This window comes from Caulobacter sp. GW821-FHT10E02 (assembly GCF_059415225.1).
In genome coordinates, this window is the sequence record NZ_JBWKMV010000005.1 from 203,716 (window position 1) to 260,744 (window position 57,029).

The following is a 57,029-nucleotide window of genomic DNA, read 5'->3' on the forward strand; positions in this document are numbered from 1 at the left end:
GGCCCAGGTCGGCCACGCCATCACCGTCGTCGCCAGCTACACCGACGGCTTCAGCCACGCCGAGACCATGGCGTCCACGGCCACTGGCTCGGTCGCCAACATCAACGACGCCCCCGGCGGTTCGGTGACGGTCACCGGCACGGCGACGCAGGGCCAGACCCTGACGGCCAGCAACACCCTGACCGACGCCGACGGCCTGGGGACCATCAGCTACCAGTGGAAGTCGGACGGCGCGAACATCGCCGGGGCCACCGCCTCGACCCTGACCCTGGGCCAGGCCCAGGTCGGTCACGCCATCACCGTCGTCGCCAGCTACACCGACGGCTTCAGCCACGCCGAAACCATGGCGTCCACGGCCACTGGCTCGGTCGCCAACATCAATGACGCGCCCACCGGCGCGCTCGTCATCTCGGGTTCGGCCGAGGTCGGCGCCACCCTGACGGCCTCGACGGCGGGCCTCGTCGACCTCGACGGTCTGGGGGCGTTCTCCTACGTCTGGAAGGCCGACGGGACCACGATCGGCGGGGCCACCGCCGCCGACTTCACCCTGACCTCGGGACAGCTGGGCAAGGCGATCACCGTCACCGTCAGCTACACCGACGGCTTCAGCCACGCCGAGAGCGTGGCCTCGGCCGCCACGGGCGCGGTCCAGCCCGAGCCCACGCCGCCCGTCGTGACGCCGCCCACGCCGCCGCCGCTTCCGGTGGTCATCGCCGCCGCGGGCGACGCGGTCGGCGTCGACACCACCTCGCCGAAGGTGACCACGCCCAACGTGGTCCTGCCCAATGGTACGAGCGTCGTGAACCCGGTGTTCGCGGCGGTGGAACAGGCCAAGGTCATCAGCGCCCAGCTGAACGCCGGGACCATCACCACGGCTCAAGCCACGGAGCTGCTGATCGACCTGTCCGCGCCGACCCAAATCGTGGTGCACGAGACCTACAACTTCTTCACCGGGACGCCGCCGACGGCGGTGGGCTTCACCTATCTGGTCGATTCCCCGAACAACGCCACCGACCTCACCGACGCCTATTACGCGGGCTTCAGCACCCTCAACCGCTTCATCAACTTCGCGGTGAACCTGGGCTCGATCGGGGACGGCAAGTCCGACTTCCAGACGACCTATGGCGCGCTGACCTTCGAGCAGGCCGTCTCCAAGGCCTATGACACGGTGATCGGCGACCAGAGCGCCCGCGGCTTCGATCCCGTCGCCAGCAAGGCCTATGTCCTCAGCCAGCTGTCCTACTTCAAGGCGCTGGGCGGCGACGATCTCGGCGCCAAGGCGGCCATGATCGGCTTCCTGCTGGGCGTCGGCGCGGCCGAGCACGTGGGCCCCTACTACCAGGCCGCCCACGACTACGTGGCGCCGCAGATCCAGCTGGTTGGATCGGTGGCCTCGTCCGTGGCCGAACTCGGCTAGAGCGACACAAGAAAAAGGCGGGCCGCTTGAGCGGCCCGCCTGATCTTCTAGTCCGTGGGACCGGCGGTTAGCCGACGTCCTCGCTGTCGGCCTCGGCCGGCTGGGCGCCGCTGAAGGCTTCGCCCGAACGCTCCCACCAGTAAGGCTGACGCACGCGCTTGCCGGTGCTGACCTCGTTCAGCGTGGTCGGGTCGTAGAGACGGCCGCCCAGCATCACGCGGTTGATCTTGTCGCTGTTGCGGATGTCGACCGTGGGATCGGCGTCCAGCACCAGCAGGTCGGCCAGCTTGCCGGCTTCCAGCGAGCCGACGTCCTTGGAATAACCCAGCGAGCGCGCGGCGTTGATGGTGCCGGCCGCCAGGGCCTCGACGGGCGTCCAGCCGCCGCGCACGAATGACCACAGCTCCCAGTGCGGGCCGAGGCCCGCCTGCTGGCCGTGGGCGCCGATGGCCACCTGCACGCCGCGATCGGCCAGCTTCTTGGCCTCGCGAGCGGTGGTGCCGTCGACATAGTCCTCTTCCGGCGCCGAGGTCCGGCGGACGTTGCGCGCGGCCAGCAGGGCCGGCGGGGCGTGCTTGGACAGCAGCGGGTGCTTCCAGACGTCCATGTGCTGGCGCCAGTAGGGATCGCCGGCCAGGCCGCCATAGGCCACGACCAGGGTCGGGGTGTAGTTGGTCTTGCTCTGCGACCACAGGCTCACGACGTCGTCGTAGAAGTGCTCGACCGGCAGGTTGTGCTCGACCGTCGAGTTGCCGTCCTGCACCAGGCTGATGTCCATGCTGTAGAGCGAACCACCCTCCGGCACGACCTCCATGCCCTCGCGCTGGGCGGCGATCACCACCATCTGGCGCTGCTCGCGGCGGGGCTGGTTGTAGTTCTTGACGCTGTGGGCGCCCTGAGACTTCAGCCGGCGGACGTGGGCCAGGGCGTCGTCGAGATTGTTGATCTCGGCATAGACCTCCGGCGACTTGGCCCCGTAGATGATTTCGCCCGTCGAGAAGGTGCGCGGGGCCAGGATCTTGCCGGCCCGCTGCATCTCGCCGGCCACGAAGATCTCGGCGGCGCGGGCCGACGGATCGTGGATCGTGGTCGTGCCCATGGCCAGGTTGACCATCGACGACCAGTTCTGCTGCGGAACGAGATCGTCCTCGCCCTGCTGCCCGTGGGCGTGGGCGTCGACCAGACCGGGGATGATGGTCTTGCCGGCCACGTCGATCAGCTTGGCGTTGGCGGGGATGACCGCGCTGGCCTTGGGGCCGACCGAGACGATGCGGTCACCGTTGATGACGATGACGCCGTCCTCGATCACGCCGCCGCTCTTGTCGGCCATCGTCACGATGCGCGCGCCGGTCAGGGCGACGACGCCGGTCGGCTTGTCGGCGGTGACCTCCATCGACAGCGACAGGCCGGTCGAGATCGGCTTGAACTTGCCGGCGTCCTTGGGCGCGTCAGCCGCGGCCGGGCCGTTGGCGTACAGCGCCTCGGTATTGGCCGTGAACAGGGTCGGGCCCATGCTCCAGTGAATCTGCGAGCCGCCGTTCGACCAGTTGATGAACTCCGCGCCCTCGGCGCTGACCCGGGTGACGGGCAGGGGGCCGCCCTTCTGGTCGACCGAGACATCCTGCGTGCCCGGCAGCAGCGGCATGACGAAGGCTTCGTAGTTCTGGCGGAAGGCCACGTTCTGGCCGTCGGGCGCGACCTGGTAGTCGTTGACCAGCTCGCCGCTGGCGTGGACGTGCTTGGCCTCGCCGTCGAGATTGGTGCTGACCAGCTGGCGCTTGCCCTTCTCGGACATCAGCATGAACACGCGGTCGTTGCTGGCGCCGAACTGCGGCTCGGAACCCTCACGCGAGATCCGCACCGGCGTCCCGCCCGAGGCGGCGACACGATAGACGCCCGGGTTCTGCGACCAGCGCGCCGAGGTCAGGCCGCCGCTGCGGCGCTGCTCGAACACGATCGTCTTGCCGTCCGGCGAGAACTGCGGGAACCCGAAGTGGCCCGGCTGGCTCATCACGTCCTTGGCCGCGCCGCCGGCCGCCGAGACGGTGCGGATGTGGCCCAGGCCGGCATCGGTCCAGCCGACGAAGACGATGGTCTTGCCGTCGCGCGACCAGGCTGGATAGAGCTCGAACTCGGCCTCGTCGTTGGTCACGAGGCGACGCGCGGTCCCGCCGGCCGTCGGCTTGACCCACAGCTTGCCCAGGGTCTCGAACACCACGGTCTTGCCGTCCGGCGAGACATTGGCCCAGCGCGGCATCTTGGTCTGGAACTTGTCCGGCGCGACCTCGATCTGCGGGTGGGTGGCGTCGATGACCACGCGGGTGTCGTCGACCTTGAACGGGATGACGCTGTTGGCGCCATCGGCCACGTTCACGCGACGGATCTTGCCGCCGGCCCAGAACACCACGCTCGAACCATCGGGCGTCCAGGCCATGTTCGGGTAGACGCCGGTCACCGCCCAGGTCTCCTGCACGTCTTGATCCAGCGCGTCATAGACCTTGCGTTCCTCGCCCGAGGCCAGGTCCTTCACGTAGAGCTTGGACTTGGCGCGCTCGCGGCGGACGAAGGCGATCTTCTTGCCGTCCGGCGACGGGGTCGGGCGCACCGAGCCGCCGACGCCCGAGACGGCGGTGGTCACCTCGCCGGTCTCCAGCTCATAGCGCTCGATGTCGAAGAGATCGGTGTTGGAGTCCTGGGCGTATTCGAAGATCGGGCCCGAGGTGACGTTGCGGACGTAGAAGATGCTCTTGCCGTCGGCGGCGTAGATCGGCTCGCCCAGTTCCTTTTGCAGCACCTCGCTGGCGCGCTTGACCAGCGGCACGCCGCCGCCGCCCGAGACGTGGTAGATCCACACCTCGCCGGTGCCCAGCGAGCGGCCGGTGGTGAAGTGCTTCTTGGCCACGATGTAGCGGCCGTCCGGGCTCCAGCTGGGCTGGTTCAGGAGGCGGAAGTCCTCCTTGGTCACCGCGCGCTTGTCGCTGCCGTCCAGGTTCATCACCCAGATGTTGTCGCCGCCGCCGCGGTCCGAGGTGAAGGCGATGCGCTTGCCGTCCGGCGAGAAGCGCGGCTGGTGGTCATAGGCCAGGCCCTCGGCGATCCGCGTCGGCGTGCCGCCGGCGATCGGCATGGTGTAGATGTCGCCCAGCAGGTCGAAGGCGATCAGCTTGCCGTCGCGCGACACGTCGACGTTCATCCAGGTGCCGTTGTCGACGGCGATCTTGATCTCGCGGGTGGTCACGCCGGGCGGGGCGTTGACGTCCCACTTCGCGGGTTTAGCCGCATCCGCTGCGGGCGGCGCGGTCTGCGCCAGAGCCGAGCCCGACATCAACAACAAGGCGGCCAGCGCCGTCAGCCGACGATCCATTCCCAATACCCCCTACAAGCGCATTCTACGAGCGCGGAACGGGACCCTATGGGGGAACCCGCGCGGAGTCACGGTGGAGGTTGGAAGGTTTTTGCGGGGGCGTTTATCTGCCTGACAGGGCGACGGTGAGCCCGGTCGCCGGCGCGGGTTGCTCCGACGGCGTCCAGCGCGCCCGGGCCGCCACCCACAGCGCGGCCGTGCCGCCCGCCACCAGCAGCGCCTCCACCAGCAGGGCGGCCGGCGACTGTTGGCCCCAGCGCAGATCGGCCAGGTTCAGGAGCTCGTTGGCGGCCTCGGCCAGCACCGCGCCGGTGACGAACACCGGCAGCGAACGGCGGCCCAGCACGGCCAGGAACGAGCTGGGATCGGCCCGATGGATCAGGCGGATCACCGGCGCGTCCGCGAAGGCGACGAACAGATAGACCAGCGCCAGCAGGTGCAGCACCCGCAGCGGCGACATCATGCTCTTGCTGGCGCCCAGCCAGAACATGTCGTCGCGGCCTGCGACCCAGGCCCGCGCCTCGGGCCAGTAGGGCAGGGCGTGCAGCACGACGACATAGCCCAGCACCAGCGCCAGGGCCGCGCCGGCCAGCAGGCGCGAGCGCGGCGGCCGCACGCCTTGCTGCATCGCCGCCGCCAGGGCCACGCCGCAGACGAAGGTCACGGTCCAGGGCAGGATGTTCAGCATCAGCGACGCGCCGGTCAGGCTGTCATGATCGACCCACTTCAGCTGGCCGGCGCAGATCCAGACCAGGGCGGCGGGCGGCAGGGCCAGCCACCAGCGCCGGGCCGCCAGCCACAGGAACACCGGCGCCATCACCATCAGCCCGACATAGAGCCGCAGCACCATCGACAGGCCGATCGACTGCTGCAGGGTCAGCACATGCCAGGCCGCCAGCGGCCAGGGCTCGTCGGCCAGCATGCGCAGCTGCGGCGCGCTCAGCATCACCGCCGGACCCACCAGCGCCGCCAGTCCGGCCAGGAAGGCCAGGGTGGCGCCGATCAGCAGCACGTTGCAGCCATAGAGCTTGGCCGACCGCCTCCACAGCGCCCCCACGCTGTCGCGCAGCTCCAGCTTGCCATAGGCCAGGAAGGTCGAGACGCCCGACAGGAACACGAACAGGTCGGCGCTGTCGGACAGCCCGAAATTCGACGGCGAGAATTGGTGCAGCACGCCAACCATGATGTGGTTGACGTAGATGTTCACGAGGCAATAGCCCCTGATCACATCGATGGCTGCGATACGCTTGAGCAAGGCGCGGCATCCACTTGACGTTGTGCGTCAAGTTGTCGCGCCTGAGTGGTGAACTACCGGTAAAGCTGTGTGGTATTTCCGACATTACCATCTTGGGTAATCGTTTGCGGGGGCTCCCGCTGAATCGGCGCAGGTGCTCCCAGACCGTGCACGCAGATATTGACTAGGCGCGCGACGCAAAGTTCGCTGACCCTGGCGTAACGACGATCGACAAAGGGGGCTTTGTCCGTGAGCTTTAAGACCAAGGACTTCTCGCTGGCCCTGCGGCCAGGCTACACGACCGCGTCGCTGCACGAGATCGCCGTCGGCGACTTCAACGGCGACGGCAAGCTGGATCTGACGTTCTCGTATTTCCTCTATCCGCTGGAGGACCGCGCGGTTCCGATCCGCGTGCTGACCGGCGATGGGGCGGGCGGGTTCGCGGACGCGACCACGGCTCTCTTTGGGGCAACGCCGCCCGCCACGGTGCACGGTCGCCAGATCGTCGTCGCGGACTTCAACAAGGACGGCCGCGCCGACGCCTTCTTCGCCGACCACGGCCTGGACGCCGCGCCCTATCCTGGCGCGCGCAACGCCCTCTTCCTGTCGTCGGGCGCCACGGGCCTGACCAACGCCGTCACCAACCTGCCCAACATCGCCGACTTCAGCCATTCGGCGGCGGCGGGTGATGTCGACGGCGATGGCGACATCGACCTCTTCGTCGGCAACCAGGGCGACGGCGACAAGTACCCCTACCTTCTGCTCAACACCGGTTCGGGCGGCTTCACCCTGAGCCGTTCGGGCCTGCCGACCACCCTGCACAGCGGTGATCCGGGGATCACCACCAGCACCCTGTTCGACGCCGACGGCGACGGGGACCTGGATCTCTTCCTCGGCCCCTGGGACCCGCGCCAGCGCGCGGCCGTGATCCTGGAGAACGACGGCAAGGGCAGCTTCCTCAAGACCCTGACGACGATCAACATCCCGGCCCACGGGACGTCGGAGAACGTCATCGACAGCAAGGCCGTCGACATCAACAGCGACGGCTATCTCGATCTGGTGGTCAATACGGTCGTCGACTTCTTCAATGTCGGCTCGATCCGCTTCTACATCAACGACGGCAAGGGCCACTTCACCGACGAGACCGACGCGCGCCTGCCGTCGCGCAGCGCCGACAGCTGGAACACCCGCGTGCAGTTCGCCGACCTGAACGGCGACGGCAAGGTCGATATGCTGGTGTCCAACGGCACAACCCGGCCGGTATTCCTCAACGACGGCTCGGGACACTTCATCCAGGCCGGCGCCGATTTCCTGCCGGGGGTCTCGCAGTACGACAAGCTTTATGCCGGCGACTTCAATGGCGACGGGCGGATGGACGTGTTCAGCGTCGGCGGGACCTATGACGGCGCCGAGCACTTCAAGGTCTATCTGGCCGAGGGATCCAACGCCGCCGTCGTCACCGCCATCGGCAGCGTCCTGCGGACGTCGAACGCCACCCTGGCCAATGACCTGTCGAACAGGATCGCCTCGGGCGCCCTGACCCAGGCCGCGGCGGTGGCCGAGGTGGTCAAGGGCGCGACCGCCACCACGTCGGTGGCGACGCTGTCCTACGAGTTCTTCACCGGCAAGATCCCGAGCCAACTGGGCGTCGATTTCCTGATCTCGCCGACGGGGCCGAACACCACCAGCCTGAACAGCGCCTATTACGCCCAGTTCGACACCATCAACCGCTACATTAATTTCGCGGTGAACCTGGGCAAGAACGGCGAGGCCAAGGACAGCTTCCTGGCCAGCTATGGGTCACTGTCGCTGTTCGACGCCACCAGGAAAGCCTATGCGGCGATCTTCGGGGCCACGCCGACCGACGCCAAGGTCCACAGCCTGATCGACACCCGCGTGGACTACCTGGCCTACTACGGCGGCGACGGTGCGACCGGCATCGGGACCAAGGCGGCGATGGTCGGGTTCCTGCTGGCGGCGGCGGCCACCGAGCATGTCGGGGTGATGGCCAGGTCGAATGACGCCTGGCTCACCGACCTGGCAGACGGCTCGGCCCCCTATGCGGTCAACATCGTCGATCCCGCCGCCGGCTACTACAAGGCCGAGTTCGTCTTTGGCGGTTAGCGCGGGATGTCCGACGAACGGGGCGGGTTTTCCCGGATGTCCAGGGCGGCGGCTTGCGCGGGCGTCAGATCCAGCTTGGCGGAGGCCTCGGGGCCGGTGCTGGTGTTGATCGCGTCGCCGATCGCCGCGGTGGGCGCCAAGCTGACTTGGCGCAGCATGGCCGCGCGGTCGCGGGCGGCATTGGCCAGGTTGAACCTGACGTTCCTTTGGCCGCGATCGTCGGCGGGAGACAGGGTGGTGGCCGTCGCGTCCTGTCCTTCGCTGGCGACCTGATCGTAGAGGCGCAGCGCGTCGTCACGGCGCCCCTCGTTCTGATAGGCGCCGGCCAGGTTGAACTTGTTGAGCGGCGAGGGATCGGCGGCGGCGGCGCGTTCGAACAGAAGGGTCGAGGTATGGGTGTCGCCCAGGATCGAGGCGACTTGGCCCTGGTTGGCCGACACCCGGCCATCATCGCCCGGAAGACGCGCCGTCGACAGCGTCGATGCGGCGTCCGCCCGTGCGGAGCTGTGGTTGGATGCGCAACCGGTCAAGAAAATAGCAAGGCCAAGACCGGCCGTGAGGTATAACTTGGTCATATGAATTAAACCTTCGGCCGAAATGACCAAATATTTAACGCATTGCCAGGCGGTATAATATCAAGACGATTTGATATTTATTTTGATGATGTCGTGCAACTTAAGTTGTGTTTGATGAGTGTGCTTAAGCTGTCGTGACGTCGAGACGCAGGGGGCACGCTCTAATGCGGTCGCGCCTGCGCCAAGGCCTGTGCCAAACTTTCCAGCGAGAACGGCTTGCTCAGGAAAGGCCAGTCGCCCGCCCGCGCCCGGCCCTGGTCCCCGCCGGTGTAGCCCGAGCACAGCACCACCGGCAGGCCCGGCCGCGTCGCCGCCAGCTGCTCGGCCAAATCCACGCCGCTCTTGCCGCCCGGCATGATCACGTCGCTAAGCACCAGTTGGATGCCGTCGTCCTGAGCGAGCCGCACTAACGCCTCGTCCACCCCGCCGGCCCGGACCACCGAGTGGCCGAGGTCGTGCAGCATCACACCGACCAGTTCAGCGACCTGGGGGTCGTCCTCGACCAGCAGCACCCGCGAGGGGACCTGGGCCTGGACGTGGTCGACGGCCGGGGCGGTGTCGCCCGTCGGCGCGCCCTCGTCGATCGGCAGCAGCAGGGCGACGCTGGCGCCTTGGCCGGGCTTGCTCTCGATGTCGACCGAGCCACCCGACTGCCGCGCGAAGCCGTAGACCTGGGAGAGACCGAGGCCCGTACCCTCGCCGGGGGCCTTGGTGGTGAAGAACGGCTCGACCGCGCGGGCGATGGTGGCCGGGTCCATGCCCATGCCGGTGTCGCGCACGGCCACGCGCAGATAGCGGCCGGGCTCCAGCTCGCCCTGCTTCTTGCTGATGGTGACGGGGCGGCTCTCGATGGTCACCTCGCCGCCGGGCGGGGTGGCGTCGCGGGCGTTGACCACGAGGTTCAGCAGGGCCGCCTCGAACTGGCCGGCGTCGATGCGGGCGGCGCGCACGCCCGCGCCCAGGCGCAGGTTGAAGGTGTAGGCGTCGCCCAGGGCGCGTTTCAGCAGGCTCTCGCACTCGGCGATCAGGCGGTCGACGCGGCAGACCTCGGGCTTCAGCGGCTGGCGGCGGGCGAAGGCCAGGAGGTGTTGGGTCAGCTTCTCGCCGCGCTTGGCGGCGGCCAGGGCGGCGCTGATCATCCGCTCGCGGCGGCGCTCGTCGTCGGGGTGGCGCTCGACCACGTCCAGGGCGCCGATGATCACGGTCAGCAGGTTGTTGAAGTCGTGGGCCACCCCGCCGGTCAGCTGGCCGATGGCCTCCAGCTTCTGCGACTGCAGGAGGGCGGCCTGGGCGGCGTCGCGCTCGGCCACGGCGGCCTCGACGCGCTCTTCCAGGAGCTCGTTGACGCCGGTCAGCTTGGCCTCGGCCTGCTTGGCGTCGGTGGTGTCGAAGGCGATGCCGATGAAGCCGGTGAACGCCCCGTCCGGCCCGAAGCGCGGTTGCGAGAACGACTTCATCCAGCGCCACTGGCCGTCGGCCCGGCGATAGCGGCCCTCCAGATGGAACGGCTTGCGCGAGGCCTCGCCCTGGACCTGGGCTTTCAGGATGTCGGGCAGATCCTCGGGGTACAGGCGCGTGCGCCAGTCCATGGTCACCGCGCCCTCGTAGTCCAGGCCCGTGAAGTCGACATAGGCCTTGTTGACGAACTCGCGGATGCCGCCGGGGCGCGAAACCCACATCAGGGCCGGGGCGCTGTCGGCCAGCATGCGGAAGCGGGCCTCGCTCTCGCGCACGTTCTCCTCGGCGCGGCGGCGGTTGGTGACGTCGAAGTTCAGGCCGATCATGCGGATCGGCTTGCCGTCCTCGTCGCGGATCACCTCGCCGCGGCCGTGGACCCAGCGCTCGCCCTGGCCGGTGTCGGCCAGGCGGTACTCGACCTCGTAGTCCTCCTCGCCGCGCAGGGCCTGGCGCACGCGCTCGTTGGTCATCTCGCGGTCGTCGGGATGCACGTAGCGCGGGATGTCGGCCAGGGTGACGACGATGCCCTCGGGCACCCCCATGTTCCGCCGCGCGCCAGGCGACAGATAGAGCTCGCGGGTGACCATGTCGTAGTCCCAGGGCCCGACGCCGGCGGCGGTCTGGGTGACGCGCAGGCGGGTCTCGGCCTCGGCGCGTTCCTCGCGCGCCTGGGCCAGGCCGCGCATGGCCCCGCGCAGGCCCTCGGCGACGGCGACGATCATGATCGCGCACATCAGGTAGATGACCATGGTGGCCAGCTCGTCCTCGGACATCGGGACGGCGCCTTGCTCGCTCCACAGCCACCAGCCGAAGCCCGCGCCGGCGATCAGGGGAACCAGCCCCCAGCGCCAGCCGGCGTATAGCGTCACCAGCATGATGGCCGGGAAGAAGGGCTGGGTGGCCCCGACGCCGCCGTGCAGACCCAGCAGCGCGATGCGCATCAGCACGGCCATGGCCACGCCGATCAGCGACGCCACCGCGCACCGCCAGGCAGGCGGCGGAACCGGAGGGATCAGCCAGGCGCTAATCAGCCCGTAGATAGGGCCAAGCTCGTCGGTTCGTTGATCGGAGACCAAGGATGGGGCGTCCTTTTTCTCCATAGGCGCTCCCCGTAAAAGTCTTGCCAAGAGCATGGACGAGCTTACCTAGGACACGCAACCGAGGAGATTACGATGGCCGACGCCTTGAACACCGGATTGAGCGCCAAGCAACGCGCGGACATCGCGGCTTCGCTGAACAAGGTGCTGGCCGACAGCTATGCGCTCTATCTGAAGACGCACGGTTATCACTGGAATGTTCGCGGCCCGAACTTCCAATCCCTGCACGTCTTGCTCGAAGGTCAGTACCAGGAGGAATGGGCGGCGCTGGACGACATCGCCGAACGCATTCGCGCTCTGGGTGAGCTGGCCCCGCAGGGCTACGCCGCCTTCGGCAACCTCTCCAGCATCAAGGACGGCAATCCCGAGAATGAGTGGGAGGCCATGCTGAGCGAGCTGAAGGCTGACAACGAAACGGTTATCCGCACCCTGCGCGACGCCTTCCCGGTGGCCGACGACGCCGGCGACGAGGCCACGGCCGACCTGCTGACCCAGCGTCTGCAAGCGCACGAGAAACACGCGTGGATGATCCGCTCGACCCTCGGTAGCAAGTAAGCTGACCGGGGACGGGGTGGGGACCCTGACCGCGCATCCAGGCTGGAAGGCCGCCGCGACCCTGCTGGTCGTCGGCGGCCTTTCCGCGTGCGCGACCTATTACGTGCCCTCCGGTAGCGGCCGCGAGGCCGGCCTCATGCGGGTGACCGGCAGTTTCAGCGAGCGTGGGTTGCGCCACTATGTCGCGGACTTCGACCCGGCCATGCTGGCCCTGGCCAAGCGTCACGACCCGCGTCCGAAGAAGGACTACTGGGGCCGCGTCGAGGGCTGGGAGGTCATCAATCTGAAGGCCATCCCGCGTCTGGGCGATCGGGTTCCGGACTTCGACGAAGCCCGCGTGATCAACGCCCTGCGGCCGGCGGTCCCGGAGGACCTGGAATACGCCAAGCCGTTCGTATTGACCGGCACGGCCGACGCCCGCGCCAAGGCGCTGAACTGCCTGACCCAGGCGGTCTATTACGAGGCCGGGTTCGAGCCGGGCGAGGGCCAGATGGCCGTGGCCCAGACCGTGATCAACCGCATGCGCCACCCCGGCTATCCGAAGTCGATCTGCGGGGTGATCTACGAGGGCGCGGCGCGCTCGACCGGCTGCCAGTTCAGCTTCGCCTGCGACGGCTCGCTGGCCCGCACGCCTCCGCCGGTGCTGTGGGCCAACGCCCAGGCCGTGGCCAGGCGGGCCCTGGCCGGCTTCGTGTTCAAGCCGGTGGGCGTGGCGACCCACTACCACGCCGACTACGTCTCGCCGTACTGGGCCCCGACGCTGGTGAAGCTGAAGCAGTTCGGCCAGCACATCTTCTACCGCTGGACCGGTCCGGCCGGGATGCTGAAGGCCTTCACCGGCAAGTATTCGGGCAATGAGACGGTGAGCGCCGACATCCTGATGGCGGCGGATCCGAGGACCCTGGAGGCCGCGCCGCCCGAGGTGCTGGCGGCTCAGAACGCGCCGGCGGGAACGCCGGTGCCGACCGGCGCCATGGCCCAGATGCTGGGGGTGTCGAACCTGGTCCTGCCGGACGCCAAGATGGTCTCGGTGCCCGACGCCAACTCGCCGACGGGCGAGCGGATCACGATGCAGGGCACGGTGGCCGGGCGCAGGATCCCGACGGCCGAAGAGATCGCCAAGATCAACAAGGCGCTTGAGGCGGTGAGCGAACCCCCGCCAGCGGTGGTCGCCGCGCCGGCGGCTGCTCCAGCGCCGCCGCCCCCGCCGCCAAGGCCCAAGCCCCGGCCGCCGAGCCTGCTGAATCCGCTGAACTAGAGAGAACAGATGCTCCCCCGCGATGCGGGGGAGCTGTCGCGAAGCGACTGAGGGGGCAAGTGCTGCCTGAGCCGAGCTAGCCCCCTCCGGCCCTCTGGGCCACCTCCCCCGCATCGCGGGGGAGGATCTAGTTCGGAGCTACCAAACCCCGATCTTGTTCGCTTCCGCATGGCTGATCGGATGATGCGCCGCCTTGTGGTCCTCTTCGGCCAGGAACCGCACGGCCTCCAGCGCCGCCATGCAGCCCATCCCGGCCGCGGTCACCGCCTGGCGATAGACGTCATCCGTCACATCCCCGGCCGCGTAGACGCCCTCGATCGCCGTCGAGGCCGTGCCCGGCTTGACCTTCAGATAGCCGCCCGGACCCACTTCCAGCTGGCCCGCGAACAGCTCCGACGACGGCGCGTGGCCGATGGCGATGAACACGCCGTCGGCGGCGACATCGGTCGTCTCGCCGGTCTTGATGTTCTTCAGGCGGGCGCCGGTGACGCCCATCGGATCGGTCTGGCCGGTGACCTCGTCGATGACGCTGTCCCAGATGACCTCGATCTTCGGGTGGGCCAGCAGGCGCTCCTGCAGGATCTTCTCGGCCCGCAGCTCGTCCTTGCGGTGGACCAGGGTCACCTTGCTGGCGAAGCTGGTCAGGAACAGGGCTTCCTCGACGGCCGTGTTGCCGCCGCCGACCACGATCACCTCTTTATTCCGATAGAAGAAGCCGTCGCAGGTGGCGCAGGCGCTGACGCCGAAGCCCTGGTACTTGCTCTCGCTCTCCAGGCCCAGCCACTTGGCCTGGGCGCCGGTGGCGATGATGATGGTCTCGGCGATCCAGTCCTGGCCGCTGTCGGTCTTCACCGCGAACGGGCGCTTGGAGAGGTCGACGCTGGTGACGATGTCGCTCACGAACTCGGTGCCGACATGCTCGGCCTGGGCGCGCATCTGGTCCATCAGCCAGGGACCCTGGATGACGTCGGCGAAGCCCGGATAGTTCTCGACATCGGTCGTGATGGTCAGCTGGCCGCCGGGCTGGATGCCGGCGATCAGCACGGGCTTCAGCAGCGCGCGGGCGGCATAGATGGCGGCGGTGTAGCCGGCGGGGCCCGAACCAATGATCAGGCAGCGGGTCTGGCGGGGAGCGGTCGTGGACATGGCGGATATCTAGGCGCGATTCCGCTTCGGCGCTACTCGCAGGCGCCCCCAGATCGATTGACGCCTCATCCACTTTTGATGGGTTAAACTGGCGGCAACCACGTTTCCGGGTGATCCCTCATGTCCGCCCCCTTCATCGAGATCGCCGGCCGCAAGATCGGCGCCGACTACTCGCCCTATGTGATCTGCGAGCTGTCGGGCAATCACAACGGCAGCCTCGAGCGCTGCCTGACGATGGTCGACGCCGCCGCCGACACCGGCTGCGATGCGATCAAGATCCAGACCTACACCGCCGACACCATCACGCTGGACGTCGACCGGCCCGAGTTCAAGATCAAGGGCGGCCTGTGGGACGGGCGCACGCTCTATGAGCTGTACCAGGAAGCCCAGACGCCGTTCGAGTGGCACGCGGCGATCTTCGAGCGCGCTCGTCAGCGCGGCGTGACCATCTTCTCCAGCCCGTTCGACGAGACCGCCGTCGACCTGCTCGACAGCCTGGGCGCGCCGGCCTTCAAGATCGCCTCGTTCGAAGCCGTCGACCTGCCGCTGATCAAGTACGCCGCCTCCAAGGGCAAGCCGCTGATCATCTCGACCGGCATGGCCAATCTGCAGGAGATGCAGACGGCGCGCGACACCGCCCTGGCCGCAGGCGCGGCGGGCGTGCTGCTGCTGCACTGCGTGTCGAGCTATCCGGCCACGTTCGGCGACGCCAATGTCCGCACCGTGCCGGACATGGCCGCCCGCTTCGGCTGCCCGATCGGCCTGTCGGACCACACGCCGGGCACGGCCGCCTCGGTGGCGGCGGTGTCGGTGGGCGCCTGCGTGATCGAGAAGCACTTCACCCTGGCCCGCGCCGACGGCGGCCCGGACGCGGCCTTCAGCCTGGAGCCGGCCGAGTTCAAGGCCCTGGTCGACGACACCAAGAACGCCTGGGCGGCCCTGGGCGCGGCCCACTACGACGTGCTGGGCGCCGAGCAGGGCAGCTTGCTGTTCCGCCGCTCGCTCTACGTCACGTCTGACATCAAGGCTGGCGAGCCGCTGTCTCGCGCCAACATCCGCTCGGTCCGCCCCGGCAACGGCCTGCCGCCCGCCGAGCTGGACAACGTCCTGGGCAAGACCGCGACGCGCGACATCGCGCGCGGCGAGCCGCTGGACTGGTCGATGGTGGGTTAGTCGGCGCCGCTCAAGCCGCGAAAGGCTCGATGCTGGCGATGTCCGGCGCGACGCCGCGCTGGGCCATCTGCAGGTCATAACTGTTCTGCAGGTTCAGCCAGAACTGGGCGCTGGATCCGAATAATCGCTCCAGGCGCAAGGCGGTATCGATGGTCACCGGCGTCTGGCCACGCACCAGCTTCTCGATCCGGGGACGAGCGATATGCAGCCGCGCCGCGACGCGGCCAGCCGTCAGGCCATAGGGCTTCATGAATTCTTCCAGCAGAATCTCGCCCGGGTGGATTGGGGCGAGGGGATCGCTGGCGTCGGCGTTGTCGAGCGACATCATCGTCCTCTCAGTGATAGTCCACGAACTCCACATCGGCCGGACCGGCGTCGGTCCAGACGAAGACCAGCCGGAACTGGTCGTTCACCCGGATCGAGTGCTGGCCCTGACGATCCCCCGATAGCGCTTCCAGCCGATTGCCCGGCGGGAAGCGGAGGTCGTTCAGCACGGGCGCCGCGTCCAGCATCTCCAGCTTCCGCTTCGCCACACGAAGCAGGTCGGCGGGAAAGCCCTTGCCCGGGTGTGTCCCGGCCAGGATCGCCTTCGCGCGCTCGTCCTTGAAACTCTGGATGGCCAAGGGCGGTTTTCAGTTCGCAATGTATCGCGGCGCGATACGTTTGTCAATGAATCTGTATCGCCTGGCGATACGAGGGGTCAGTTCGCGATGAGCCCCAACCGCTTGCCGGTGATCCGGTCCAGCGTCCGCTTGGGCAGGATCTCGGTCATCAGCACTTGCATGGGCGAGGGCGACACCACGTAGCGGACCTTGGGGTTGGCGGCCGTCAGGGCCGTGTGGATGGCCTCGCCGATCTTCTCGGGCGGCAGGCCCGACTTGCCGATCGACAGCATGTAGGTGCGCAGGCGCTCCAGGGCCGGGGCGTAGACGGTGTTGGCGTAACGGGCGACGTCGGTCTCGTCGGCCTTGTCCCAGATCGGGGTGGCGACCGCGCCGGGGGCGACGACCACGACGTCGACGCCGAAGGGCAGGAGCTCGCGGCGTAGGGACTCTGAGAGGCCCTCCAGCCCGAACTTGGTGGCGCAGTAGGGGGCCATGAACGGATTGGCGTTGCGGCCGCCGACGGAGGAGATGTTGACGATGCGGCCTGGCGTGCTCACGCGGGCTCCGCCCGCGCCCAAAAGAGGCGCGAAGGCCTGGGTGGCGATCACGACGCCGGTCAGATTGACCTCCAGCTGCTGGCGCCACTCGTCGACGGGCAGGTAGAGCAGCGGCCCGGCCACGGCGATGCCGGCGTTGTTGACGAGACCCGCCAGGGTGGCGCCGGCCAGGGCCTTCTCGACCTGGCGCGCGCCGGCGCGGACGCCGGGGCCGTCGGTGACGTCGAAGATCAGCGGCGTGAAGGCGTCGCCGAACTCGGCCTGCAGCCGGTTGGCGTCGGCCTGCTTGCGGACGCTGCCGAAGACGTGGAAGCCCTTGGCCATAAGCATCTTGACCGCGCCCCAGCCGATGCCGGTGGACACGCCGGTGATCACCACCGATTTCTTCTGCGCCATGTCGCCCCCTCCCTGGGTTATGGCCAAGATAGAGCCAGGTGAACGCTGTTCGCTAGAGGGTATGCCGTTGAACCCGCCGCCCGATGTAGAGCTGGTGCGCCGGCTGATCGCGGACCAGTTCCCCGACTGGGCGGACCGGCCGATCGCGGCGGTGGCCTCGGCGGGCACGGACAATGCGATCTTCCGGCTGGGCCATGACTTGGTCGTCCGCCTGCCGGCGCGGGACAGCGCCGTCGCCTTGGTCGAGCGCGAGCAGCGCTGGCTGCCGCGCCTGGCGCCGGGTCTGCCGCTGGCCGCGCCTGCGCCGATCGCGGCGGGGCAGCCGGCGGAAGGCTATCCGTGGGCCTGGTCGGTCTGCCCCTGGCTGGAGGGCGAGGACGCCGTGTCGGCGCCGATCGCCGACCTCACGCGGGCCGGGGCGGCGCTGGGGTGCTTCGTGCTGGCCCTGCGCAGCCAGGACGCCGCCGCCGGACCGCCGGCCGGGCTGGTCAATCACGGGCGTGGGCTTGCCCTCTGGCGGCTGGATCGCCGGGTGCGGCGCGACCTGGCGGCGCTTGAGGACGAGGTCGACACCCGGCCCGCGCTGGACGCCTGGGAGGCGGCTCTGGCCGCGCCGCCGTGGAGCGGCCCCGCCGCCTGGCTGCACGGCGACCTGCATCCGGGCAATGTGCTGGTGAGGGGCGGCGAGGTCGTGGGCGTGCTCGACTTCGGCCTGATGGCGTTGGGCGATCCGGCCTGCGACCTGATGGTCGCCTGGAACCTGCTGGACGCGCCCGGCCGCGCGGCTTTCCGCGACGCCGCCCGGGCGGACGCGGCGATGTGGGCGCGGGGGCGAGGCTGGGCGGTTTACGGCGCGGCGATCGCCCTGGCCTACTACCGCGACGCCAACCCCGTGTTGTCGGCGATCTGCCGGCGGACCCTGGCCGGGCTCTAGGCCCTGACCAGCGCCAGGAAGATCTCGGCCGCGCGATCCGCGCCCTGGCCGTCGCAGACAGCGGCGCTGGCGGTCGAGAGGGCCGCGCGGCGGTCGGCGTTGGCCAGCAGGTCCTGCGCCATGTGGGTGAAGGCGGTGTCGAAGTCGGGGGCGTCGATCGCCAGGCACGGCGTCGCGCCGGCCGCTTCCAGGGCGCGGGCGGAGGCGACCTGGTTGTCGGTCAGGATCAGGGTCAGGGCGGGCAGGGCCAGCACGCAGCGCTCCCAGGTCGTCGAACCGCCGGCCCCGATGGCGAGGTCGGCGTCGAAGACCAGCTCCGGCATGTGCTGGGTGTCGACATGGAGGGTCAGACGCGGGTCGTCGGCCGCCCGGGCCCAGAGACCCGGCAGGCTGGGCGCGCCGGCGCCCAGGACGACGTCCAGCGTCGCCTCGCCGGCGATCGGGCGCAGCAGCTCCACGATCCGGCCGGTGACGCCGCCGATGTCGGTCAGGCCCAGCGAGACCAGAATGCGTTGCACCGGCGGGCGCTCGGCGCGGCGGGCCAGGGCGGCTTCGCGCAGGGCCGGGAAGGCGGGGCGGACGGGGGCGTAGGCGGGGCCGAGCAGCAACTGGGCGGTCGGCGGTACGAGGCCGGCATAGTCGCCGGACGTCCGCGCCGGGCCGGAGTCCAGCACCAGGTCGGCGGCCAGCGGCCGGTCGGCGAGGTCGTCGATGACCAGGGTCGGCCGCCCCTTGGCGACCGCGTGGTGGTCGGCGGCGCTCAGGGCGTAGCTGTCGAACACCAGCGCGTCGAAACCGTCGTCGGCCTGGGCGCGGGCCATGTCGGGCGCGAAGGCGTCCAGCACCTTGGCGACCTCGGGCGAGGCCAGGAACGCGCAGGCGGCGCCGCGTGCTTCCAGAGATCGCGCCAGGGTGAGGGACCGCATCACGTGGCCGCCGCCGATGCTGGGTCCGGCGGCGCAGACGAGCAGGATGCGGGTCATATCGAGAAGGAGTTCAGCGGCGGTCGCTTCGCATCGACAGCCAGAACGCAAGAAGCGCGATGCCGGCGAAGGCCAAGCCCATGAGGGCGAACTGAGCGAGAGGGTCCATTTAGTCCTCCACTTGCCTCAAAATATAATGGAGGACGATTTGCAGAACAACAACCACGACTATGACGGGCAACACGCCGGCCAGCGCGAAGCGCCCAGCCAACAGTGGCTGGAGACCTGCGGAAACAAATAGAGCCACCGATATGGCGTTACACGTCGTCGCGGCAGCTTTGCGCCGCTCGTTGCGGGCTGCCTTGGTGATCAGACGTATGCGCTTGGCTTCAGTCATCTAGCGAACGTAACGCGAACATTCGCGCGCTCGCAAGCGGCAAAAATCAGGCTTTCGCCTTGGTCGCGCGGGGCTTCCTCGGCTTCGGCGCGGGCGTCTCGACGGGCGCTTCCACGACCGCCTCGACCTTCTTCGCCCGAGGCTTCCGCTTCGGCTTCGGAGCCTCCTCCTCGACCGCCGCGATCTCGACCACCGGCTCCGGGATCTCCACCCCGATCCGGCTCAGCACTTCGCGCGCCGCCCGATCCGTCTCGTTCACCGGCCGATACGTCCAGCCGTGGAACGCGCCGCCATAGGGCCGCGCCGCGCCCTGGCTTTCCAGCTCCTCGTGGAAGAGGCGGAACTTCAGGCTCGAGCCGTCCATCTTCAGCACGAACACCGGCTTGCCGGTCGAGGCCGCCTCGGTGGCCATGTTGGTCGAGTCCTCGGTGACGAGGATGTAGTCGGCCGCCGCCAGGAAAGCGAAATAGGGGTTCGGCCCTTCGCTATCGCCCGCCGGCCAGACCATGCCGGGCAGGTGGCGCAGGCGGGCGGCCATCAGGGCCCGGGCCGGCTCGGGCGTGCGCCGCGAGAAGGTCATCAGCAAGGACCCGCCGTCCTGCTCCAGCGGGATCTGGATCGAGTGGGCGATCTGGGCCGCCCGCTCGCTGGAGAGGTCGAAGGCCTTGGACTTGCCGCCGACCAGCACCGCCACGCGCGGGCGGGGCAGGGGATCGATGACGTCGGCGAAGGCCGCGTACTCGGCCTCCAGCCGTTGGGGCGTCACCCGGTGCGGCGAGCCGGTGATCGGCAGGATGTTGTCGCCGGTCAGGCGGTCGTGCTTGGGCGGGATCACCAGGTCGAACATGGTGGCCGGCACGCGGGGGTCCTGGATCTGGACCACGAAGGTCTTGGCCTTCGACCAGCGCTTGGCGCGGATCGACAGGGGCAGGGTGGCGCGGCCGGCGGCGATCCAGACGTCGGGCCACTCGTCGCCCTTGTTCTGCGGGATGCCGCTCTCCGGCGTCAGCCAGCGTTTGGGCAGCAGGTTCAGCCACCAGGGCAGGCGGCCGATACGGCCCGTCCAGCCCACGCGCTTGACCGTCACCTCGCAGGGGACAAGCCGCGCGATCGCGTCCGACAGGCCCACGACCTGGGCCTCGATGCCGGAGCGGCCGTCGGACACGGCCCACACTTTGAGCGGACGCTTGGGAGCTTCGGTCAACTCGTCGATCCCGAACAACGCAAACGAAACGAGGCCGCTCGCATGGCGACCTCGCTCCATTGTACTCGATTTATGGCGCAGCTGGGGCGGCAGACCGCCTTACAGCCACTCCACCTTGAGGATCTCGTAGGCCTTGGTGCCGCCGGGCGTGTTGACCTCGACCACCTCGCCGACTTCCTTGCCGATCATCGCGCGCGACAACGGCGACGAAACCGAGATGCGACCCGACTTCACGTCGGCCTCATGCTCGCCCACGATCTGGTAGCGAGCCTCGTCCTCGGTGTCCTCGTCGACCACCGACACGGTGGCGCCGAACTTCACCTGCTTGCCCGACAGTTTCGACACGTCGATGACCTGGGCGCGCGCGATCTTGTCCTCGTGCTCGGCGATCTGGCCTTCGATCCAGCCCTGACGTTCCTTGGCCGCGTGATACTCGGCATTCTCCGAGAGGTCGCCATGCGAGCGTGCCTCGGCGATCGCCGCGATCACGGCGGGCCGCTCGACGGTCTTCAAACGCTTCAGTTCTTCGTCGAGGGTCTGATACCCCCCGACGGTCATCGGCACTTTTTCCATTGCGGATTTTAGCTCGGTCGCCTTGGGAGGAGAGACTTCCGGTCGCGGGCGCTCACAACCGGGGGCTGGGAGGATAGGCGCCCAGTTCCGCAGAAGCAAGGGGGCCGCTGGAGCTTAGGCCGTCCGGACCCGATCAGGCCCGGCGGCGCATCGGCTCGGACGAGGTCTCCGGCAGCTCGAACTGGTTGACCAGGTCGGCCAGCAGGGCGGCGTCGGCGTTCAGGGTCTGGGTGGCTACCGAGGTCTGCTCGACCATGCCGGCGTTCTCCTGCAGCACCTGGTCCATCTGGTTCACGGCGCTGTTCACCTGGCTCAGGCCATGGGCCTGGCTCTGGGCCGAGCTGGCGATCTCCGAGACCAGGGCGTCGATCTCGGCGATCTGGGCGACGATCTTCTCCAGCGCCTCGCCGGTGCGGCCGACCAGGCTGACGCCGGTGTCGACCTGCTGGGTCGAGGCGGTGATCAGGGCCTTGATCTCCTTGGCCGCCTCGGCCGAGCGTTGGGCCAGGGCCCGGACTTCCTGGGCCACGACGGCAAAGCCCTTGCCGCTGTCGCCGGCGCGGGCGGCCTCGACCCCGGCGTTCAAGGCCAGCAGGTTGGTCTGGAAGGCGATCTCGTCGATCACCGAGATGATGTTGGTGATCTCCTGCGACGAGCCCTCGATGGCGGTCATGGCGGCGACCGCCTGCTGCACAACCTCGCCCGAGCGGCGGACGTCGTCGCGGGTGCGGGCCACCACGTCGGCGGCCTTCTTGGCGCCCGAGGCCGTCTGGCCGACCGTGGCGGTGATCTCGTCCATGGCCGCGGCGGTCTCTTCCAGGCTGGCGGCCTGGCGCTCGGTGCGGCGCGAGAGGCTGACGGCCGCGTCGGCGATCTGGTCGGAGCCGGCGCGCACGCCGCCCACCCGGCCCTCGATCACGCCCAGCGCATCCGCCAGCTTGCCGGCGGCGGTGTTGTAGTCGGCCCGCAGGGGCTCGTAGGCCTCGGCGAAGCGCTCGCCCAAGCGGGCGGTCAGGTCGCCGCGCGCCATGTTCGACAGCGCCCGGCCGAGCGCGGCGATGGCGGCGTCGCGCTGAGCCTCGGCGCGCTCGCGGGCGGCGGTGTTGACGGCGCGGCTCTCTTCTTCCGAGCGGCGGGCGTCCTCGGCCGCGTCATTGGCGGCGCGGGCCTCGCCGACGGCATCCTCGGCCTTGGCGCGGGCCTTTTGCGCCACCGAGAACATCGAGTTGACGCTGGCGGTGACGGCGATCAGCGCTCCGGCCTCGACGATCAGGATCACGGCGTGGACGATGACGCGGCCCAGGCTCGCCGAGCCCGGGAACACGGCCGACGGCAACAGGTACGACAGGCCCAGATGGTGGACGGCGACCGTGGCCGCTGCGGCGGCGATGACGATCCAGTCGCAATAGACCACCAGCAGGGCCAGGGCCGCGAAATAGGCCATGTGCATGTCGCTCTGCCAGGCGTGGCCGCCCAGGGCCGAGACCAGCAGCGACACCTGCGCCATCAGCGCCACCCCGACCAGCGAGCGCCCGGCCGAGGTCTCGCCCGCGAACCGCCGCGCCAGGCTCGCGCCCAACGCCGCCAGCACCGAGGCCACGGCCAGGCCCGTCACCCCGTCGTGCACGGCCAGGCGCGCCCCGACCACCACCGGGATCATCGCCCAGGCCAGGACGGCGATCAGCTTGCCGCCGACCCGGCGTTGGGCGTCGAGGTTCGAGAAGGCCAGGTTCATGACGGTGTCAGCTCCGAAACCGGACGCGCGCAGGCGCCGGCGAGGGCAGGGTCAAGCAGGAGAAGCGCGCCGGCGGACCGGACACGCCGCGAAAGATCGGCGGGCGACCCGCGCACGATGACGATGAACGGCACGGCCCCGACGCCGGCGACATCGCCGGCCGTCGCGGCCGCGCCGACGGTCTGGGCGGCGCTCCACCACGGCGGAAACACGGCGGCGACGCGCCCGGGTGTGCGCGGCTGGGCGTCGACGGCGACCGCGGCGAAGAGGCTGGCGGTCACGCCGAAGGCGCCGAGCACGACCGGACCGGCGATCGCGGCAAAGCGGCGCGTCACAGGGCGAGCGGTCGTCAAAGGCGGAGATCTCCTACGTGTGGGTCAAAGACCACGCGACGCGTAGGGACGTTGGAGTGAAGATGGTTGGCGAAACCTTAACTAGGTCGGGTGGGCGACGGTTGGCCGCAGGGGTAGGCACTCGGGTGAGGGGGCGAAGCTCACTCTCGACTAGGAAAGGGCGGATGGCCGGCGCCCCTCCGCCGCTTTTGCTGTCCACGCGGCTACCGCGTGGTTCGGCTATTGCCCAACTGAGGCGCGAGCGTTTAGTCTGATATCAACGTTCGAAGAACGAGGATATATTTGATGCGGGCGATATGGACGACGTCGGCGGTCTTGGCTGTTGCCGTGGCGATGGCCGGTTGTCAGAAGGGCGGCACCTCGAAGGGCTTTGAGAAGGCTGGGTGTCCTGCGGCGCCGCTTCGGGTAGACGCCCACGACGATCCCAACAAGCATGCCTGGGACCTCTTCCTGCAGGTCAACCATCCGGCTCAGGATGAGGCGAAGGCGCGGGGCGAACCCGATTGTAGCAAGGTGATCGGCGCTGTCGGCACGACCGCCGTCTGGGAGACGTGGCGCAACGCGGCTACCGAGGTGTTCCTGCAGGACGGCAGCGAACCTCCGGAATGGCAGGACACCACGCTGCCGGACGAGAAGCCCGGGACGGTGCCGCCGAAGCGGCTCGATGACGGGGGCCAGCCGATACGCTCGATGCACGTGCAACACGATGATCCCCATGGTCCCAGGCCGAGCTTCTCGCCCTCGGATGGCGTCTTCAACGACGAGGGGGGCTTTGGCGAGACGCGCATGAACCGCGCGACGTATACGTTCATCCGCGACCAGTGCCTGTTCAGCGTCGAAGGTACACAGCGCTATGTGGCGGCCATGGCGGCCGGCAAGAAGCCCAAGACGCTCTCCTTCCCCGCGGACTCCATCGAGGTGAAGGCGGCCTGGCTCGACTTCGAGCGCCAAAAAACCCCGGAGGACAAGCAGTCAACCTATTATACGGCCGAGTATAAGGGGAAGAAGTACGGCCTCGTCGCGCTGCACATCATCACCAAGGACACCCCGAACTGGTTCTGGGCGTCCTTTCATCACAAAGACTCCCCGAAGAACGACTTTGAGCGCCCTGACACCCACGGTCAGCCCAAGGAATTGGCCGGCACCGTGTGGGCGAACTACGTCCTAGGCGGCGTCCAGACCGATTTCGTGGAGCCGACGGGGGAGCCGCAGCGGCTATCCGACCACTACGTAGAGTATCAGTTCCAGAAGTCCTCCTGCATCACCTGCCATTCGACGGCGACAATCTCGCCCACCCTGGCTATGCCCTCCGGCCAGTTGCGTGCGCTTTGCGCGATGGACCTTGATCGCTCGGCGATGCAGGTCCCGGTCGATCGTTGTAAGGCTCTGCTTGGTCCGGACGCGTTCAAGCCCGGCACCAATGAGCTCCACGTCGAACGCGGCGTCCCGAACCCCAAGTGGTTCGAGAAGAACGGCAAGCCCTACTACGTGCAGACGGACTTCGTCTGGGCGATCCCGTTCCGCGCCAAAGGAGAGACAAAGGCGCCACCCGATCGCTGCATCTGGTGAGGCGGAACGCGTGAAGCAGACGGCTTGGCGCCGGTGCTTCTCGAGGGCCGACAACTCGTTCCAACGACGCGGGGTGACCCCATCTCCCCACATCAGTTCTCTGGAGACGCACCGTGAGCTTCAGTCAGGTCAAGGCCATTCTCGACGGCGTGCTGGCCAATTGGCAGGCCACCAACGGCATCTCGCCGGACCTCAATCGGCATCGCATGGTCAACCGGCCGGCGTTCGCTTGGGGAACGGCCGCGGAGCTCCGGGCGGCCTGGGGTAAGGGGGTCCAGCTCATCCAGCCGGAGGTCGTCGGCAACGGTCAGGGGGGCAACGCCAACCTCGTCGTCGATCTCCGGACCGGACTTTCCGGGCGCCCGCGCATGCCGATGGGCGGCCCCTATTTAAGCGCCGCCGACCTGCAGGTGATCGTAGACTGGATCGATGCCGGCTGCCCGGATGACCCGCCGGCCAAGGCGGAGGGCGATGCGTCAGAAGGTGCGGGCGGCGACGATGCGGCGGCTGGCACGGGTGACGGCGGAGGCAGCGGGGGCGGGGACGGACTGCGCCGCGCCGGCGGCGCGCCGCCCGGCAATGGCCTCAGCACTTACGACCTCCACGCCTTCGATCCCGCGGCCGGCGAGACGCTGAAAGGGCTCGCGGACGAGCGTCGCTCGACCCCCGCTTTTGCTCTGGCGGCCGCTGCGCCGGTCCAGCTGGATCCGGAGAGCGTCGCGCGCCGCTATCTGGTCCACGCGCTGGCGAGCGATCGAACGCCGTCCTTTACGGCGCCGCAGACCGAAGGCGCCGAAAGCCAGTTCAAGGTGATCGGGACGGAGACCGTGCCGCTCACAGGCACCAAGACGGTCAAGTTCCGCCAGGCCTTCCACGACATTCCGGTCTACGGCTCGCTGGTTACCGTGGAACTCGACGACGCCAACGAGCTGGTCAGCTTGAGCTCCGCCCTGGGCGGGCCGGCGGGGATCAGCCCGGTCGCGGGGGTCTCGCCTGCCGACGCGGTGCGCGCGGTTGCGGCCGAACCGCCCTTCACCAAGCTGCTCGAGGGCATCGCCCCGCGTTTGAATTTCTACTGGGATCGGACCGCTGCCAAGTGGCGGCTCGTCTACATCCTCGAGGACGTTCCGGTGACCCTGTCCGCGGACGAAAAGGGGCCCGCGCAAGACATCTCGCCGCGCTACTTCGACTATGTGGTCGACGCCCACAACGGGAATGTGGTCACGGCGCTGCCACGGACGCCGAGCATGACCTCCGAGGTACGGACCGCGCAGGACGCGCGCGATGTCGCGCGCGAGATCCGCGTCGAAGTCTCGGGGGACTCGGTCGTTCTGAGGGACGTAGAGAACAATATCCAGACCTACGACTTCAGCTTCGGCGATCCGGACATCAACGATGCCCGCCTGCCGGGTGCAGAGGTGGCCGAGCCCTGGTTCGGCGACGCTGTGAGCGCGCACGCCAACGCCGCCAGCGTGGCGCAATTCCTGCGCCGCGTGCTCCTGCGCAACAACATCGACAACGCTGGTGGCTCGATGAATTCCAGCGTCCGCTGTGTCGTGCGCCGCGAGAGTAACGATGGCCGCCAGTGGTTCAACGCCTACTGGAATGGCCGCCAGATGGTCTACGGCCAGGTCATGATGGACGGCCGCCTGGTCTCCCTGAGCGCCTCGGCCGATATCGTCGCGCACGAGATGATGCACGGGGTGACCGACAGCACGGCGCGGCTGGAATACGCCTATGAATCCGGCGCCCTGAACGAGTCCTATTCCGATATCTTCGGTGTGATGATCGCGAATTGGGCGATCGTTGATCCCCGCCAATGGGAGTGGCGCCTCGGTCTTGGCTTTGCTCAGGGCGGCGGGCCCTTCCGCGACATGTCAAACCCGCCAGCGTGCGACCAGCCGGACCACATGGATGACTTCCAAGTGCTGGCGAACAACAGGCAGGGGGACTACGGCGGCGTCCACATCAACAGCGGCATCCACAACAAGGTCGCCCACAATGTGCTGACCGCGGTGGACGCGCTGGGTCTGATCTTCGCTCCGCGCGAGGTCGCCGCGATCTTCTATGTCGCGCTCACCCAGCACCTGTCGCGCACCAGCCGGTTTTCCGATAGCCGCCGCGCCGCGATCACGGCCGCGCGAACGCTCTTCCGGGGCCTTACCGCCGCCGAGCTCAGGCGGAAGATCTCCGCGATTGATCAGGCCTTCGACGCGGTCGGCGTTGCGGCATGACCCCTAAGCCGCCGCAGATGCCGGGAAGCGTCATCTGCGTCTCGGCTGCATATGCGTGCGGGGCCGCTAGCTGGCGTTGAACGTCCGGTTTCGGGCCCGATCTCCATGTCAGCTCCCGGCGCAACCTGGCCGTGAGGATGGCGTGACCGGTGATTGGGCTCTTACGCGTAGTCGTAAGGCCCGCCCTGTTCCAACGCCCGCTGATACGCCGGGCGCGCATGGATACTCTCCAAAAACCCCTTCACATGCGGCTTGCTCGCCGCCCCGGCCCGTGCCGCCCCGGCCTCCAGCGGGAAGCTCATCACGATGTCCGCCGCCGTGAACTCCGACCCGCAGAACCACGGCGCCTTGCTCAGCTCCGCCTCCCAGTAGTCCACATGCGTCTTCAGTTGCGGGTCGACGAACCCCTGCTGGGCCTTGTTGGCGATCGAGGTCACCAGCCATTTCAGCAGGCCCGGGGCGCGGGCCGGCAACGCGGTGAACACCAGCTTCAGCAGCAGCGGCGTCATGGCCGAGCCTTCGGCGTAGTGCAGCCAGTAGGTGAAGCGCAGGCGCTCGGGGCTGCCCGCCGGCGGGCTCAGGCGGCCGGCGCCGTAGGTGTCGAGGATGTACTCCACGATGGCCCCGGTCTCGGCGATGGTCTTGCCGTCGTCGGTGATCACCGGTGACTTGCCCAGCGGGTGGATGGCTTTCAGCTCGGGCGGGGCCAGCATGGTCTGGGCGTCGCGCTCGTAGCGCTTCACTTCGTAGGGGACGCCCAACTCCTCGAGCAGCCAGAGCACGCGCTGGCTGCGCGAATTGTTGAGGTGGTGGACCACGAGCATCGGGTTGTCCCCATTATGGATAACTTGTCGCACCGACGATCGCTGTTCGTTCAACGTTCGGCAAGGTTTAGCTCGCTCTTCTCGCCTCCTAGTCGAGTCGGGGGTGAGTAGGATGACCGGAGCGTTCAAGCGGTTGTCTCTGGCGGGGAAGCTGATGGCCGCGGGCGGCGCCGCCCTGGGCGGGCTGCTGCTGGTCGCGTCGTTGCTGATCAGCGTCAGCAGCGGCCAGGCCGTGCGGACACTGGCCGAGCGCTACGCCGCCAGCCTGACCAGCGAGACGGCCATGGGGGTCAAGAACGACCTCGACGACGCCGACGCCGTCGTGCGCGCCTCCGCCGGCATGTTCTCGGCCACCTACGCCGCCGGCCAGCGCGACCGGGCGACCTACATGGCCCAGCTGAAGCCGATCGCCGTCGCGTCCAAGGGCATGCTGGGCGGCTGGCTGATGTTCGAGCCCAATGCGCTCGGCGAAGACGCCGCCGTGGCCGGCAAGGCCGAGCTGGGCTCGACGCCGCTGGGCCGCTTCGTCGGCTACTGGGTGCGCGACGGCGCCAACCTGACGGCCGAGCAGGGCGAGGACGGCGAGTTCGAGGAGGCCTTCTTCACCACCAGCTTCACCAGCGGCAAGCCGGCGATCCTGGAGCCCTATTCCGACAATGTCGCCGACGGCGGCCAGCAGAAGATGGTGCTGATGACCTCGATCACCTACCCGGTGATCGCCAATGGCAAGACGGTGGGCGTGATGGGCGCGGACCTGGCGCTGGGCGACATCGCCGCGCGCCTGAACGCCATGAAGCCCTTCGACGACGGCCGCGCCATGCTGGTCTCGCCCGGCGGCCTGTGGGTCAGCCACCCCGACGCGGCCTTGCGGATGAAGGCCTATGCCGATCCGGGCCTCGACGTCGTCAAGCAGGTGATGGCCGACGGCAAGCCGGCCCTGATCGAAGGCGTGAAGCTCAATGGCCACAAGGCCCAGCGTCTGGTGGCGCCGGTCAAGCTGGCCTCGGGCGCGACCTGGGCGGTGGTGGCCGATGTCAGTGAGGCGGCCTTGCTGGCGCCGGCGCGCAAGCTGGCCCTGGGCCTGGCCATTGGCGGCCTGGTGCTGCTGGCCGCCGCCCTGTCGGTGCTGGCCGTGGCCTCGCGCAAGCTGATCGCCAGGCCGCTCCTGGGCTTGCGGGCCGCCGTAGGCGAGCTGGCCGAGCACCGCTACGACCAGGCCGTGGCCGAGACCGACCGTGCCGACGAGATCGGGGCCATCGCCCGGGCGCTGGAGACCCTGCGCGCGGAGCTGGCCCGCGCCCAGGCCCTGCGCGACGAGCAGGACGCCCTGCGCCGCGCCGCCGACGCCGACCGCGATCGCGCTGCCGCCCTGACCCTTTCGATCGACGAGCAGGCCACCGTGGTCCGCCAGGTCGGCGAGGCCCTGGCCGCCGTGGCCGAGGGCGACCTTTCCCGCCGCATCGCCGGGCCGTTCGCGGACGTCTACGAGCCGCTGCGCGCCGACTTCAACACCGCCGTCCAGAGCCTGGAGCAGGCCATCGGCGAGATCGCCGAGGCCGCCGACGCCATTGGGGCCGCCAGCGACACGCTCTCGCGGTCCTCGACCGAACTGGCCCGCCGCACCGAACGCCAGGCCCAGGGGCTCGAGCGCGCCTCGGGCTCGCTCAACGCCGTGACCGGGGCCATGGGCGAGGTCGCCGGCGGGGCCGACGAGACCCGCCGCCTGGTCGCCTCGGCCCGGGGCGAGGCCGACGAGGGCGGCAGCGTCGTCACCGAAGCCGCCCGCACCATGGGCGAGATCGACGCCTCCTCGCGCCAGATCGGCGACATCGTCGGGCTGATCGACGAGATCGCCTTCCAGACCAATCTGCTGGCGCTGAACGCCGGGGTCGAGGCGGCGCGGGCGGGCGAGGCCGGTCGCGGTTTCGCCGTGGTGGCCCAGGAAGTGCGGGCCCTGGCCCAGCGCTCGGCGGACTCGGCCAAGCAGATCAAGGGGCTGATCAGCCAGTCCAACAGCCGGGTCGAGGCGGGCGTGGCGCAGGTCGAGCGCACCGGCGCGGCGTTGCATGGCGTGGCGGGCCGCATGGCCGGCATCGACGCGGCGGCGACGCGGATCGCTTCGTCGGTGCGGGAGCAGGCGCAGGACCTGACCTCGGTCAATGCCGAGGTGTCGGCGATCGAACGCTTCACGCAAGAGAACCTGGCCATGGTCGACCAGGCCCGCGTCGCCGACGAAGCGCTGGCGGGCGAGGGCGCGCGGCTCATGGAACTGGTGGGGCGGTTCAGGCTGGGGCGCGAGCGCGTGAGGCGGGCGGCCTAGCGCCCCCTCCGTCACGTCGCCTATCGGCGCCGCGCCACCTCCCCCGCAAGCGGGGCAGGAGGAAAGAACTTCTCCTCCCCTGCGAAGCGGGGGAGGTGGATCGCTGCGGATACGCAGCGAGACGGAGGGGGCGCTCAGCCTACTCCGCCGCCACCACCGCCTCGACCACATGCGCGCGGTACAGCACCGCCAGCAGGTCCGTCTGGGTGATCACCCCGATCAGCCGCCGCTCGCCATCCACCACCATCGCCTCGTGTGTGTGCCCGCTGGACAGGATCGGCAGCAGGGCCGCGATCGGGGTGGTCTCCATCACCTTGTGCACGAACGGATCCAGCGCCGCCTCGACGGTGCGGTGGCGGTTGGTCTGCAACTCGGCGCGGCGGGCCATGCCGATGACGCGGTTGTCGGCGTCGACCACCGGGGCGGCGCGCAGGTCGTGTTCGCGCAGGTAGGCCAGGGCGCTCTCGCCGGTCTGGTCGTGGTGCAGGCTGATGACGTCCTTGGTCATCACCTGGCCGCACAGGATCTGGGCGTGCAGGCGCTGGGCGGCCGACAGCTCGACCTGGCGGAACAGGGCGTCCAGGTCGTCGCGGCTGACGTCCAGCAGCTCGCCATAGCGGGCGAGGGCGGCGTCCAGGTCGACGGCGCTATAGCCCACGGCGCGGGGCGGCGGGGCGGGCGCGCGGTGGGGATAGGAGTGGCCGGTCACTCGGCCCCAGGCCATGCCGGCGGCGGTCAGCAGCAGGCTGTCCACGGCCACCGGATTGAGCGCGAACAGATAGCCGGCCTCGGCGACCTTGGGCCCGCCGATCACGCAGATCAGCGCCACGGCCCCGCCCGGCGGGTGCAGGCAGCCCAGCAGCATCATGGTCCCGATCGCCAGCCCCACGGCCAGCGGCGCGGCGACCAGGGTCTGCGGGACCAGCATCGCCACGGTGATGCCGATGAAGGCCGAAACGATATTGCCGCCCAGCACGCCGCGCGGCTGGGCCAGGGGGCTAGCCGGCACGGCGAACACCAGCACCGCCGACGCCCCGATCGGCGCCACCAGCAGCGGATGAAGCCAGTCGGCGCCGCCAACCGCGAAACGTCCCAGCAGTCCGGCGAACAGCAGGCCGAGCAGGGCGCCCGCGCCACCGCGCAGGGCGTCGACCGGACGGATCGGGTTCTTGCCGCGAACGAGGGCGTGGAGAGAGGTCATCGGACGGCGCTCATAGACCGAAAGCCCGCGCCGGTCCTTTCGATTTTTGTACAGGCTGTTCAAGGAAAGCCGACATCGCGGGCGCGCATTGACTCCGGATTATTTAAGGTTGAGCGTCCCCGGTTCTTACAGTTGGTATGCGGACAGAGGGGCTTCATGGGCATTCGGGGTAAGGCAGTCGTCGCGGTCGTCGCGCTGGGGGTTCTGGCGGCGTCGAGCGCCCGGGCCGAGAACGCCAAGGGCGAGGACACCCTGGCCAAGATGCTGGAGGGACGCACGGCGCTGGCCAGCGTCAACTGCATCGACACGCGCAAGATCATCACCACCCAGGTCATCAACGGCACGGCCATCGTCTACCGCCTGCGCGGCAGCCCGACGCTGTACGTCAACCGTCCGACGGCCGGTGTGGACTCGCTGAACTCGAACAACACGATGATCGTCGGCGACACCCCCAGCCTGTGCGAGGGCAACAACCTGTTCACCGGCGACAATGGCGGCCGCGGGGCCAGCGCCGGCTACAACGGCAGCGTCCAGCTGGGCGCCTTCATCCCCTGGCCTAAGTAGCTAGACCTGAGGCAGCGTCGGCTGGTGGGCCAGGGGCTTGATATCAGGGTCCATCCACCAGCGGCGCGCCTCGACCGAGAACAGCCGCTCGCGCGACCAGTGCGTGAGCGGCCAGTCCTTGTCGCCCAGCGGCGTTTCCAGCAGCAGGGCCACGGCCTGCGCGTCCGAGGTCCCGGCCGGCAGGGCCGCCTCGAAGGCGCGGATGGCGGCCAGATAGGCCTGGGTGATGGTCTCGTGATAGCCCATCGTCTCGGTGTTCTTGCCGCCGACCGCGACGTTGTAGGTGCGGATCACCCACGGCAGGTCGCGCTCCAGATGGGCGTTGCGCAGGCGCACCAGCTTCAGGGTGGCGGTCAGGTGGGCGGCGTGGGTCCACTGGTCCTTGGGCAGGCTGCGGTCCAGCAGGCCCTCGACCAGGGCGGCGATCTCGGCGTCGGTGTAGCTCATGCAACGATCGTGTAACCGAACTCTGCTCTAAACGCGTACAGTTCCCTTGCGTCAGGTGTTCGCCATGAACGTCACGTCCTCGACCTTCGCCGCCTCGCTGTCGCTGGCCAAGGTGCTCACGCCCGTCGATCCGTCGAAGACCGATGATACCAAGGCCGACGAGGCGAAGGACGCGTCGCCGACCTCGGCCTACGGCGCGGCCAAGGAGGGCTCCACGCCCGGCCAGGACGTGGCCAAGAAGCTCAAGGACATGAGCAAGGCGCTGATCGCCCTGACCCTGATCCAGGACCCGGTGGAGCGCGCCAAGGCGGCGGCCAAGCTCTACAAGGACTATTCGCAGGTGGCCAAGGACTATGCCGACGCCACGGGCGGCGACCGCGCGGCGGCCCAGGCGCAGAGCGACCAGAACGCGGCGCAGAACGCGGCTCAGGCGGCGGGCCAGCCGGTCGATCCGAACGCGCCGCCGCCGGTCGCTGCCGACGGGACGCCGATCCCGGTCGATCCGCAGGCCCAGGCCGCCCCGCAGGCGCCGGTCGTCGCGCCCGACGCGGCCGCCGCCCAGCTGGCTCAGCCGACCACGACCCCGCTGATGATGTCGGGCGCCAAGCCGCGCTTCGCCGCCGACCTCTACATGGAAGAAATCAAGACCTTCGCCGGCGCCGCCAAGCAGATGTACGAAGCCGCCGTCCAGGAGGCCAAGTTCAAGAAGCTGGCCGGCAAGGACGACAAGGCCCCCGGCGCCGACGACATGGAAGACGCCAAGAAGACCCTGACCGAAGCCGCCAAGGCGGTGGAAGGCCCCGACGCGACGGACGAGGTCCAGATGCCGAAGGGGGCGGGGTCGGTGGTGAGTTTGACGGCCTAGGATTATCCGCTCATCCCCGCGAAAGCGGGGACCCAAGCCGAGTCAGCAAACCTGTCTCGACCGCGCCACCTCCTCGAAATTCAGCTTCGGTCCCCGCTTTCGCGGGGATGAGCGGTGTTGGGGGCTAGAAACTGTTACTCCACCGCACCTGCTCGGGCAGCGGCAGGCTCGCCTCGAACACCAGGCCCTCCGGCCGGAAATCGAACTTCGCCTGGCCCTTCTGCTCGCGCCGGATCGAGCTCTCGATCAGCCGCGTGCCGAAGCCCGGCTGAGCCGGCGGCGTGACCGGCGGACCGCCCGTATCGCGCCAGGTGAACACGAGATTGTCCGTCACCGCATCGCGCTTCCAGCTCACCTCGACCCGCCCCGTCGGCACGGACAGCGCGCCGTACTTGGCGCTGTTGGTGGCCAGTTCGTGGAACACCATCGACAGGCCCACCGCCGTGTGCGGGGCCAGCGCCACTTCCGGCCCAGAGCGGTCGACGCGGTCGACATAGGCCCCCAGGCTGGCCTCGACCAGCGCGCCCATGTCGGCCTCGCGCCAGCCGGTGCGGGTCAGCAGGTCGTGGGCGCCCGAGAGCGCGATCAGCCGGTCGGTAAAGACCTCGACCGGCGCGCCGGGGGTCTTGGCGAAGGTCTGGCGGGCCAGGGCCTGGACGGTGGCCAGGGTGTTCTTCACCCGGTGGTTCAGCTCGTTGATCATCACCCCCTGGCGGTCCTCGCGGGCCTTCAGCTCGCGGGAGGCCTCGCGCAGGGCGGCGTGGACGGCGGCGATCTCCTCCAGGCCGTCGGGATCGGCGGGCGGCAGGGTCTCGCCGCGGCCGATGACGCCGGCGTCCGAGACGAGGCGGCCCATCTCGGCGTTGATGCGGCGCGAATAGACCAGCGACAGGCCCAGGCCCAGCACCAGCAGCAGCAGGAAGATCCCGGTGCCCAGCGCCACCGAGCGGTTGATCGTGCTGGCCAGGTCCTGGCGCGGGATCGACACCACCAGCGTCCAGCCGGTCTGGGGCGAGCGGGTATAGGCGACCATGGTCGGCACGCCTTCCAGCGAGACGCTCTTGCTGACCCCCTCGGTGGAGTGGCGGAGGTTCTCCTCCATGTCCTTGGAGGCCAGGCTGCCGGTGAACTTCTCGTTCAGGCGCGAGCGGGCGATCACGTGGCGGTGGTTGTCCAGCAGGGTGGCGACCCAGCTGTCGGGCACGCGCTGCTGGCGGAACACCGAGGTGAACGAGGCCGAGTCGACCACGTAGGACAGGACGTAGAAACGGCCCTTGACCATGATCGGCGCGCCGACCGTGATCACCGGCTTGCCGGCCACGGGGCCTTCCAGCAGGTCGGAGACCTTGCTGCGCCCGGCGGCGAAGGCGGCGGCCTCCTCGCGGGTGCGCTTGATCCTCGGCAGGGGGCCGCCATAGGGCTTGAGCGTATTGACCACCTGCTGGCCGTTGGCGTCGGCGACGACGATCCAGCCGGCGCGGTGCTCCATGGCGCGGCGGGCGCGGGCGTGGAAGGCGGCCCAGTCGCCGTTGATCAGCGCCTGGTCGGTGGCCAGGGTCTCGGCGACCGAGACGCCCACGGCGGCCTGGCGGTCGACGGCGCCGTTCAGGGCTCGGGCGGTGGTGACCAGCTGCTGATAGAGCTGCCCGCGCGACTCGCGGTCGGCGCCGGCCAGCAGGAAGCCCATCGACAGCAGGGCGGGGACCAGCAGGCTGACCGTCAGGAGCACGAGCCGGCCGCGCACCGAACTGGCGCGCCGCAGACGTCCAAAGCCTCGCTGATCCCGTTCTTCCATGCCTGGGCGGACCCGCCATGACGAGCGCGCCTCGCCGCCCTCAGAACTTGTATAGCGAAGCGAGTCGCGCCTCGCGTCTCAAAAATCAGTCTTCGCGGTTAACGAGCGGAGCCGTAGCCCCATCGGGGTTTTGTGCGTTATGAACAGCGCCATGAAGAACCTGCCCAATATCCTGACCGGCTCGCGCCTCGTGATGGCGCTGTTCATGTTCGTCGCCCTGGCGGCCGCGGCGGGCGCCGTGCCGTATCTGAGCGAGACCCTGACGGCGGAAACCCAGCTGCGGCTGGAGCGCTGGGCGTTCTACGCCTTCGTCGTCGCCTCGGTGACCGACTTCTTCGACGGCTGGCTGGCGCGCAAGCTCGATGCCGTCAGCGTCTGGGGCGCGATCCTCGACCCGATCGGCGACAAGATCCTGGTCTGCGGCGCCCTGCTGGGCCTGATGGCCCTGGGGCCGAACAACATGGTCGTGCTGCCGGCCGGCCTGATCCTGTTCCGCGAATTCACCGTCAGCGCCCTGCGCGAAGTCGGGGCCGGCAAGGGGATCAAGCTGCCGGTGACCCTGCTGGCCAAATGGAAGACGACCCTGCAGCTGGTCGCGATCGGGGCCGAGCTGATCCTGGCCAGCTGGGGGGCGTTTGGCCTGCCGCTGGAGCCGAGCGTGATGGGCGGCTTCACCGTGGTGGCCCACGGGCTGCTGTGGCTGGCGACCCTGGTGACGCTGATCACCGGCGCGCAGTACTGGGAAGCGGCAAGGAAGGCGCTGGTCTAGGACAATAGATCCTCCCCCGCGATGCGGGGGAGGTGGCCCGGAGGGCCGGAGGGGGCGAGCTGGACGCATGCCGCGTTAGCCCCCTCAGTCGCTTCGCGACAGCTCCCCCGCATCGCGGGGGAGCATCTTTTCGCCGCTCCGCCCGTTCCCCCAGGCACAGCTTCGGGGACCTCGCACATTGACCCTCCACCAAGGCCTCGCGTTCGGTCTGATCGCGGCCACCATCGCCGCCTTCGTCTGGGGGCGGTGGCGCTATGATCTGATCGCCCTGGGCGCGCTGGCCGCCGGCATGGCCATGGGCCTGATCCCGGTGAAGGCGGCGTTCGAGGGCTTTTCCAACGACATCGTCATCATCATCGCCAGCGCCCTGGTGCTGTCCGCTGCCGTGGCGCGCTCGGGGATCGTCGACCTCCTGATGGCCCCGCTGCTGCCCAAGCTGAAGGACGAGCGCACCCAGGTTCCCGTGCTCGCGGGGACGACGGCGGTCCTGTCCATGGCCACCAAGAACGTCGGGGCCCTGGCGCTGATGATGCCCAGCGCCCTGCAGATCGCCCGTCGCACCGGCGTGTCGCCCGGGCGCCTGCTGATGCCGATGAGCTTCGGCTCGCTGGTCGGCGGGCTGGCGGTGCTGGTCGGGACCTCGCCCAACATCATCGTCTCGGAGGTGCGCCAGGAGGCCTTGGGCCAGCCGTTCAAGATGTTCGACTTCTTCCCGGTCGGCGGGATCCTGACGGTGATCGCCATCGCCTATCTGACCTTCGCCTACCGCCTGCTCCCGCGTGATCGCCAGGCGGCCATCGATGTCGACGCGGCCCTGGCGGCCAGCGCCTATGTCACCGAGGTCGAGGTCCCGGAAGGCTCCGAGGTCGGCAGCGTCGGCGCGCTGAAGCGGGCGGGCGAGGGGGCGGTCTCGGTCGTCGCCATCCTGCGCGGCCGCAAGCGGATCGAGGCCCCGCACGCCAATCTGAAGATCCACGCCGGAGACGTGCTGCTGCTGGAGGGCGAGCAGCAGGCGCTGAACCAGCTGATCGTCGCCGCCAAGCTTCGTCTCCGCGACGCCGACCGGCCGGTGGCCATGAACGAGCCGACCGAGGAGGTCCGCGTGGTCGAGGCGGTGATCGGCGCCGAGAGCGACCTGATCGGCCAGTCGGCCCGCAGCGTCACCCTGTCAGACACCCACGGCGTCAACCTGCTGGGCGTCAGCCGCAGCGGCCACCGCATGGCCGGCCGCCTGGCGACCATCCGCCTGAAGGCCGGCGACATCCTCGTGCTGCAAGGCGCCGAGCAGTCGCTGCCGGGCGCTCTGCAGGCCCTGGGCCTTCTGCCGCTGGCCGAGCGCGAGGTGCGGCTGGGCGGCGTGCGCCACGCGGTGCTGCCGGTGGCGATCCTGGCCGTGGCCATGGCGCTGGTGGCCACGGGCCTGGTCCCGGTGGCGGCCGGCTTCTTCGGCGCGGCGGTGCTGGTGGTGGCCGTCGGCGCCCTTCGGATGCGCGAGGCCTATGCAGCGCTGGAGGCGCCGGTGCTGGTGCTGGTCGCGGCCCTGATCCCGGTCAGCGACACGGTGCAGAAGACCGGCGGCGCCGACCTGATCTCGGCCTGGCTGTCGGGGGCCTTCCACGGCCTGCCGCCGATCGCCACCCTGACGGCGATGATGGCCGTGGCCATGGCCGCCACGCCGTTCCTGAACAACGCCGCCACCGTGCTGATCGCCGCCCCGATCGGCATGGGCGTGGCCCAGCGGCTGGGCCTGTCGCCCGATCCGTTCCTGATGGCCGTGGCGGTGGGGGCGGGCTGTGACTTCCTCACGCCTGTCGGCCACCAGTGCAACACGCTGGTGCTGGGACCGGGCGGCTACCGGTTCGGCGACTACGCCCGGTTGGGCGCGCCGCTCAGCGCGCTGATCCTGCTGGTCGCGCCGTGGCTGATCGCGTGGGTGTGGCCGTTCGCGAAGTAGTCAGCGCGCGTCGTTGGCCGCCAGCCGCTCCATGGCCTCGACCATCTCCGGCTCCGGCGCGCCGTCCAGCAGCCACGCCGGCTCCGACGCCAGGCGCTCTTCGGGCGGTCGCTCCGCCCGCATCATCGACGCCAGCCAGCTGGCGCCCGTTTCCCGCAGAACCATCGTCGTCTCCTCGCGATGATGTTTCTGAGAATGAATTGCAATTACGACTCCCGCAAGACCCTATCGACGCGGCAGATGGACCGCGCGACGGCGGGAGGCCTCGCGTTCCAGCGGGGTGATCACCTCGGCGACCTGGCGGCGCTGGGCCGGGGTGCCGGTGATGTCCAGGCGGCGGGCGTTGGACAGCAGGGTGTTCAGCTCGGTGTCCGTGAGGGTGGGGATCTTCTCGATCAGGGTCATGCCGAGCTCCTGGTGTTTCGCCGGTATTTTGGCAGGTCTCACGCCGTGAATAACGGCGTTAAGCAAGGCAACGCTCGAATCGCCGTCCGGGGTCCGGGATTCACCGCAAGTAGACCGGAAATTATTTCCTTGATTTTCGGGGCGGAATTTCTGATTATCCCGTATCGAATTCGCTGCCGCTCGGCCTGCTATTCCTTGCTCCCGTGGTGGAGCGCCGGACGCGCCTTCCGAACTTCCAACGAAATTTGATCGTCGATCGGGACGTTTTCGGCCGACGAACACCTATGACTACAAGGATATCCATCATGGCTACTGGCACCGTGAAGTGGTTCAACTCCACCAAGGGCTTTGGCTTCATTCAGCCGGACAACGGCGGCGCGGACATCTTCGTGCACATCTCGGCCGTCGAGCGTGCGGGCCTCGGCTCGCTGAACGAAGGTCAAAAGATCTCGTTCGAGCCGGAAGTCGACCGCCGCAGCGGCAAGACCTCGGCCGGCCAACTGCAAGCGGTCTAATCGACCCAAGCGGTTGGACCCACGGGTTCAAGGGAACAGGCCAGCGCGAAAGCGCTGGCCTGTTTTCGTTTGGGGGCGCCGTGCGTCCTTCGAGGCGCGCTCAGGAGCGCGCACCTCAGGATGAGGAAAGCAGTACAAAGCCCCTCATCCTGAGGCGCCCGCGCAGCGGGCCTCGAAGGACGCAGGGCCTTTCCGTCTTGACGCCAACCCCGCGCGAGGCTTTCCAATCCCTCCATGGTCAGGCTCCTCGCCGCGTTGATGTCCGTCCTGCTGCTGGCCGCCTGCGGCTCGCTGCCGCGTGACGTGTTCACGGCCACCGACCTGGCGGGCGAAGCCCCGCAGGGGATGAACGACATCCGCTTCAACGCCAGCGACGCCGAGGCCGGCATCAAGTTCGCCGAGGCCGCCCGCACGCGGCGCGCCCACCAGAAGACCTTCGACGTGCTGGCCATTTCCGGCGGCGGCTCGAACGGGGCCTATGGCGCTGGCATCCTGGTCGGCTGGACCAAGACCGGCGAGCGGCCCGAGTTCGACATCGTCACCGGCGTCTCGACCGGGGCCCTGACCGCGCCGTTCGCGTTCCTGGGCCCCGACTGGGACCGCCGCCTGACCGAGGCCTATACCAGCCCCGCCGCCGAGAAGATCCTGGAGCGGCGCGGCATCGACCTGCTGTTCAAGCCCGGCTTCTACGACACCAAGGCGCTGCGGGCCCTGGTCGAGAAATATGTCGATCCGCCGCTGCTGTATGCGATCGCCATGGAGCACGCCAAGGGCCGGCGGCTGCTGATCGCCACCACCAATCTCGACACCGAGGAGACGGTGATCTGGGACATGGGGGCCATCGCCGCGCGCGGCGACGCCGCCTCGCTGAAGCTGTTCCAGGACGTGTTGGTGGCCTCGTCCAGCATCCCGGGCGTGTTCCCGCCGACCCTGATCGAGGTCCAGGGCAAGGGCCGGGCGCTGTCGGAGATGCATGTCGACGGCAGCGTGACCATCCCGTTCTTCGTGGCCCCGGAATCGCTGCTGCTGTGGACCGCGCCGAAGACCGGCGAGGCGCGGCCGGGCCATGTGCGGGTGATCGTCAATGGCAAGGTCGGCGGGGCGTTCGGCTTCACCCGGGGCGGCACCCTGTCGGTGGTGGGCCGCTCGTGGCTGACCATGAGCAAGGCCCTGCTGCGCACCCACCTGACCGCCAGCGCCGCCTTCGCCCGCCGCAACGGCGGCGCCCTGCTGTACGCGGCCATTCCCGACGACGCGGCGGTCGACACCTCGGGCCTGGACTTCAGCGCCGACAACCGCCTGACCCTGTTCGAGCTGGGCCGTCGTCGCGCCGAGATGGACGTCGCCTGGACCGAGCCGACGATCCCCGAGGCCGCGCCGCCGGCGGTCCCGGTCGTTACTGCGCCGCCTATTGGGCTGGGGGCCAGTCCGCGGGCGGGGCGCCGGTGAAGTCGGCCATCTGGGCGTCGTAGGCCTTTCGGAACGCCGGGCGGCTGGTGCAGCGGGCCAGATAGGCGGCCAGCTTCGGATACTCGGCCAGCATCTCTTCGGGCACGCTGCGCAGGATGTCGGTCATCAGGATATCGCCGGCCGAGAAGCGGTCGCTGTCCAGATAGGGGTTGTCGCCCAGGCGCGTCTGCAGCTCGCCCAGCCGCTGGCGGACCCAGCCCTCGACGCGCGGACGATGGCCTTCGGTCCAGGCCTGGCCGGCGCAGAAGATGTTCAGCTCGGCCAGCATGGCGATCGGGGTCTCCATGGTGTTCAGGGCGCAGAACATCCAGGTCTGGACCCGCGCCCGCCCGGCCGGATCGCGCGGCATCAGGGCTTCGTGCTGTTCGGCGATGTGCAGCACGATCGCGCCGCTCTCGAACATCTCGACCTCGCCGTCGGCATAGGCCGGGACCTGGCCGAACGGTTGCCAGGCGCGGTAGGCGGTCTTGTCCTCCAGCTTGATCAGGGCGGCGTCATAGGTCTGGCCGACCTCCTCCAGGGCCCAGCGGACCCGCAGGTCGCGGACATAGCCGCGGGCGACGTCGGGGACCCAGGCATAGGCGGAAACGGTGGCGGTCTGGGCGTTCATTGGACGGTCTCCAGATAGGCGGTGAGCTTGTCGAGCAGGCTGTTCCAGCCGCCGGTGTGGCTGTCGCGGGCCTCGATCGTCTTGAACGGCGCCTGGTGGAAGCGGAACAGCGTGCGGCCGCTGGCCAGGCCCTGGAAGGTGACGGTGACCAGGTTGTCGACGTCCCAGGCGCCGTCGTCCCACTTGAACGTCATGACGATGCGTTCGTTCGGGACGATCTCCTGGTAGACGCCGGACTTCCAGACCTCGCGGCCCTCTTCGCTCCTCATGCCGTAGCGATAGGTCCCGCCGACACGGAAATCCTGCTCGACGCCGATGGGCTCGAAGGTCTTGGGGCCCCACCATTTCATCAGGTGTTCGGGCTTGGTCCAGACGCGGAACACCAGCTCGGGCGGGGCGTCGAAGAGGCGTTCGATCAGCAGCTCGTCGTCCTGGATCAAGACGGTCTCGGTCATGCGTCGCGGTCCTTGTTCTTGGCTTCTTCGGCCTGCAGTTCCGCCAGGTAGTCGGCCATGCGGTCGAAGCTGGCGTCCCAGAAGCGGCGGTAGTGGTCGATCCAGCCGTAGGCGCGCTTCAGGGCCTCGGGCTCCAGCTTGCAGGGGCGGGCCTGGGCCTCGCGCGAGCGGCTGATCAGGCCCGCGCCCTCCAGCACCTTCAGGTGGCGCGAGACGGCGGGCAGGCTGATGTCGAACGGCTGGGCCAGTTCGTTGACCGTCGCCTCGCCGGACGCCAGCCGCGCCAGGATCGCCCGGCGGGTCGGATCTGCCAGGGCGGCGAAGGTGGAGGAGAGGGGATCGGTCATGTATTTAACGCATCAGCTAATTAACTGACTTGTTAAATTGAGGGCGCGCGGCTGTCAACCGGTGTTCGGCGACACGAAAAAGCGATGCGGGCTTTCGCCGCGCCTCCCCCAAAGCGCTCCCCGATCGCCCCGCCCTAGTGGAAGGTGATCACCCCGCCCGCCACGGTGGCGGCGCCGACGTTCAGCGTCCCCGCCAAACCGACGAGTTGGACCACGCTGTCGGCGCCGGCGACGAAAGTCGTCGCGGCGCTGACGTCGGAGACGACGTAGACGTCGCCACCCCACTCGAACCAATGCAGCGTGTTGGTCGTCCCGGCGGCGTCCTGGGCGGCGGCGGCGAGGTAGGCGGCCAGGGAGGCCTGGCCGGTGATCTTGCTGCCCATGACGGTCGCGTTGTTGGCCTCGGCGAAGGACAGCTTGTCGCCCGCGCCCAGGCCGGTCAGGGCGTTGTCGCCGGTCCCGGCCACATAGGTGATCACGCTGGTGAAGCCCGAGACGTCGATCGTGTTGTCCTCCGTCGCCGAGCCTTTGATCGAGATGGCGGCCGCCCCGGTGACGAGATCCAGCTTGAGGCCGCCCAGGGCGACGCCGCTGGCGTCGACGCTGTTCAGGACAGCGCTGGCGTTGTTGGTCAGGTCGAGCCCGGCATTGCCGGCGACGACGACGGTCTCCACGTCTGTCCCCGTCAGGGTCAGTCTCTCCATGGCTCCGGCCGGGGTCGCGCGGCCGTCTTGGGTCGTCACGTCCAGATGTTCGAAGCCCTGGGTCAGGAAGCCGGCCGAGAAGCTCCGGCTCGCGCCGAGCCTGTCCTCCAGGCCGAGGTTGAGGGTGTCGCTGGCGGTATCGCGGCCCGCCGCGATGGTCAGGCTATAGGTCGTGCCCGTGTTTTTCAGAACCACGGTGTCGCCAGAGCTCATCCCGGTCAGGCCGCCGCCTAGGCCGTTCGACAGGCCCACGTAGTGTAAGCCCAGATTGTCGAGATTGAGGGTCGCGTGGCCCGCACTGGTCAGGTCCAGGCGCTCGAAGCCGGTGAACTTGGTCAGGAACGTGGGCGACGCCAACAGGGCCGCGGCGACGGTCTCGCTCAGCGCCAGGGTGTCCACACCGTCGCCGCCGTCGAGGATGGCGGTCGGCATGGTCAGGGAGGTCGAAAGCAGGGTCAGCGTGTCATCGCCGTCGCCCAGATCAATCGGGGCGCCGGTGGCGCCCGTGGTCCCCAGCGTCACCTTGTCCACGCCCGAGCCGCCGGTGTAGGCGACCTGGTTTGAAGGGTTTGACGTGAGGGTGTTGTCGGCCGTGGGCGATGCCTTCACGGTGACCACGCCGGCCGTGGCGATCAGGTTGATATTCACACTGCCGAGCGCGATCGCGCTGGTGTCGATGCTGTTCACATTGCCGCCGGTGACGGTCAGGCTCAGGCCGGTATTGCCGGTGACCACGACCTTCTGGATATCGGAGCCCTGCACGCTGACCCGTTCCGCCGCCCCGGTCGGGGTGGCGCTGCCGTCGACGAGGGTGATGTCGAGATGCTCGAAGCCGGCGGCTCCCAGGCTGAAGGCGACGCCCACGCCGTCCTTGTCATTCAGGATGGCGTCCAGGGCGTCTGAGGCGCCGGCGGGACCGCCACGGAGATCCATGGAGCCTGCACCCTCGAGGACCAGGGTCTCGAGCGACGCCGCGTTGTCCAATCCCATCATGATCCCCGCAGGGTCCGACGCGCTGACATAGTGGTAGCCGCCCAGGGCGGCGAGATCGTTGTACACGGACACGAAGCCCGTCAGGGCCAGGCGCTCGAAGCCGCTGGCCTTGGCGTTGATCGCGACCTTGTTGGTGTTGGCGAAGGTGGCGTCCAGGACGAGGGTGTCCGTGCCTTGCCCGCCCGTGATGGTCGCCGTCGGTGCGCCGGCGCCGTACTCGAACGTCAGGCTGTCATCGCCGGCGCCCAGGTCGATGGCCGTGCTGACGGTGGAGGCGCCGACCGAGATATGCTCCTCGCCCGCGCCGGCGGTGAGGACCACCTTGCTGGCGTCGATCTTCAGCGTGCTGGTCCCGGTGGTCCCCGAGACGTCGACGCGGGTCAGGTGGGTCTGGTCGAAGAGGTCCACCGCCAGGCTGGCGGCGCCGGTGACGTTCACCGTCTCGAGATTGGGCGTGAAGCCCGGATCGGCGACCATCGTCACCTTGCCGGTCCCGGCGATGGTCAGGGTCTTCAGCCCGTCCATGCCGAGGTCGATCTCGGAGTCCTCGGGCCCCTGGGTGATGTGCAGGGTCTCGTAGGCGCCCTCGTCGTCGAACAGGCCGTGGATGTCGTTCAGCGTGGCGTTCAGGACGGTGGCGTCGGTCACGGTCAGGCCGCCGTTGTCGATATAGATGTCGGTCCCGTGCGAGACCTTCAGCGTCGTCAGGGCGGTGCCCGCGAAGCCTAGGCCCGCGCCGTCGAAGCCACTCAGCTCGACGCTCTTGATCGTGCCCTTGAAGGTCCCCGAGCCGTAGAAATAGTCCTGGATGACGATGGTCGGGGCGATGATCTCGCCATGGACGCCGTTGTCGGCCAGCGACTGGGGCGCCGTGACCTTGATGGTCTCGGTCTCCAGATAGCCGGCGATCAGCACTCCGCCCAGGTCCTGGACCTCGGTGTCCAGCGGCAGGGTCGAGGTCAGGGTGACGTCGATGGTCTTGCCGCCCAGGATGGTGATCTCGCCGGCGTTGGCCGCGCCCAGGACCTCGCGCGAGACGGTGATGTCGCCGATCGCGGCGACGTTGATATAGCCCTCGGTGGCGCCGGTGACGGTGAGGGTGACGTCGCGGCCGCCGACGATGGCCACGTCGTCGATGTCCAGGTTCGTGACGGTGGCGGTGATGTCGGTGGTGACGTCCGCGGAGATGTCGGTGAAGCCGACGCTGGTGACGTTCAGCCTGGTCAGGCCGGTCCAGTCGAAGGTGTCGACGACGAGGCCGCCGTTGTTGCTGAGATTGGCGACCTCGATCTCGCTGATCGTGGCGGCGGGCAGGGTGTAGACGCCGCCGGTGGCCGCCGTGAGGTTCAGGGTGTCGCGCCCGCCGCCGCCGACCAGCAGGTCGGTGGCGTTGAGGGTCAGGTGCGTGGCGGTGAAGGTGTCGGCCAGGGTGTCGCCGCCCAGGCTGTCCAGGCCCGGCGTCAGCACCAGGCTGTAGCTCACGGGCTTCACCGGTTCGACCGGGCCCGGCAGGACCGGTGCGTTGTCGACCGCCTGGCCCTTGCCTTCCGAGCCCGCGCCCTTGTGCGGGGCGTAGGTCTGGGTGATGTCGGTGTTGTAGGTCGCCTGGCCGGTCGCCATGGCCAGCATGAAGTTGTCGGCCGCTCCGGCGTAGAGCCCGATGTCGGCCTTGATCGCGGCGGCCATGACCAGGCCCGCCATCGCCGCCTTCACCGCGATATCCACCTGGGCCGGGGTCATGTTCGGCGTGACCATGCCGGCGCTGGTCACCGTGGCCAGGACCGCGTCCCGGGTCCCCACGAGATAGGCGACGGCGGCGGCGACATCGACGCCGGCGGCCTTGGCGTAGGTGGAGCCGATGATGGTCTCGTAGATCGAGGCCACATAGTCGGAGAAGTTCATCGCCCCGTACTTGGCCGCGAAGGCGGCCGCGCCCTCGCCGTTGACGCCCAGATTGGCGGCGAAGTTGATGTAGCGGTTCTCGAGATTGAACTTGGCGTAGTAGGCGTCGTTCAGGTCGTTGGGGTTGGCCGCCGAATTGACCAGGTAGTCGACGCCGGCCTTGGTCGGGCTCTTGCCGGTGAAGAACTGGTAGACCAGCACCGCGACGGCGGTGGTGTCGTCCGCCCCGTTCAGGACGTAGCTCAGCGCCTGGGCGTCGGTGAACGAGGCGTTGGTCCGCAGGGCCAGGTTGGCCTTGGTCTCGGTGTTCGGCGCGACGCCGTTGTGCACCGCTGTCCAGGCCATGCTCAGCTGTTCGAGCGTGTAAGCCATCGTCGTGTCCCCCCACGGACCGGTCTATTCGTCGGCCAGCCGACCGTTACTCTTAACATAACGTTGTTCTGTGGCGAGCCGCGCTTGCGATTCAGGGTTGAGGCGCTGCTAGTGGAACAGGATCGTCCCGCCGCTGACGGTGGCGGTCGAGAGGTCCGGTATGCCGACCAGTCTCATGCTGTAGTCGGTCTCGGCGAAGTTCTGGAAATCGCCGTCGCCATGGTCGATGAACAGGTAGGAGTCGGGACCGACCCTGAACCAGCGGACGATCGGCGTCGTCGCCCCATCGCCCTGGAACTGGCTGACGAGCGCTTCCTGGAAGCCGCCGGCATAGACCGAAGTGTTGATCGGGGCGCCGAAACTGGTGATCCCCAGGGCGAAGGGCAGTTCGATCTTATCGCCGGCGCCCAGGCCTCTGATGGCGTCCCCGCGGCCCACGCTGCTCGTACCGGCGGTGTAGACGATCGTGTCGTTACCCGATCCGAGGCCGAAGGAGTTGCCGCCATTCTTGAGGGTGAACGTGTCGTCGCCCGATCCGCTGGTGATGCCGACGCCCCGGATCGCGTGAACCGTATTGGTCCCGTCGCCCAGGTTGAGGGAGATCGCGCCACCACTGATGATCGTGACGTCGTCGTCGCCCGAGCCGCCGGTATAGCCTGAGAAGGAGTTTTCGTAGGTTCCCACGACGATGGTGTTGTCGCCGGTGGCCGAGCCCTTGATCGTGAAGGGGCTCTGCAGGTTGGAGTTGGACCAGGAGAAGTCGCCGGCCACGCCGCTGGCGTCGAGTTGGTACATGGTCAGGTAGACGCCGGCGAAGGGGCCAGGGTCCGTCGTCAGCGCCAGGCCCGCGTCGCTGGTGATCACGATCGTGCCCAGCGGGTTTCCCGTAAGCTTCAGGCTGTCCTGGAACGCGCCCGCGTGGGCGATGTCGACATTGAGGACATCGACCCCGACCGTGGCGATCTCGCCGAAGTCGCGGGCGCCGCCCGAGCTGTCGACGAGGTTCAGGTTGAAGATGTCGGTGACGGTCGCGAAGCTGCCCTGCACGGTCGTCAGGGTGTTGGCGCCGTTCAGCGTCAGCGTGTCGCCGGCCGCGAACCCGTCGAAGACCAGGCCGGCGCCGCCGTCGCTGGTGACGTGGTGGACGCCGCTCAGCCGGGTCAGGTCGATCGTCTGGTTGCTGGCGCCGGTCAGGATCAGGTGTTCGAAGCCGGTGATGCTGCCGGGTGTGACGGCGGCCAGCGCGGCCACGGACATCTTCAACACGTCGTTGGTTCCGTCGCCGCCGTCCAGGTGGACGCCCAGCGTGGCGCTGGCGTCGCTGACGGTGACCGTGTCGTCGCCCGCGCCGCCGACATAGGTGATGGCCGAACTCGTGAGCTGCGACAGGTCGATGGTGTTGTCCGCCGTGGCCGAGCCCTTGATGGTGATAGCCGCCGCCGCGTGCTTGAGGGTCAGGTCCAGGCCGCCCAGGGTGATGCCGCTGGCGTCGATGCTCTCCACGATCGAGCCGACGTGGGTGAACAGCGTCAGGCCCGCATTGCCCCTGGCGACGATCGTTTTGACGTCCGTGTCGGTCAGGGTCAGCGTCTCCATCGCCCCGGCCGGGGTCGCGCTGCCGTCCAGCGTCGTGATGTCGATGTGCTCGAAGCGCTGGGTGTTCAGGCCGGGGGAGAACTCCAGGCTCCCCCCGGTCGGGTCCTCCAGGACGAGGTTGAGGGTGTCGTCGGCGCCGTCGAGGCCAGGACCGACGGTCATGTCGAAGAACGAGCCGTTGTCGTTCACGACGACCGTGTCGCCCGAGCTCATGCCGCTCAGGATGAAGTGGCTGCCGCCCGAGAGCGTCACGTGGTGGATGCCGGTCCCGCTCAGGTTCAGCGTGCCGCTGGACACGTTGGTCAGCGCCAGGCGTTCGAAGCCGAGGAACTTGCTGGTGAAGCCGCCCTGGGCGCTCAGGGAGACGGCGTTGGCGGCCTTCAGGACCAGGGTGTCCACGCCGCCGCCGCCGTCGACGGCGCCGCTGATCTGGCTGGGGCTGCTGACGGTGGCGCCGCTCAGGTCGACCTTGTCGTCGCCCCCGCCGGTCGAGACGGCCCCGATGCTTCCGCCGGTCAGGGTGATCGTGTCGTCGCCCGAGCCGGTGCTGACGGACGTGTGGGAGGCGTCGGCCTTGACGCTGATCGCGCCGCTGGCCACCGAGGCGTCCACGCCGGTCAGGGTGGAGGCGGTCGTCAGGTCGCCCAGGCCCACCTGGCCCGCGCCAGTGATGGTGATCGTCTCCAGCGGGCTGGTCGCCAGGTTCGAGAAGCTGAGCGCGCCGCCGGCGGTGATCGACAGCGTCTTGAGGCCGCCCATGTCGACGCTGATCGTCGAGGCGTCGGCGCCCTGGGTCAGGGTCAGGCTCTGGATGACGCCGCCGTCCTGCAGCTGGCCGGTGACGCCGTCCAGCGTCAGGTCCAGCGTGGTGGCGGTCGTCGGGTTGGGCGTCTCGTTGTAGAGGCTGACGTTGCCGCCGTGCGCGGCCTTCAGCGTCGTGAGGCCGTTGTCCTGGATCAGGAGCGAGGAATAGCCGTCGACCTCGACGCTGGCGATCTTGCCGGCCAGCGTGCTGGACAGGACGTTGACGTCTTTGATGGTCACCGCGCGGTTGACCACGCCGGGGCCGTGGGCCGTTGCGGCCTTGACCGCGGTGGTGTTGGCGCCCCCAAAGACGTTGATGGCGGAGGTGTAGGCCGTCACGGCGACCGTGCTCGTGGTCTGGACGATGTCGATCGTCGTGCCGCCAGTGACTTCGATGGTCGTGCCGTTGGCGCCGCCGGCGGCGACGTCGCTGTGGATCACGGTCGCGCCGGTGTTGCCGCTGACGCTGATGCCGTTGGCCTGGCCGCCGCTGACGTTCAGGGTGACATCGTGGCCCTGCTGCACGCGCACGCCGTCCAGGGTGCTGTGCGAGACGTCGGCGCTGATGTCGGTGGTCAGGGACGCCACGAGGTCGACGCCGCCCTCGGCGTTGACGTTCAGCCGGGTCACGCCGGTCCAGCCGGTGATGTTGGCGATGACGCCGGCGTCGTTGCTGATCGTCACGGTCTCGATGTCGGTCACCGTCGCGCCGGCCGGGCCGTAGGCGGCGCCGGTGGCGGCCGTGATGGTCAGGCTGTCGGCGCCGCGGCCGCCCTTGAGCACGTCGCCGGCGTTGAGGGTCAGGTCGGTGGCGGTGAAGGTGTCGGCCAGGGACTCGCCGGTGAAGCGGTCGTCCCGGTCCGTCAGCACGAAGGCGTGGGAGGTCTCGTCCGGCTCGGAGGGCGGCGGGGGAGGCGGCGGCGCCGCGCCGGGCAGGTCGGCCGCCGGCGGGGTCGTGGTGATCGCCTTGCCGTCGCCCGTCGAGCCCTTGCCCGAGGTCGGGCCGTAGTCGTGGGTCAGGTCGCCGCCGTAGACGGCCTTGTCCTGGATCATGGCCAGGGTGAAGTTGTTGGCCGCGGCGGCGTAGACGCCGATGTCGGACTTGACCGAGGCGGCCATGACCAGGCCCGCCATCGCCGCCTTCACGGCCAGGTCGACCTGGGCCGGGGTCATGTCGTCGGTGATTATGCCCGCGCTTCGGGCCGTGGCCAGGACCGCGTCCCGGGTCCCCACCAGAAAGGCGATGGCGGCGGCCACATCGACGCCGGCGGCCTTGGCGTAGGTCGAGCCGATGATGGTCTCGTAGATCGAGGCCACGTAGTCGGAGAAGCTCATCGCCCCGTACCGGGCGGCGAAGTCGGCCGCGCCTTCGCCCTGGACCCCCAGGTTGGCGGCGAAGTTGATGTAGCGGTTCTCGACGTTGAACTTGCCGTAGTAGGCGTCGTTGAGGTCGTTCGGATTGGCCGACGAATTGACCAGATAGTCGACGCCGGCCTTGGTCGGGCTCTTGCCGGTGAAGAACTGGTAGGTCAGCAGGGCCACCGCCGTGGTGTCGTCGGCGCTGTTGATGACATAGCTCAGGGCCTGGGCGTCGCTGAGCCCCAGGTTGATGAAGGTGTCCAGCGTGGCCTGGGTCGCCGCGTCCGGCGCGACGCCGTTGTGCGCGGCCGTCCAGGCCATGTTCAGTTGCTTGCTGGTATACGCCATGTCCGTGTCCCCACCCGGATGTGTCGGTTGTCCGACGCTGGCGTTTCAGTAGCCCCAAAGCGGGTTTTGACGTGTCGCAACAAATGACGACGCGTCCGGCGTAACCATGGTCTCCGCATCCGGGGTTGCGGAAATTCGACTCCGTCTCTACACGGGCGCCTTAACCTGCAAGATGGTCGACAGCGGGCGCGCGGATGTGCGCGACCGTGTCTTTGCGCGAGTTAGCCATGCCCAAGAGAACAGACCTCTCCTCGATCCTGATCATCGGCGCCGGCCCGATCGTCATCGGTCAGGCTTGTGAGTTTGATTACTCCGGCGTCCAGGCCTGCAAGGCGCTGCGCGCCGAGGGCTACCGGATCATCCTGGTCAACTCGAACCCCGCGACGATTATGACCGATCCGGACGTGGCGGACGCGACCTATATCGAGCCGATCACCCCGGAGATGGTCGCCAAGATCATCGAGAAGGAGCGCCCCGACGCGCTGCTCCCGACCATGGGCGGCCAGACCGCGCTGAACACGGCGCTGGCCCTGGAAGCCGACGGCACCCTGGCCAAGTTCAATGTCGAGATGATCGGCGCCAAGGCCGAGGTCATCGACAAGGCCGAGGACCGCCAGAAGTTCCGCGACGCCATGGACAAGCTGGGCCTCGAAAGCCCCAAGTCCAAGGCCGCCCACAACATGGACGAGGCCCGCGAAGGCCTGGCGTTCGTCGGCCTGCCGGCGATCATCCGTCCGTCGTTCACCCTGGCCGGCACCGGCGGCGGCATCGCCTATAATGTCGAGGAGTTCGAGGAGATCGTCGAACGCGGCCTGGACCTGTCGCCGACCACCGAAGTTCTGATCGAAGAAAGCGTCCTCGGCTGGAAGGAATACGAGATGGAGGTGGTCCGCGACACGGCGGACAACTGCATCATCGTCTGCTCGATCGAGAACATCGACCCGATGGGCGTCCACACCGGCGACTCGATCACCGTCGCCCCGGCCCTGACCCTGACGGACAAGGAATACCAGTGGATGCGCGCGGCCTCGATCGCCGTGCTGCGCGAGATCGGCGTCGAGACCGGCGGTTCGAACGTCCAGTTCGCCCTGAACCCGGCCGACGGCCGCATGGTCGTCATCGAGATGAACCCGCGCGTGTCGCGCTCGTCCGCCCTGGCCTCGAAGGCCACCGGCTTCCCGATCGCCAAGGTCGCCGCCCGCCTGGCCGTCGGCTACACCCTGGATGAGCTGAAGAACGACATCACCGGCGGCGCGACCCCGGCCTCGTTCGAGCCCTCGATCGACTACGTCGTCACCAAGATCCCGCGCTTCGCGTTCGAGAAGTATCCGGGTTCGGAGCCCCTGCTGACCACGGCCATGAAGTCGGTCGGCGAGGTGATGGCCATCGGCCGCACCTTCAAGGAAAGCGTCCAGAAGGCCCTGCGCGGTCTCGAGACTGGCCTGTCGGGCTTCGATGAAGTCGAAATCCACGGCGCCGACGATCCCGACACCGGCAAGGCCGCGGTGATCCGCGCTCTGGGCACGCCCACGCCGGACCGCCTGCGCGTCATCGCCCAGGCCTTCCGCCACGGCCTGACCGTGGAAGAAGTGAACGCCGCTTGCTCCTACGAGCCGTGGTTCCTGCGCCAGATCGCCGAGCTGATCCGCCAGGAAGGCTGGGTCCGCGCCGGTGGCCTGCCCAAGGACGCCGCCGGCTTCCGCGCCCTCAAGGCCCAAGGCTTCTCCGACGCCCGCCTCGCCAAGCTGACCGGCTCCAACGAAGGCGCCGTGCGCGCCCTGCGTCAGGAGCTCAGCGTCCGTCCGGTCTTCAAGCGCATCGACAGCTGCGCCGGCGAGTTCCTGGCCTCGACGCCCTACATGTACTCGACCTACGAGACCGGCGCCCTGGGTCAGATCCCCGAGTGCGAGAGCGAGCCTTCGAACCGCAAGAAGGCCGTGATCCTGGGCGGTGGCCCGAACCGGATCGGCCAGGGCATCGAGTTCGACTACTGCTGCTGCCACGCGGCCTTCGCGCTGGACGCCATCGGCATCGAGTCGATCATGGTCAACTGCAACCCCGAGACCGTCTCGACCGACTACGACACCTCCGACCGCCTGTACTTCGAGCCGCTGACGGCCGAGGACGTGCTGGAGCTGCTCCACGTCGAGATGAGCAACGGGACCCTGGCCGGCGTCATCGTCCAGTTCGGCGGCCAGACGCCGCTGAAGCTGGCCCATGCGCTGGAAGGGGCCGGCATCCCGATCCTGGGCACCAGCCCGGACGCCATCGACCTGGCCGAGGACCGCGAGCGCTTCCAGCAGCTGCTGAACGGCCTCTCCATCGCCCAGCCGGAAAACGCCATCGCCCGCACCTGGGAAGAGGCCCGCGCCGCTGGCGAGGAGATCGGCTTCCCGTTCGTGATGCGTCCGTCCTACGTGCTGGGCGGCCGGGGCATGGAGATCATCCGTGATCACGAGCACCTGGAACGCTACATCGCCAACGCCGGCGAGATCTCGTTCGAGCACCCGATCCTGCTGGACCACTATCTGAGCCGCGCCACCGAAGTCGACGTCGACGCCCTGTGCGACGGCAAGGACGTGTTCGTGGCCGGCGTGCTGGAGCACATCGAGGAAGCTGGCGTCCACTCGGGCGACTCGGCCTGCTCGATGCCGCCCTTCTCGCTGAAGGCCGAGACGGTCGAGGAGCTGAAGCGCCAGACGGTGCAGATGGCCCTGGCCCTGAACGTGCGCGGCCTGATGAACGTGCAGTTCGCGATCGAGGAGCCGCACTCGGAGAGCCCGCGCATCTACGTGCTGGAAGTGAACCCGCGCGCCTCGCGCACGGTGCCGTTCGTGGCCAAGACCATCGGCCAGCCGGTCGCCGCCATCGCCGCGAAGGTCATGGCCGGCGAGCCCCTGGCCAGCTTCGGCCTGAAGGACGTTCCGTACGACCACATCGCGGTCAAGGAAGCGGTCTTCCCGTTCGCCCGCTTCGCCGGCGTCGACACGGTGCTGGGCCCGGAAATGCGCTCGACCGGCGAGGTCATGGGCCTGGACTGGAAGCGCGACGGCGAGGCCGACATGGCCCCCGCCTTCGCCCGCGCCTTCGCCAAGAGCCAGCTGGGCGGCGGCGTGAAGCTGCCGCGCTCGGGCACGGCGTTCGTGTCGGTCAAGGAAAGCGACAAGCCCTGGATCGTCGAGCCGGTGAAGCTGCTGCTGGCGGCCGGCTTCAAGGTGCTGTCGACCGAAGGCACACGCGCCTATCTGGCCGAGCAGGGCGTCCAGGTCGACTACGTCAAGAAGGTCCTGGAAGGCCGCCCGCACATCGTCGACGTGATGAAGAACGGCGGCGTCCAGCTGGTGTTCAACACCACCGAAGGCAAGCAGGCGCTTGAGGACAGCTTCGAGATCCGCCGCACCGCGCTGATGATGAAGGTGCCGTACTACACGACGTCGGCAGGGGCGCTTGCCGCCGCTCAGGCGATCGCCGTGGCCCCGGAAGAGGTCCTGGACGTCCGCCCGCTGCAGAGCTACGCGGCGGAGTAGGGCGCTCTTACCCTCTCCCCTTGCGGGAGAGGGTGGCCCGCGCAGCGGGTCGGGTGAGGGGTTGAAGAACAGAACCGCCGCGACCGGCCCATCGGTAGTCTGTTTGCGTGAAGCCCTCAGGCGCGCTTCGGGATGTTGCTCCGACGGGCGTCGATCAGAGCCCGCGCGCGGTCAGCGACCTTGGCGGCGTGGGCGATCTCTTCGACGTCGCCAGAGCGCGCATCCGCCAGATAGGCCGCGATCGCCTCTTCGCTATCGAGGTATTCGGCGGGGTCGAAAGGCCGTGTTTCCAAGCTCAAACCTCCTGCGCCATGACCTTGGCGCGAGCGATGTCGCGCGGCTGCGAGGCCTTGTCGCCACCACAGAGTAGCACGATCAGGGTCTCGCCGCGCCTGACGAAATAGACGCGGAAACCTGGGCCATAGTCGATCCGCAGTTCGCTAACGCCGTCGCCTACTGGTCGAACGTCGCCCAGGTTCCCGGCTGCAACGCGTTCGATGCGCCGAATGACGATCGCGCGGGATACGGCGTCCTTCAAGCCTTTCAGCCAGTCCTCGAAGGCGGGTGTCTGCCGGATTTCCCAGTTCATCGAATTTCGAGAGTTTCTGGTGAATGGCAACTATAGGGTGAGTTTCAAATGATTGTCATCCCGGCCGTAGCGAAGCGGAGAGCCGGGACCCAGGGGCCAATGGCAGTGCGGTTGCCCCTGGGTCCCGGACAGCCTCTACGAGGCTTCCGGGATGACAAGAAGAGGGCGCTCGGCCGCTACTTCCCGTCCTTCTTCCAGCCCCAAGCGTCCATCGCCACGTCGAACAGGTGCGTGTTGGGGAAGTACCCCCGCACCCGCTCGGACCCCGCGCCGGTCGCCAGCGCCACGACTTCCTCGCCGGTGTGCGTCCGGTTGACCATGACGTTCTTCAACCGGATCGGGTCGTCGTCCTTGGCGCCCGGCGTCTGGGCGGCCTTCCACGCGTCGTAGCCTTCCAGCAGCGGCTCGCCGCGTTTGCCACCGTCGACCTGCAGGCCGAACGAGTGGTCGGCGGTGAAGAGCAGCAGGGTGTCCTTCAGGTCGACGCGCTTTTCGATCTCGGCGATCAGCTTGTCGAAGTCGACGATGTGCTGCAGGCCTTCGCGCGGGTCGTCGGTGTGGGCGTCCCACTCGACCACCAGCAGGTAGCCCTTGGGCGAGCCCTGCAGCAGGTCCAGCGCGCGCAGGGTCGCGGCGCGGGTGTCGATCTGGTCGTCCTCGGTCACGACGATCGGCCGGGTGTTGGCCGCGGGCGCGTCTTCGAGCTTGGCGTAGATCGGGCGGTTGTGCGCCTTGGCCAGTTGGTCGAAGCCGGTTCCGGCCGTCGCCAGCTGCTTGCCGATCTTGGTGCGGCCCGTGCCGAACAGCACGTCCACGCCATCGCCGAAGCGCGGCGCGAAGGCCTGCTGGAAGATCTCGCCCCACTTGTTGCGGTCATTCGAGTGGGCGTAGGTCGCCGCCGGCGTAGCGTCGGTGATCGGCTGGGAGGTGACGACGCCGGTGCGCAGGCCCCGCTCCTCGGCATATTCCAGCAGGGTCTTGGTCGGCGCGCCGTCGGCCTTGCCGCGCACGCCGTCGGGGCCCTGGCTGATGACGCCGTTGTGGGTCTTCACGCCGGTCATGATCGCCGACATGCCGTTGGCCGAGTCCGAGACGAACTGGTCGACCGGCGTGGTGTCGCTGAGGCCGAGGTTCGGCCACTGCTGGACGTGCAGCCTCAGGGGCTGGCCGTAACCCAGGAGGCTGGCGGCATTCACCGACGGCACGCCGCCCGCATCCGCCAGGAAGACGATGACGTTCTTGGCTTTCTGCGGCTCAGCCAGGGCGGGGGCGGCGATCGCCAGCGACAGCAGCGAGGCGGCGGCCAGAAGACCTTTGAGCATAGGTTTTTCCCAAGCGGACGTTGCGTTGGGGATGGCTTCTAGCCGCTGCCTGACGCGATTGGTGTGACATGACTATTACAAACCATGGCTACTGCCGCACGCCGCCCCGCACGGTGTAGCAGTGCCGCTTGCCCGCCTCGCTGCTGCAAAAGCCGCTCTCCATCGTGCCGGCGTGCAGCATCACGTACTGATCGCGGCGGCACTGGAACCAAGCCTGCTGGAAGGCGACGTGCTCGACGTCCTGGTGGAACACCGGCCGCTGGTCGACCGTGTAGAAGCGGGTCATGGCGGTCAGGCCGCCGAAGCTGCCCCGGCCGTTGACCAGGCCGCAGATCTGGCCCGTGCGGGTGGACCACACCGCGCCCAGCTCCAGCGGCAGGGTCTGGTCCAAGCGGGTGTCGAGATTGGCCTGCACGATCCGCCATTCGGTCTGGGCCAGGGGGCGGTAGCGCTCGACCTGCTCGGGGCTGGGCTTGGGCAGGAAGGCGTTGGCGCGCTCGAACTGGGTGAGGTCGAAGCCGGTGAAGAACATCGCCCCCAGGGTCCCGACCACGGCGACGCTTGAAAAGATCAGCGGCGTCCACAGCCGCCGCGTCTTGCGCGTCCCGAAATCCCGCACCGCCATGGCCTCGTCCTCCATCCGTCCCTGGCGGAGAGGTTTGGCGTCGATTTCGAGAATTACAAGTCTAAATTATTACGAGCGTAATTGGCGTCTGTGCGGTTCGCGATGCTAAGCACGCTCCCGAGTACTCGGGGGAGCGCATGATTCCGTCTTGGGCCGACGTCAGGGCCAACCGTAGCCAGCTGCTGTTCGCCCTGGCGGCGACGCTGATCCCCGTCGTTCTGTGCGGCTTCATGTTCGGTTTCGACATAGCCTCGGCGCATTCGGAATTCTGGGCGCGGCCCAAGGGCGACATGGCGGTGATGACCGCCTCGTACGAGGCCTTCATCCGCCAGCCCTGGCACTGGCCGCTGACCACGGTGAGCGGCCTCGGCGACAAGCCGATCTCGATCGTCTTCACCGACAGCATCCCCTGGCTGGCCATCGCCCTGAAGGCCACGGGCCTGTGGCGCGTGCTGCATCCGATGGGCTTCTTCCTGCTGGCGTCCTACGTGCTGCAGGTCTGGAGCATGATCGGCCTGCTGCGGGCCCTGGGCGTCACCGACCGCTGGGTGCTGCTGCTGGGCGGCGTGCTGTCGCTGATGTTCCCCGCCTGGATCGCCCGGCAGTTCGGCCACGTGGCGCTGTCGGGGCACTGGATCATCCTGGTCGGCCTGACCCTGTCGGTGCGTTCGATCCGCGAGGGCCTGACCTGGAAGCGCGCGGCCTGTTTCGCCAGCCTGTTCGCCCTGATCGTCGGGGTCCACGCCTATCACCTGCCGCCGGTCGCCGCCGCGTTCGGCGCGGCCCTGCTGGCCGAGCTGCTGCAACGCCGCGCCGGGGGCTGGCTGCGGGTGATCGGCGCGGTCGCCATGGCCATCGCCGCCCTGGCGGTCTCGACCTGGATCCTCGACTACCACGACGGCCGGGGGCTGACGGGCGGGGCCACGGCCCTGGGCGTCTACTCCATGAACATGGTCGGGCCGTTCTGGCCGCAGGCCTCGAAGCTGGCCGGCCAGCTGTGGACCGGCTCCTGGTACACCGGCGTGCTCGACGCCAACGGCGGCCAGTCGTTCGAGGGCTACCAGTATCTCGGCGGCGGCTTCCTCCTGCTGATCGTCGCCATGGCCGGCTTCAAGCTGGTCGAGACCGTCCGCGCTGGCGGCGTCGCCCCCGGCTGGTGGGCGCGCTGGACGCCGATGACCCTGGCCATGATCGCCCTGACGCTGTGGGCGGTCGGCTGGTCGGCCTATGTCTACAAGGCGCATATCTACGAGTTGCCGCGTCCCAAGGGCGGGCTGGCCGAGGTGGTCGGCGGCTTCCGCGCCCACGGCCGGTTCTTCTGGGCGGTCGGCTATCTGCTGCTGGCCCTGGCCATCACCTGGGCCAGCCGCCTGCCGCGCCGGACGGCCCTGGCGGTGCTGGTCGCGGCCCTGGCCGTGCAGGCGGTCGACACCAGCCTGCTGCGCCACGGCGTGCGGCAGATCTTC

45 protein-coding genes and 3 pseudogenes (1 of these 48 running past the window's edge) are annotated in these 57,029 nt (G+C 68.7%); 19 read left to right on the plus strand and 29 right to left on the minus strand.

The window, feature by feature from the left end; translation table 11 throughout:
- Nucleotides 1-1,417, plus strand: a pseudogene (locus AC07NI_RS23600) (hypothetical protein); the annotation flags it as partial.
- A gap of 67 nt (nt 1,418-1,484) precedes the next feature.
- Here the strand turns inward: AC07NI_RS23600 and AC07NI_RS23605 are convergent.
- Entirely contained in the window at nt 1,485-4,781 is a 3,297-nt protein-coding gene (locus AC07NI_RS23605; protein ID WP_494623697.1) for an amidohydrolase family protein, read from the minus strand.
- A 103-nt stretch (nt 4,782-4,884) separates the two neighbouring features.
- Nucleotides 4,885-6,036, minus strand: coding sequence for an OpgC domain-containing protein (gene opgC, locus AC07NI_RS23610; protein WP_494623698.1), 1,152 nt, complete (start codon nt 6,034-6,036; stop codon nt 4,885-4,887).
- 228 nt (nt 6,037-6,264) lie between these two features.
- Here opgC and AC07NI_RS23615 point away from each other — a divergent pair, with 228 nt between their 5' ends.
- Complete coding sequence (locus AC07NI_RS23615) at nt 6,265-8,139, plus strand: FG-GAP-like repeat-containing protein (protein WP_494623700.1); 1,875 nt, start codon at nt 6,265-6,267, stop codon at nt 8,137-8,139.
- Here the strand turns inward: AC07NI_RS23615 and AC07NI_RS23620 are convergent.
- The gene (locus tag AC07NI_RS23620) at nt 8,136-8,579 is read right to left on the minus strand and encodes a hypothetical protein (RefSeq protein ID WP_494623702.1); all 444 of its coding nucleotides are present in this window, start codon (nt 8,577-8,579) and stop codon (nt 8,136-8,138) included. The genes AC07NI_RS23615 and AC07NI_RS23620 overlap by 4 nt on opposite strands.
- 296 nt (nt 8,580-8,875) lie before the next feature.
- Nucleotides 8,876-11,305: a PAS domain-containing protein gene (locus AC07NI_RS23625; RefSeq protein WP_494623704.1), complete on the minus strand. Its 2,430-nt coding sequence runs from the start codon at nt 11,303-11,305 to the stop codon at nt 8,876-8,878.
- Nucleotides 11,306-11,344: 39 nt separating this feature from the next.
- On the opposite strand from AC07NI_RS23625, the gene AC07NI_RS23630 reads away from it, so the two are divergent.
- Entirely contained in the window at nt 11,345-11,824 is a 480-nt protein-coding gene (locus AC07NI_RS23630) for a Dps family protein (RefSeq protein WP_494623706.1), read from the plus strand.
- A 16-nt stretch (nt 11,825-11,840) separates the two neighbouring features.
- Entirely contained in the window at nt 11,841-13,082 is a 1,242-nt protein-coding gene (locus AC07NI_RS23635) for a cell wall hydrolase (protein ID WP_494623708.1), read from the plus strand.
- Between the two features lie 138 nt (nt 13,083-13,220).
- On the opposite strand, the gene trxB is transcribed toward AC07NI_RS23635, so the two are convergent.
- Nucleotides 13,221-14,228: a thioredoxin-disulfide reductase gene (trxB, locus tag AC07NI_RS23640; protein WP_494623709.1), complete on the minus strand. Its 1,008-nt coding sequence runs from the start codon at nt 14,226-14,228 to the stop codon at nt 13,221-13,223.
- 120 nt (nt 14,229-14,348) lie between these two features.
- Here trxB and pseI point away from each other — a divergent pair, with 120 nt between their 5' ends.
- Nucleotides 14,349-15,401, plus strand: a complete 1,053-nt coding sequence (gene pseI, locus AC07NI_RS23645) for a pseudaminic acid synthase (RefSeq protein ID WP_494623711.1) — start codon at nt 14,349-14,351, stop codon at nt 15,399-15,401.
- A 10-nt stretch (nt 15,402-15,411) separates the two neighbouring features.
- Here the strand turns inward: pseI and AC07NI_RS23650 are convergent, their stop codons facing one another.
- The 3 genes from AC07NI_RS23650 to AC07NI_RS23660 form a co-directional block, all read right to left on the minus strand.
- On the minus strand, nt 15,412-15,726 hold the full coding sequence (locus tag AC07NI_RS23650) for a HigA family addiction module antitoxin (protein WP_494624076.1): 315 nt from the start codon (nt 15,724-15,726) through the stop codon (nt 15,412-15,414).
- 10 nt (nt 15,727-15,736) lie between these two features.
- Nucleotides 15,737-16,024, minus strand: a complete 288-nt coding sequence (locus tag AC07NI_RS23655) for a type II toxin-antitoxin system RelE/ParE family toxin (RefSeq protein WP_494623713.1) — start codon at nt 16,022-16,024, stop codon at nt 15,737-15,739.
- A 77-nt stretch (nt 16,025-16,101) separates the two neighbouring features.
- On the minus strand, nt 16,102-16,959 hold the full coding sequence (locus AC07NI_RS23660) for an SDR family NAD(P)-dependent oxidoreductase (RefSeq protein ID WP_494623715.1): 858 nt from the start codon (nt 16,957-16,959) through the stop codon (nt 16,102-16,104).
- A gap of 67 nt (nt 16,960-17,026) precedes the next feature.
- Here AC07NI_RS23660 and AC07NI_RS23665 point away from each other — a divergent pair, with 67 nt between their 5' ends.
- On the plus strand, nt 17,027-17,893 hold the full coding sequence (locus tag AC07NI_RS23665) for an aminoglycoside phosphotransferase family protein (protein ID WP_494623717.1): 867 nt from the start codon (nt 17,027-17,029) through the stop codon (nt 17,891-17,893).
- On the opposite strand, the gene pseG is transcribed toward AC07NI_RS23665, so the two are convergent.
- The 6 genes from pseG to AC07NI_RS23695 form a co-directional block, all read right to left on the minus strand.
- On the minus strand, nt 17,890-18,876 hold the full coding sequence (gene pseG / locus AC07NI_RS23670; RefSeq protein WP_494623719.1) for a UDP-2,4-diacetamido-2,4,6-trideoxy-beta-L-altropyranose hydrolase: 987 nt from the start codon (nt 18,874-18,876) through the stop codon (nt 17,890-17,892). The genes AC07NI_RS23665 and pseG overlap by 4 nt on opposite strands.
- Before the next feature lie 109 nt (nt 18,877-18,985).
- Nucleotides 18,986-19,213: a hypothetical protein gene (locus AC07NI_RS23675; RefSeq protein ID WP_494623720.1), complete on the minus strand. Its 228-nt coding sequence runs from the start codon at nt 19,211-19,213 to the stop codon at nt 18,986-18,988.
- Nucleotides 19,214-19,259: 46 nt separating this feature from the next.
- A complete protein-coding gene (locus AC07NI_RS23680; RefSeq protein WP_494624078.1) occupies nt 19,260-20,426 on the minus strand; it encodes a mitochondrial fission ELM1 family protein in 1,167 nt (388 codons plus the stop codon).
- Between the two features lie 90 nt (nt 20,427-20,516).
- Nucleotides 20,517-20,990 (minus strand): transcription elongation factor GreA, encoded by a 474-nt coding sequence (greA, locus tag AC07NI_RS23685; RefSeq protein ID WP_494623721.1) that lies wholly within the window; start codon nt 20,988-20,990, stop codon nt 20,517-20,519.
- 133 nt (nt 20,991-21,123) lie between these two features.
- Nucleotides 21,124-22,725: a methyl-accepting chemotaxis protein gene (locus AC07NI_RS23690; RefSeq protein WP_494623722.1), complete on the minus strand. Its 1,602-nt coding sequence runs from the start codon at nt 22,723-22,725 to the stop codon at nt 21,124-21,126.
- Nucleotides 22,722-23,078 (minus strand): hypothetical protein, encoded by a 357-nt coding sequence (locus AC07NI_RS23695; protein ID WP_494623723.1) that lies wholly within the window; start codon nt 23,076-23,078, stop codon nt 22,722-22,724. Before AC07NI_RS23695 ends, AC07NI_RS23690 begins: the two co-directional genes overlap by 4 nt.
- Before the next feature lie 285 nt (nt 23,079-23,363).
- Between AC07NI_RS23695 and AC07NI_RS23700 the strand changes: the two genes are divergently transcribed.
- Both AC07NI_RS23700 and AC07NI_RS23705 read left to right on the plus strand, forming a co-directional pair.
- The gene (locus tag AC07NI_RS23700; protein ID WP_494623725.1) at nt 23,364-24,647 is read left to right on the plus strand and encodes a hypothetical protein; all 1,284 of its coding nucleotides are present in this window, start codon (nt 23,364-23,366) and stop codon (nt 24,645-24,647) included.
- 113 nt (nt 24,648-24,760) lie between these two features.
- Nucleotides 24,761-26,881, plus strand: a complete 2,121-nt coding sequence (locus AC07NI_RS23705; RefSeq protein ID WP_494623727.1) for a M4 family metallopeptidase — start codon at nt 24,761-24,763, stop codon at nt 26,879-26,881.
- A 161-nt stretch (nt 26,882-27,042) separates the two neighbouring features.
- Here the strand turns inward: AC07NI_RS23705 and AC07NI_RS23710 are convergent, their stop codons facing one another.
- Nucleotides 27,043-27,705 (minus strand): glutathione S-transferase family protein, encoded by a 663-nt coding sequence (locus AC07NI_RS23710; RefSeq protein ID WP_494623729.1) that lies wholly within the window; start codon nt 27,703-27,705, stop codon nt 27,043-27,045.
- A gap of 112 nt (nt 27,706-27,817) precedes the next feature.
- Here AC07NI_RS23710 and AC07NI_RS23715 point away from each other — a divergent pair, with 112 nt between their 5' ends.
- Both AC07NI_RS23715 and AC07NI_RS23720 read left to right on the plus strand, forming a co-directional pair.
- Nucleotides 27,818-30,025 (plus strand): methyl-accepting chemotaxis protein, encoded by a 2,208-nt coding sequence (locus AC07NI_RS23715; protein WP_494623731.1) that lies wholly within the window; start codon nt 27,818-27,820, stop codon nt 30,023-30,025.
- 1 nt (nt 30,026) lies between these two features.
- A pseudogene (locus tag AC07NI_RS23720) lies at nt 30,027-30,101 on the plus strand (hypothetical protein); the annotation flags it as partial.
- A 63-nt stretch (nt 30,102-30,164) separates the two neighbouring features.
- Here AC07NI_RS23720 and AC07NI_RS23725 read toward each other — a convergent pair.
- Nucleotides 30,165-31,226 (minus strand): HPP family protein, encoded by a 1,062-nt coding sequence (locus AC07NI_RS23725; protein WP_494623733.1) that lies wholly within the window; start codon nt 31,224-31,226, stop codon nt 30,165-30,167.
- A gap of 156 nt (nt 31,227-31,382) precedes the next feature.
- Between AC07NI_RS23725 and AC07NI_RS23730 the strand changes: the two genes are divergently transcribed.
- Nucleotides 31,383-31,790 carry a hypothetical protein gene (locus tag AC07NI_RS23730; protein ID WP_494623735.1) on the plus strand — a complete coding sequence of 136 codons (408 nt, stop codon included), beginning with the start codon at nt 31,383-31,385 and terminating at the stop codon, nt 31,788-31,790.
- On the opposite strand, the gene AC07NI_RS23735 is transcribed toward AC07NI_RS23730, so the two are convergent.
- Nucleotides 31,791-32,237, minus strand: coding sequence for a hypothetical protein (locus AC07NI_RS23735; protein WP_494623737.1), 447 nt, complete (start codon nt 32,235-32,237; stop codon nt 31,791-31,793). It abuts the gene before it with no gap.
- A 64-nt stretch (nt 32,238-32,301) separates the two neighbouring features.
- Between AC07NI_RS23735 and AC07NI_RS23740 the strand changes: the two genes are divergently transcribed.
- The gene (locus AC07NI_RS23740; protein ID WP_494623739.1) at nt 32,302-33,102 is read left to right on the plus strand and encodes a hypothetical protein; all 801 of its coding nucleotides are present in this window, start codon (nt 32,302-32,304) and stop codon (nt 33,100-33,102) included.
- 124 nt (nt 33,103-33,226) lie between these two features.
- Here AC07NI_RS23740 and AC07NI_RS23745 read toward each other — a convergent pair whose 3' ends face one another.
- Nucleotides 33,227-34,897: a sensor histidine kinase gene (locus AC07NI_RS23745; RefSeq protein ID WP_494623741.1), complete on the minus strand. Its 1,671-nt coding sequence runs from the start codon at nt 34,895-34,897 to the stop codon at nt 33,227-33,229.
- Nucleotides 34,898-35,048: 151 nt separating this feature from the next.
- Between AC07NI_RS23745 and pgsA the strand changes: the two genes are divergently transcribed.
- Entirely contained in the window at nt 35,049-35,666 is a 618-nt protein-coding gene (gene pgsA / locus AC07NI_RS23750; RefSeq protein WP_494623742.1) for a CDP-diacylglycerol--glycerol-3-phosphate 3-phosphatidyltransferase, read from the plus strand.
- Nucleotides 35,667-35,844: 178 nt separating this feature from the next.
- A complete protein-coding gene (locus AC07NI_RS23755) occupies nt 35,845-37,620 on the plus strand; it encodes an SLC13 family permease (RefSeq protein ID WP_494623744.1) in 1,776 nt (591 codons plus the stop codon).
- On the opposite strand, the gene AC07NI_RS23760 is transcribed toward AC07NI_RS23755, so the two are convergent.
- Together AC07NI_RS23760 and AC07NI_RS23765 are read right to left on the minus strand one after the other, a co-directional pair.
- Nucleotides 37,621-37,785 carry a hypothetical protein gene (locus tag AC07NI_RS23760; RefSeq protein WP_494623746.1) on the minus strand — a complete coding sequence of 55 codons (165 nt, stop codon included), beginning with the start codon at nt 37,783-37,785 and terminating at the stop codon, nt 37,621-37,623.
- A gap of 60 nt (nt 37,786-37,845) precedes the next feature.
- Nucleotides 37,846-38,025, minus strand: coding sequence for a hypothetical protein (locus tag AC07NI_RS23765; protein WP_494623748.1), 180 nt, complete (start codon nt 38,023-38,025; stop codon nt 37,846-37,848).
- A 305-nt stretch (nt 38,026-38,330) separates the two neighbouring features.
- Here AC07NI_RS23765 and AC07NI_RS23770 point away from each other — a divergent pair, with 305 nt between their 5' ends.
- Nucleotides 38,331-38,540, plus strand: a complete 210-nt coding sequence (locus tag AC07NI_RS23770) for a cold-shock protein (protein WP_099575950.1) — start codon at nt 38,331-38,333, stop codon at nt 38,538-38,540.
- A gap of 234 nt (nt 38,541-38,774) precedes the next feature.
- On the plus strand, nt 38,775-39,989 hold the full coding sequence (locus AC07NI_RS23775) for a patatin-like phospholipase family protein (RefSeq protein ID WP_494623750.1): 1,215 nt from the start codon (nt 38,775-38,777) through the stop codon (nt 39,987-39,989).
- On the opposite strand, the gene AC07NI_RS23780 is transcribed toward AC07NI_RS23775, so the two are convergent.
- The 5 genes from AC07NI_RS23780 to AC07NI_RS23800 form a co-directional block, all read right to left on the minus strand.
- Nucleotides 39,949-40,620 (minus strand): glutathione S-transferase family protein, encoded by a 672-nt coding sequence (locus AC07NI_RS23780; RefSeq protein ID WP_494623752.1) that lies wholly within the window; start codon nt 40,618-40,620, stop codon nt 39,949-39,951. The genes AC07NI_RS23775 and AC07NI_RS23780 overlap by 41 nt on opposite strands.
- Nucleotides 40,617-41,075, minus strand: coding sequence for an SRPBCC domain-containing protein (locus AC07NI_RS23785; RefSeq protein ID WP_494623754.1), 459 nt, complete (start codon nt 41,073-41,075; stop codon nt 40,617-40,619). The genes AC07NI_RS23780 and AC07NI_RS23785 overlap by 4 nt, the downstream gene beginning before the upstream one ends.
- Nucleotides 41,072-41,422 (minus strand): ArsR/SmtB family transcription factor, encoded by a 351-nt coding sequence (locus AC07NI_RS23790; RefSeq protein WP_494623756.1) that lies wholly within the window; start codon nt 41,420-41,422, stop codon nt 41,072-41,074. The genes AC07NI_RS23785 and AC07NI_RS23790 overlap by 4 nt, the downstream gene beginning before the upstream one ends.
- A 134-nt stretch (nt 41,423-41,556) precedes the next feature.
- On the minus strand, nt 41,557-45,393 hold the full coding sequence (locus tag AC07NI_RS23795; RefSeq protein WP_494623758.1) for a hypothetical protein: 3,837 nt from the start codon (nt 45,391-45,393) through the stop codon (nt 41,557-41,559).
- A gap of 108 nt (nt 45,394-45,501) precedes the next feature.
- Entirely contained in the window at nt 45,502-49,500 is a 3,999-nt protein-coding gene (locus AC07NI_RS23800) for a hypothetical protein (protein ID WP_494623760.1), read from the minus strand.
- Between the two features lie 227 nt (nt 49,501-49,727).
- On the opposite strand from AC07NI_RS23800, the gene carB reads away from it, so the two are divergent.
- A complete protein-coding gene (gene carB / locus AC07NI_RS23805) occupies nt 49,728-53,027 on the plus strand; it encodes a carbamoyl-phosphate synthase large subunit (RefSeq protein ID WP_494623762.1) in 3,300 nt (1,099 codons plus the stop codon).
- Between the two features lie 116 nt (nt 53,028-53,143).
- On the opposite strand, the gene AC07NI_RS23810 is transcribed toward carB, so the two are convergent.
- Together AC07NI_RS23810 and AC07NI_RS23815 are read right to left on the minus strand one after the other, a co-directional pair.
- Nucleotides 53,144-53,320: a helix-turn-helix domain-containing protein gene (locus tag AC07NI_RS23810; RefSeq protein WP_494623764.1), complete on the minus strand. Its 177-nt coding sequence runs from the start codon at nt 53,318-53,320 to the stop codon at nt 53,144-53,146.
- Nucleotides 53,321-53,322: 2 nt separating this feature from the next.
- Nucleotides 53,323-53,616, minus strand: a complete 294-nt coding sequence (locus AC07NI_RS23815; RefSeq protein WP_494623766.1) for a type II toxin-antitoxin system RelE/ParE family toxin — start codon at nt 53,614-53,616, stop codon at nt 53,323-53,325.
- 53 nt (nt 53,617-53,669) lie between these two features.
- Here AC07NI_RS23815 and AC07NI_RS23820 point away from each other — a divergent pair.
- A pseudogene (locus tag AC07NI_RS23820) lies at nt 53,670-53,772 on the plus strand (hypothetical protein); the annotation flags it as partial.
- Nucleotides 53,773-53,792: 20 nt separating this feature from the next.
- Here the strand turns inward: AC07NI_RS23820 and AC07NI_RS23825 are convergent.
- Both AC07NI_RS23825 and AC07NI_RS23830 read right to left on the minus strand, forming a co-directional pair.
- On the minus strand, nt 53,793-54,938 hold the full coding sequence (locus tag AC07NI_RS23825) for an alkaline phosphatase (protein ID WP_494623767.1): 1,146 nt from the start codon (nt 54,936-54,938) through the stop codon (nt 53,793-53,795).
- Between the two features lie 88 nt (nt 54,939-55,026).
- Nucleotides 55,027-55,563 carry a hypothetical protein gene (locus AC07NI_RS23830; RefSeq protein ID WP_494623769.1) on the minus strand — a complete coding sequence of 179 codons (537 nt, stop codon included), beginning with the start codon at nt 55,561-55,563 and terminating at the stop codon, nt 55,027-55,029.
- Nucleotides 55,564-55,700: 137 nt separating this feature from the next.
- Between AC07NI_RS23830 and AC07NI_RS23835 the strand changes: the two genes are divergently transcribed.
- On the plus strand, nt 55,701-57,029 hold the 5' portion of the coding sequence (locus AC07NI_RS23835) for a DUF6311 domain-containing protein (RefSeq protein ID WP_494623771.1). 429 nt of this gene lie beyond the right edge of the window; only the first 1,329 of its 1,758 coding nucleotides appear in the window; the start codon lies at nt 55,701-55,703; the stop codon falls past the right edge of the window.

What these genes read in the sequence shown, in the direction of transcription:
- greA (WP_494623721.1), bottom strand. Translation starts at nt 20,990, where the DNA reads ATGGAAAAAGTGCCGATGACCGTCGGGGGGTATCAGACCCTCGACGAA.
- AC07NI_RS23825 (WP_494623767.1), bottom strand. Translation starts at nt 54,938, where the DNA reads ATGCTCAAAGGTCTTCTGGCCGCCGCCTCGCTGCTGTCGCTGGCGATC.
- AC07NI_RS23700 (WP_494623725.1), top strand. Translation starts at nt 23,364, where the DNA reads ATGCGGGCGATATGGACGACGTCGGCGGTCTTGGCTGTTGCCGTGGCG.
- AC07NI_RS23795 (WP_494623758.1), bottom strand. Translation starts at nt 45,393, where the DNA reads ATGGCTTACACGCTCGAACAGCTGAGCATGGCCTGGACAGCGGTGCAC.
- AC07NI_RS23765 (WP_494623748.1), bottom strand. Translation starts at nt 38,025, where the DNA reads ATGACCCTGATCGAGAAGATCCCCACCCTCACGGACACCGAGCTGAAC.
- AC07NI_RS23775 (WP_494623750.1), top strand. Translation starts at nt 38,775, where the DNA reads ATGGTCAGGCTCCTCGCCGCGTTGATGTCCGTCCTGCTGCTGGCCGCC.
- AC07NI_RS23735 (WP_494623737.1), bottom strand. Translation starts at nt 32,237, where the DNA reads ATGAGCTACACCGACGCCGAGATCGCCGCCCTGGTCGAGGGCCTGCTG.
- AC07NI_RS23800 (WP_494623760.1), bottom strand. Translation starts at nt 49,500, where the DNA reads ATGGCGTATACCAGCAAGCAACTGAACATGGCCTGGACGGCCGCGCAC.
- AC07NI_RS23675 (WP_494623720.1), bottom strand. Translation starts at nt 19,213, where the DNA reads ATGACTGAAGCCAAGCGCATACGTCTGATCACCAAGGCAGCCCGCAAC.
- pgsA (WP_494623742.1), top strand. Translation starts at nt 35,049, where the DNA reads ATGAAGAACCTGCCCAATATCCTGACCGGCTCGCGCCTCGTGATGGCG.
- AC07NI_RS23740 (WP_494623739.1), top strand. Translation starts at nt 32,302, where the DNA reads ATGAACGTCACGTCCTCGACCTTCGCCGCCTCGCTGTCGCTGGCCAAG.
- AC07NI_RS23625 (WP_494623704.1), bottom strand. Translation starts at nt 11,305, where the DNA reads ATGCTCTTGGCAAGACTTTTACGGGGAGCGCCTATGGAGAAAAAGGAC.
- AC07NI_RS23830 (WP_494623769.1), bottom strand. Translation starts at nt 55,563, where the DNA reads ATGGCGGTGCGGGATTTCGGGACGCGCAAGACGCGGCGGCTGTGGACG.
- AC07NI_RS23715 (WP_494623731.1), top strand. Translation starts at nt 27,818, where the DNA reads ATGACCGGAGCGTTCAAGCGGTTGTCTCTGGCGGGGAAGCTGATGGCC.
- trxB (WP_494623709.1), bottom strand. Translation starts at nt 14,228, where the DNA reads ATGTCCACGACCGCTCCCCGCCAGACCCGCTGCCTGATCATTGGTTCG.
- AC07NI_RS23790 (WP_494623756.1), bottom strand. Translation starts at nt 41,422, where the DNA reads ATGACCGATCCCCTCTCCTCCACCTTCGCCGCCCTGGCAGATCCGACC.
- AC07NI_RS23710 (WP_494623729.1), bottom strand. Translation starts at nt 27,705, where the DNA reads ATGCTCGTGGTCCACCACCTCAACAATTCGCGCAGCCAGCGCGTGCTC.
- AC07NI_RS23745 (WP_494623741.1), bottom strand. Translation starts at nt 34,897, where the DNA reads ATGGAAGAACGGGATCAGCGAGGCTTTGGACGTCTGCGGCGCGCCAGT.
- AC07NI_RS23785 (WP_494623754.1), bottom strand. Translation starts at nt 41,075, where the DNA reads ATGACCGAGACCGTCTTGATCCAGGACGACGAGCTGCTGATCGAACGC.
- AC07NI_RS23815 (WP_494623766.1), bottom strand. Translation starts at nt 53,616, where the DNA reads ATGAACTGGGAAATCCGGCAGACACCCGCCTTCGAGGACTGGCTGAAA.
- pseI (WP_494623711.1), top strand. Translation starts at nt 14,349, where the DNA reads ATGTCCGCCCCCTTCATCGAGATCGCCGGCCGCAAGATCGGCGCCGAC.
- AC07NI_RS23690 (WP_494623722.1), bottom strand. Translation starts at nt 22,725, where the DNA reads ATGAACCTGGCCTTCTCGAACCTCGACGCCCAACGCCGGGTCGGCGGC.
- carB (WP_494623762.1), top strand. Translation starts at nt 49,728, where the DNA reads ATGCCCAAGAGAACAGACCTCTCCTCGATCCTGATCATCGGCGCCGGC.
- AC07NI_RS23780 (WP_494623752.1), bottom strand. Translation starts at nt 40,620, where the DNA reads ATGAACGCCCAGACCGCCACCGTTTCCGCCTATGCCTGGGTCCCCGAC.
- AC07NI_RS23605 (WP_494623697.1), bottom strand. Translation starts at nt 4,781, where the DNA reads ATGGATCGTCGGCTGACGGCGCTGGCCGCCTTGTTGTTGATGTCGGGC.
- AC07NI_RS23660 (WP_494623715.1), bottom strand. Translation starts at nt 16,959, where the DNA reads ATGGCGCAGAAGAAATCGGTGGTGATCACCGGCGTGTCCACCGGCATC.
- AC07NI_RS23650 (WP_494624076.1), bottom strand. Translation starts at nt 15,726, where the DNA reads ATGTCGCTCGACAACGCCGACGCCAGCGATCCCCTCGCCCCAATCCAC.
- AC07NI_RS23770 (WP_099575950.1), top strand. Translation starts at nt 38,331, where the DNA reads ATGGCTACTGGCACCGTGAAGTGGTTCAACTCCACCAAGGGCTTTGGC.
- AC07NI_RS23730 (WP_494623735.1), top strand. Translation starts at nt 31,383, where the DNA reads ATGGGCATTCGGGGTAAGGCAGTCGTCGCGGTCGTCGCGCTGGGGGTT.
- AC07NI_RS23630 (WP_494623706.1), top strand. Translation starts at nt 11,345, where the DNA reads ATGGCCGACGCCTTGAACACCGGATTGAGCGCCAAGCAACGCGCGGAC.
- AC07NI_RS23760 (WP_494623746.1), bottom strand. Translation starts at nt 37,785, where the DNA reads ATGGTTCTGCGGGAAACGGGCGCCAGCTGGCTGGCGTCGATGATGCGG.
- AC07NI_RS23725 (WP_494623733.1), bottom strand. Translation starts at nt 31,226, where the DNA reads ATGACCTCTCTCCACGCCCTCGTTCGCGGCAAGAACCCGATCCGTCCG.
- pseG (WP_494623719.1), bottom strand. Translation starts at nt 18,876, where the DNA reads ATGACCCGCATCCTGCTCGTCTGCGCCGCCGGACCCAGCATCGGCGGC.